Consider the following 56627-nt stretch of genomic DNA (forward strand, 5'->3'; position numbering starts at 1 on the left):
GTCAGGGCGTCCCCGTCGATATCTGAGAACGTGCCGGCCGGGATCGTGTAGCTCCAGCGCGTGTCCTCAGCCACAGACTGGTTCGTCAGCGCCTGAGCCACTACCGGCGCGTCGTTCACCGGCGTGACCGTCAGGGTGAAGCTGGAGGCGGCGCTGAGCGTCCCGTCGCTGGCGGTGACCCGCAGGGCCAGGCTGCCGTTGTAGTCCTGCGGTGGCGTGCCTGAGAACGTGCGCGTGGCTGCGTCGAAGTTCAGCCAGCTGGGAAGCAGGCTGCCGTTCTCCAGCGTTGCCGAGAGTGTCAGGGCGTCCCCGTCGATATCTGAGAACGTGCCGGCCGGGATCGTGTAGCTCCAGCGCGTGTCCTCGGCCACAGACTTGTTCGTCAGCGCCTGCGCTACTACCGGCGCGTCGTTGACAGCATTCACGTCTACGAAGAAAGATCCGGATGAAAATCCACTATCGTTGTCTGAAAGATAGTATGTTATCGTGTCTCGACCCGAATAGTTATGATTTGGAGTGTATATAATTTCTCCTTGTGCATATGTAATTGTGCCATTCAATGCGCTCGCGTAATAAAGACTGATCGCGTCCCCTTCTGCATCAGAGGCCAATGACGTGATGCTGTTAGTTGAAATAGATATAGATGAATTTTCCTTGAGACTGATCGACGCATAAGACCCCGGAACCGGAGCAGTATTTTTACGCATGTTGAAATAATCTAGAGCAGAATTTAACTGGCTATCATTTCCAAATTCATTTCTAATTCTTATTGATGATACATTAGAGAGCACAGACTTAATATCATCACTTGTGGCATTTATATTCTCTATGTCGTTGATTGTTGATGTCTGTTGCAATTTCCAAGCGCTTCTGACATCTAAATATATACTTTGATAGCTCCAGCCAGAATATTGATTAATATCAAAGACAATTGTCTTACCGTTAGCACCTGTTATGACAACATCGTCTGCCTGATCAGTGCCAGCCTCTGCCCATTGATGAAAGCTGATTTCTCCACCGTAGAATTGAGACTTGTTTCCGAGGTACGCAGAAGGCGCACTGAAATACTCGAATTGACCGTTTGAAGAAGGATAAGAAGATGCTGAGCTTTGGTAAATAGATCCGCTATATATGGGGTACGAGCTGTAATATGAGCCGTTCCAATAATAGTAATAGTCTACCTGAGCATTATACCAAGCAGTAGATCTAACTGATGTTGAATTACTATCATATATATACACAGACAGACCTGTCCATCCCTCGGTCGTGCTGTCGAAATTACTTGAAATATTGTATCCCATGGCGTCCTCCATAAGGCATAGCTTCACATGATGCAGGCCGTGTCTATTTTTTCTGATACGTATCTGCATCAATTACATAAGCAGCTATCCCTAGTGCAATCCGAGGTTAATGCGGCAACCATGACTGTATACGCTACTTTCAAGGGAGTCGAGCTCAATTTGACCAGCACAGAAGGCGGCGGAGTGGATGAGTGGCGTAATCAATACAGGGCGCCCAGACTGCCGGATACAGGCTCGCCTACTATCCGCCCGACCCCGGCCCCGGAAAGGATCCAGAGCCGGTGTCGGGTGAGTGCCCGGCGATCAGTGCCCACCAGGGCTGCTCGCAGTCTGCGGTATGGACCCCCGCGCGAGCCCACGTTCGCCCGCACGTCGCCCGAGGACGAAGCCGAGAGACCCGTGACCTGACCCGGGCCGTCGACCTTCACCGTGACCGACACCTCAGCCTTACCCTCGATCTGCGCCTTGACCTGGTCGGGCTTCACGTTCGCCTGGATCTGGTCAGGCTTCACCGTCGCCTCGATCGGGCCGGAGGCTGCGCCCGGCGCCCCGAAGCCCGAGCGCCCAGGCGGATCGCTCCACCCGGGACGCAAGCCGCAGAACTTTGTCGGCCGGCGAGGCGGCGCGACCGCCTCGACCATGGCGGGCTTGACCGGCGCCGGCAGGCGGTCGGCCGGGATCGCGGACGCAAGCGCGGCCCGCTCGCGGGTCAGGCGCTCGATCCGGGCGCGGGCATCGGCGATCGTCGCGGCGGACGGATGCGCCGGCGTGTCGGGCAGACCGCGCATGACGCTGTCAATCACCTGCTTCTCGCGGTCGATCCGTTCCTGAAGGGCGGCGCGGCGCCCTTCGGGGGTGAGCTGCTGCCGGCGGGCCTCCGCCAGCTCGCGGGCGACGCGGGCGGTGGGCGACTCCTTGCCGGCCAGCAGGTTCGGCACTTCGGGCTCATCTGGCCGAAGTTTGAGCCCCGCTTGCACTCTATGCCGCGCCTCACGCCTGGGCGGCTGCGGGCGCTCGCCCGGACGGCTGATGGACGGCCGGGCTTTAAGCCTAAGTCTCTGATCCGAAAGGGGTCCGGCGGCTATGGACGGCTGGACGGCTGTCTCCCCGGTTTTCTACCTCTGACTCTCTCTATCCCTACCCCTCTATATCTATGCCCAAACTGAACTAGCCGCCGGCGCATGGCTGGCGCATCCGCACCATCAGGACCACGAAGATTTCCACCATTCATCATTGGGGCCCCTGGAGGCCTGACATCGATCCCGCCGAGCTACGTGCCCGACTTCGATCCCTCAGAGGACTTGCACGGGTCCTACTCGGCAGCCGTGGCGAACAGCTCGCCGGCCACCTCCACCATGCCGAAACAGATCCATCGGCACTCGGTCCAGCCATGGTCGCGCTCGATCAGCTCGCACCGCTTGATCGACGGCGGTTGCTCGGCAGCTACGCCCCGCTGCTGGACTAACGAAAAGACTAGGGTTGAGACTCAATCAGCACCAGAACGCGATGACGGTGGCCAGTGCGAGAGCCGAGGCGAAGTTGCGAGCGAGCTTGTCGTAGCGGGTGGCGATGCGGCGGAAGTCCTTGAGGCGGCAGAACACCGCCTCGACCCGCCAGCGATCGCGATAGCGCCGCTTGTCGAGGCGGATCTTGCGCTTGCGGGCGCGAGTGCCGGGAATGATCACGCTGATGCCCTGCTCGCGCAGGTCCTGGCGCAGCCAGTCGGCATCGTAGCCCTTGTCGGCGATCAGCCGGCGCACCGGGCCGGGCGCCTTTTCCAGCACGGCGGGGGCGGTCTTGACGTCGCTGGCGTTGCCGGGGGTGAGGTGGATGACGCCTGGGCGGCCGATCACGTCGGTGAGGACGTGGATCTTGGTGGTCGGGCCCGCCCGCGAGGGGCCGATCGCCTGTTCGCGGGCCCCCCTTTCCGCCGTGGGCGGCGCGCTGGACTTTGACGTAGGTCGCGTCAAGGGCGGCGGCCTCGCCCGACCATCCGACCTTGGCCAGGGCTTCCAGCATGCCGGTCCAGAAGCGGCGGCGCGACCACCTGTTGAAGCGATTGTAGACGGTGGTGGGCGGACCGTACTCATTCGGACAGTCCTTCCAGCGGCAGCCGGATTTGATGACATGCAGGATGCCCGACAGGATGGTGCGGTCGTCCTTGCGATGAGCGCCGGGCTGATTGGTGGGCATGAACGGCGCGATCGCCTGCCATTGCTCGTCCGACAGCCAGAACAGCTCTGCCATAGGCCCCTCCATCAGGGAGACGCGTCGAATCACATTCCGCCCATCATTGCAATATCTTGAACAGGTTTAGACCCTAACCCTCGACAGGGATTGGACCTAACGAGTTTAGTCGATGCACAATGAGAGATATCGACCAATCCTAGTCGCTCTCTCAGATCAGTCAACCATAAACAGAAGCGAAAAGGGTGACGGGGGCGTTTTTTTATCAGAAGTCGGCCGGTGCTCGTCTACCAATGAATAATAGCTACCGAGCAAAAGCCGATTTCTACAGACTGCCCCCTCTGTTCTCACACGATCAAGGGCGATCCTTTCATATCGGCCCCGTTGGCAGACACCGACAAAAGCTAATTCGGCGAAGGTCCACACATACTTACCCAACGAGCTCCAGCAAGATCGCCGTTCGCACCGCCATGCGTTGCTGCTCCTGGGTGAAGCCGCGATCTGAGACGAAAACCCGAGCCCACGGGTTTGCATTCACGGCCGCAGCCACGTCGAGGCGCTTACCGCCGAATTCCAGCACGGCTAGCTTAGACGAATCGGCGAGGTAGGCTGATACCGCTCTGTCAATCCGCTCCCATGTGAGGAGCTTCGCCTTGTACGCCTCGCCGACGGTCATCGCTGGAATTCCCAAATCGGCACCATGCCCGGCATCTTCACCGGCTCGTGCCGGTAGGCCGTCCACTTCCCGAGCTTGATCCACTCGGCCGTGACCTCGTGCACGTCGACCGATAGCGGGATGAGGATCCCGCAGAAATCGCCGCGGATGGTGCCGGTCTTCGGCCCCACCCCGAACAGCCGCAGCGTGTCCCACCCCATCTCGTGAGCCTGGGCGCCCCAGCGGTCGACGAACGCGGTGCAGCGCTCAAGCGTCACGCGCCATTCCTCGGGGCGCAGGCCAGGACAGGGCGACACGCCGGGGGAGAGGCCGGCGAGGCCGCGGGACCAGGTGAGGACGGCGGGTGGGATGCTCATAGGGCGATCTATCCCGCTCCTGTGCGGCTGCCCAGCGCCTCCCCGGTACGGGATCCTATCTTGGTGCGGTCCGCAGCACGAGCCAGACCGCTGACCAGATCGTGCGCGTCGACCACTCTGACTGATACATTTTCAAACTTGCGCGTTCTAAGATCCCCACGCAATCAAGCTGGTAGCGCAGTGACGGACCCGTTCAAGCGTGACGTTCATTCGAGGTCAGTAATGCCTATCAGCCGACGAACAATTGTGTGCTCCGCATTCGGATGCTTGGCGGCGAAATCGACAGCTCTATCCCAGCAATCGAAGCTCTGGCGCATCGGGCACATCCTCCCCGGAAGCGGTGGCTCCCACCAGAAGCTCTCGGATGCAATGCGACAGTCACTCGACGAGATCGGCTTGCGGGAGCCCGATGTTTTTCTCATCACGCCCAACGTGGAACCGCGCCCGGACGCGATAGCAGATGCGATCAAACCCATGTTACCACAAATTGATCTTCTAATAACCTGGGGAACGGTCGCGACTGCAACGGCCAAGAAGGTTGCACCGCCATCTCTTCCAATCGTCTTCCTCTCGGTCGGAGATCCAGTGGTGATCGGACTGGCGGACAGCCTGTCTCGTCCCGGTGGGAACATGACAGGCGTCACGTTCGAAGCGGCCATGGAGACGTATGGGAAAAGACTGCAATTCCTGAAGGAGTTGAAGCCAGGCCTGTCACGCGTCGCCGTCCTCGGTGCCAGGAACGATCCCAACATCGTGCCGGCAATCTCCGCCTTGGATCGCTTGGCAAGCGAATACACGGTTACTTTGGACAAGTACCAGTTCGAGAAATCGGCCGATCTCCCCAATGCATTCGACCGGATGCGAGAGGCGAAAGACGACGCGCTCGTCGTCATATCCGGCTCTCTGACCTTCTCCCTCGGAAGGGAGATCGCTGAGTTCGCCAATCGTTATCGGTTTCCGTCGAGCGGCGGCTTCAAGGAGACCGTCGCGGCCGGAGGGTTGGTGAGCGTCGGGCCTGACCTGCCCGCCATGTCCCGGCAAGGCGCCGATTACGTCAGAAGGATCATGAGAGGCGCACTCCCCGGCGATCTCCCGATCCAGCAGCCGATCAAGTACGAGGTTGCCATCAATCTCAAGACGGCCGAGATGCTCGGAATGACTGTTCCGCCATCCATGCTCGTACGAGCCGACATTGTCATCGAGTAGGATCGTGCGCGGGCCCGAGTCGCTCTTTAGGTGTAGAATGATCCTGCGGCGGGCAGAGACTCGCTTGTCTTGGTGGGCCGTTCGGCCTTGATGCGTACGCGCAGCATCCCGGTCATTGCTTCCGCATAGCTCGCGTAGATCTCTCGCGGGACGAGCGGTAGACGGGTCGGGCTGGTGGCGGGAAGGCGAGCGGTAGAGCGCTGGTGCAGACTGGACATGCCCAGTCAACGAGCCACAGGAGCCATTTGTTGCAGCGCGATCGTCGCAGTGTGCGCTGCAACACAAGAGCCTAGCTGTTGAAGCCAGAAAGCCGGTTGGGAGCAGCCAGGGCGACGTTTACGCGCATCGCAGGCCAGCACCACTTGGAACCGTTCTAGCGCAGCCTCATTGGCCCGGCGTATCTTCCGTCTCATAACCACTTCAGCCCCGCCGGCAGCCGCCCAGCGGGGTTTTTCGTGTTCATTCATCACAGGTCATAGACGCTCTGACCTTGGCCGGGCTCCTATCTGCCCCGCGCCGTGGGGCGCACGCGGACCATCAATGACCTCCTTCAGCCCGCCCGGCACCTCCCCGCTGCGGCGGGCTTCTTCTTGCCCTCAGCGCCGGTCCGGCCACGGTATGTCCCGGCCGACGACACGGTAGCTCTCCGGCAGCGGCCCGGCCGACTGCATGCGCCATCCGAGCTAAGCGTTCAGGCGGGCGTAGTGCGCCTGGATGTCCATCATCACGGACACGTCGCGGGAGCCGCAGGCCGAGCAGCGCAGGCGCAGAGCCATGTCCGGGAACGGCAGCCAATCTGGGAAGCGATCGGTGCTGAAGACGACGTGGTGGTGGCAGCCGTGGCAGGTTGCGGCGGCCGTGGTCTCGCCCCGCGCGCGGCAGTCACCGACCGTAGGCGGCGCGATCTCTCGGCCCTTCTCGTCGTACGCCCGGCGCGGGTTGCGGCGTCTCATGCCCGGACAGCTAGGTCGGGGCAGTCGCACGGCGATTGCCGCTCTCGAGACTGAGCGCTGATTTCGAAAGCGAGCCGAGCCCGGGATCGGGGGATCGCGAGCCCGGCCCGCCGCCCGCCGGGGAGTGCGGGCCACCAGCAAGCGCACGCAGTCTAGCGCAGATCAGCCGAGCCGCCGCAAGGCCCTGGTAGAGGCCGATAGATTGCCCCTCGACTGCGACCATCGCCGAACCCCGCACGAGAACTTCCGAGGACTTCCGGGAGGGGCCAATTTCGGTTCCATAAACACGCTATGGCGACCTGTTCAGGGAAGCTCGTCAGCGGGACCTTCGCCGGCAGCCCGCTCGGAGTCGACGATCGCCTGAGCAATCCTGACCACAAGGTCTTGCTGGGCGTCATCACGCGCCCGATTGGAGGCGAGCCGGATCAGGCCGGCGTGCCAGGAGTCGGCCGGATTCAGGTCCTCCCACGCCGGGAAGCTCTCGACGCGACGGCGGGCGTGCTCGTGCAGTTCGCGGGCGACGAGGTCGAGGGGTTGGGGTCAGCGGGAGGGTGGGTCACCGACGCCTCCGATTATCGAGGCGCCGGGCTGCGCGCCACAACGCCACGATGGCTCCCACCGCGCATGCTAGCGCGAGCAATGCCGCCAGGAGGAGGAAGACCACCCGGCTCATCCGACCGGCGCCAGCAAGATCGCGGTCCGGACAGCCGCGTGTATGTCCGCTTCGGACGAGTGCTCCGCCGCCAAGATCCCCTGAGCGTGAGGGTCGGCTGCCATGATCGCGCAGACGTTGTTCGCGACGCCTTCCGCGAGCGGGCGAGGACTGGGCTTTGGATCGTTCAGGAAGTCCGTGACAGCTGCTTCGAGTTGCTCGTCGGTGATGCGCTTGAGGATGTAGAGGTCTTGGACGGTGTCGGTGTCGAGCATCATGTGTGTGATCAACAGGGGCTGGAAGGAACAGGCCAGACACCTACCGGCACGGTGGTGCGGATCTCGCGATCGACATGCTGGCGGGGGCTCCGGGACACCTGACGCACATCTCGATCACGCCGGGTAGTCGCGATGGCCGGGCTTGTGAACTTCTCAGGTCCGGCCGTGCACTATGGTGAGATCACTGCGCACCCGTAGCGCCCGACCCCATACCCATGATAGCCCCGATGATGCTTGAGAATGCAAGATTAGCAGCAAGCTTCTCGAACAGAGATTTGGCTTCTTGCTTCTCATCTGGTGAAGCTTGGCAGCTATCTATGGCTGTTATGACACGTCCAATCTCGATACTGCCAGTATTGTGCAGCGAATGACCACTTCCAATCTGGACTAAATTGGATCTGGATACTGAGATACGGCTGTCGTGTAGATTGATCGCAATCGGAGGCTGCGTATCACCTTCTACAACATCAACACCATATGCTGTAATCCTGCCACAACTATCGCCTGGAGTCATCATTGCGTGCCATTCAACCAAGCCTTTCTCGTTTAGTTGTCTGCCAATTCTTTCATGATCGTTTGCATTGAAGTCTGCGATATCGGATCAAGTCAGCCTATGGTATCCATCATCTCGACGCAGATCGTACAGCTTGCGGAGTATAACTCCCCGAAGTTCCGAATCTTTCATCATGTGGCATCCTACTACTCAGGACAGATTATAAATGGGCATGCATGTCCGTTCAATAACCGCGCCGACGTTTGTCGCAACGGGAATTGCTAGTTGCACCTGCTACCGGACAGACGGGTGCTCGGCCGGGTCTAGAAATTCAGAAAGGAGGGCGGGTTCAAACCGTCCCACCCTGCCGTCAACTAGGCGGCCCTACGGCGGCGCAAGGCCTCCTCGTAACTGCCAGGGTGAAGACGGCCGAACTTCACGTCTGCGATGCGGCCTTGGTTCACGTCGTAACTCGCCGCTATGCGTGAGTAGATTTCGCCATCAAGCAGGCGAGAGTGAACGTCCACTGCCTCTTCAAATGTGAGACGGTGCGAACGGTTACGCTTACACATACGCTACTCCATACACGTACGCCGATTCTGCAAGGCAGCATCGGTAAGCAGATGGTGTCTTTGGCATGTCTGATTGTAAAGTTGAGTCCCAAAATGAGACACGAATGGCTTGTGGATAAGCCGGTCAGAATCGCGTTTGCCGAGCCGCCTCAGGTGAAGCACCGTTCCTTGTGCCGGTGACAGTCAGATCGCTGGACGCCGTACCCACACTCATGCTCAAACTTGACCGTGCATGGGCCGGTTCAATGACACCAGACGCCTTCATATCAAAGTGGAAAGCCTCGACACTGAAGGAGCGCTCGGCGGCTCAGGAGCATTTCGTAGACCTTTGTCACCTTCTCGGCGAACCTACGCCAAGCAGCGATCCCACAGGCAGCACCTACTGTTTCGAGAGAGGCGCACTTAAGACGACAGGAGGCAAGGGATGGGCGGATGTCTGGAAACGCGGACACTTTGGCTGGGAGTACAAAGGGAAAGGTGCTGATCTTCAAGCTGCTTTTGCTCAGCTCCAAAAATACGTCATTGCCCTCGAGAATCCTCCGCTATTAGTGGTCTGCGACCTGGAGCGATTCCACATCCACACGAACTGGAACAACACGGTCAGCGAACGGCACGAAATGACGCTCGAGGACCTGCGAGATCCTGCTATCAGGCAGAAGCTCAAGGCCGTCCTGTCCGACCCGGAGAAGCTACGCCCGGGTCTCACCCGGCATGCGCTGACCGAGCATGCGGCCTCCGACTTCGCCCGGCTGGCGCAGCGTCTCCGCGATCGCGACCACACGCCGGAACAGGTCGCGCACTTCATCCAGCGGCTCGTCTTCTGCATGTTCGCTGAGGACGTAGACCTCCTGCCAGACCAGCTCTTCGCGCGCATGCTGATGCAGGCGAAGACCATGCCCGGCCAGTTCACCGCCATGGCATCGGAACTCTTCCGCGCGATGCGGTCGGGCGGAATGGCGGCTTGGCAGAGTGTCGACTGGTTCAACGGCGGCCTGTTCGACGATGATACAGTGTTGCCGCTCGACAGGGAGGACATCGAGCTTGTGGCGTCGGCCGCAGCGCTGGACTGGGCCGACATCGATCCAACGATCTTCGGTACACTTTTCGAGCGCGGCCTTGATCCAGGCAAGCGATCCCAGCTCGGTGCGCACTACACCGATCGAGCCAAGATCATGCTCATCATCGAGCCGGTCATCATCCGGCCCCTACTCGCCGAGTGGGAGGTCGTGAAGGCGAGCATCAGCGAGGCACTAGGCCGATCTAGGACAGCCAAGTCTGCCTCAGCTCGCACGAAGGCGCAGGATGCCGCAGTGGGCCGGTACAGGGTTTTCCTAACGCGCCTCAGGGGCTTCACCGTCTTAGATCCGGCCTGCGGGTCCGGCAACTTCCTCTACCTCGCCCTCCTGGCTCTGAAGGACCTTGAGCAGCAGGTGATGATCGAGGCCGAGACGCTCGATCCCGTCGTGCTGCCGCGAGAATTCCCGGCCATCGGCCCTGCGGCTGTGAAGGGAATCGAGATCAACGGTTTCGCCGCCGAGCTTGCTCGGATCACGGTTTGGATTGGCGAGATCCAATGGATGCGCCGGAACGGATGGGACGTCTCGCGCAACCCGATCCTCAAGCCCCTCGACACCATCGAGTGCCGGGATGCGCTCTTGAACACGGACGGGACTGAGGCGCAGTGGCCGAAGGCTGAAGTTATAGTCGGCAACCCGCCATTCCTCGGCGTGAAGAAGATGATCCGGGCGCTGGGGGAGGATTACACTGGCAAGATCCGGTCCGCGTATGCAGGTCGGGTGTCGCCCTCATCGGATCTGGTTTGCTGGTGGTTCGTGAAGGCCCGAGAAGCCATTCTCTCCGACCGTGCGCGGCGGGCCGGTCTCGTCGCCACCAACTCGGTACGGGGTGGTAAGAACCGCCTTGTGCTAGACGAGATCGTCCGTGATCTCGCCGTCCGAGATGCGTGGTCAGACGAAGAGTGGGTTAACGAGGGCGCTGCCGTAAGAGTGAGCCTCGTAAGCTTCGATCAAAAAGCTGCCGATGCCGGCGCCAGGCTCAACGGAACACCCGTCGAGCACATCAACGCTGATCTCACGTCCGCAGCGAGTGCGGTCGGGCTGGATTTGACCCGTGCAAAGCGCCTTAAGGAGAATGCCGGGGTCGGATTTGTCGGTATCCAGAAGACCGGCCCCTTCGACGTACCGGGAAGCCTCGCTCGGCAATGGCTGCTTGAGCCAGCGAACCCGAATGGGCGCAAGAACGCGGACCTACTTAAGCCATACCGGAACGGCCTCGACATCACCCGGCGCCCGCGTGACGTGTGGCTCTTGGACTTTGGCGTGGTAAGCGATGCAGATGCGCCGCTGTTCGAGAGTCCTTACGCCTACGCGGATCAGTTCATTCGTCCATTTCGACAGAGAAGCGCAATTTCCACCGCGCCATGGCTTCGCTTATGGCGTCCCCGACCCGAGATGCACGCCGCTGTCAAGGGACTTGTGCGGTTTATCGTGACCCCTGAGGTCTCCAAGTATCGGCTGTTTTCTTGGCTAGACGGCCGAATTGCTGCCGACAAGAACCTCACGGTGATCGCCAAAGACGACGATACGACATTCGGCATTTTGCATTCGCGCTTCCACGAAGCGTGGTCTCTTGGATTATGCACCTGGCTCGGAGCCGGCAACGATCCACGTTACACGCCCACTACGACGTTCGAGACCTTCCCGTTTCCACATGGCCTCACACCAGATCTTCCAGCCGCCACCTATGCGGTCGATCCTAGGGCGGTCCGTGTAGCTGCTGCTGCAAAACGACTCGACGAGCTCCGCCGCAACTGGCTCAACCCAGCGGACCTCGTGCGGGTCGAGCCGGAGGTCGTGCCGGGGTTTCCAGATCGGATCCTACCAGTGAATGCAGAGGCGGCAGCGGTCTTAAAGACCCGGACTCTGACGAACCTCTACAACTTGCGGCCGGAGTGGCTCGACAAGGCGCACCGGGAATTGAACACGGCCGTCGCGGCTGCCTACGACTGGCCGGAGGACATCACGACCGACGATGCGCTCGCGCGCCTCCTGGAGCTCAACCGCGAGCGCGCCGCGCAGCAGGGATCCGCTCCTGCGAGCGCCCCGGCAGACGATAAGGATCGCGACGTTGCCTGAGAGGCGAGCTCCCACATCGCGTAGGTTAGGGGTATTCATACGAACATCAGGATTGGAGCTGACGGGCAATGGCGGATATCACGAGACGGAGAACAGGTCAGTTCCTCCGCAGACTGTTCGAATTGCTCATGACCGACCCCGCCGGAATCAAAGCATCTGCCGTAATACCTGAGGTAGCAAAATCATTCGAACTCACCGAGTTTGAAAAGGGAAACTACGCGTCTGGTGCGCAACGCTTCGAAAAGATCTTGCGCTTCTCAACCATCGGGCCCGTAAAGGCTGGCTGGCTTCAGAAAGAGAAAGGCGTTTGGACCGTAACCGATTCGGGCCAGAAAGCTTATATTCAATTCGTAGACTCCGAAGCTTTCTACAAAGAAGCGTGTCGCCTATATGATCAATGGAAGCAGAGACGTGATGCCGTCTCTACAGATCAGGCAGAAAATCTTGACGGGGTTGTATCCGAGGACAGCGTTGACAGCTTAAGCGTCGTCCTTGAGGCAGCACAAGATCAAGCCTGGACTCAGATCGAGCAATTTCTTAAGGCAACAGACCCGTTCGAATTCCAAGATATCGTCGCTGACCTCCTGCGCGGAATGAAATATTTTGTTTCTTGGGTATCTCCCCCGGGAAGAGATGGTGGCGTAGACATCATCGCCTACACCGATCCACTCGGAGCGACAGGGCCACGCATCAAAGTACAAGTCAAACGATGGCAGAACAAAGTTGATGTCGACGGGGTAAGATCTTTCATTGCAACAATTAGTAACGGTGATATGGGAATCTTTGTCTGCTTGGCTGGGTTCACGAAAGATGCGTCAGACTACGCGCGCAATCAAGAGCGCTGCAGAATCACCCTACTTACTGCCGAGCAGCTGGTTGCGTTGTGGATAGAGAACTATGGCAACCTGAGTGATACAGCGCGCCAGAAACTTCCTCTTACCCCAGTTTACTTCCTTGCACCGAAGGCTTAACACGTAACAACATCGTGAATATTGAGAGATCGCCCCAATTCGGCCTCTGAATGGGCTGTCAGGTACGGTCTATGCTGACTTTCTAACCGCAGCTTTTGCGGCAAATCCAGAAATCTAAGCCTGCTCGACGCGCTCGGGCGACCAGCGCGTCCGGTGGGATTTGCCCCGACCTGGGGCAAATTCGAAATTCGCTGCAATTCCAATGCGTTACGCTCGATGGTCACGCGGATGCTGTCAGGTCGCGCATCGCCTCAGCGTTGGGGTACGAGAGAACATCGCGATTCGGAGCGCCTGCTCCTCGTTGAGCCAGTACTCCTCGGCCGGATGCCCGCCGGAGGACTTTACCCCAACCTGGGGTAAAGTCGAAATCGGCTGCAAAGTCAATAGGTTACGCTGGATGAGCCTGAGCGGGGCGCCCGACCTGCCCATTATTATACTCGATCCGCGGCAGAGGCGAAATTCTCTGCAATTCCAACTCGTTGAGGTGAGCGTTTACGCTGTCGCTCCCGTGGGCGGGTCTAGGCTGGCTATTGGGATCGCCCTGACTTGGGGCATATCGGAAATCGGCTGGAACTCCAACCGGTTGTCCTGCTCTAAGTCCGCATTCGCATCACACCTACGAAGGTGGCCGGAGTTTGCCTCGATCCTGGGCAAAGTCAAAATACCCAGCAATTTCGGTATCTTGCCTCCGGTGGCATGCGTGATGCGCCAGTGTTGGATTCGCTCATTGCGCGGCGAGGGAGACGGTCGGGATAGGTTCAGATCCCTCCCATCCACAATCGCCCGTACGACGCCCGCCAGCGCCCTATTTGCATGATGGATAAGGGGGAACCCTACCAGCATTGTGAATCGCGGCGGGCGGGCTTGTGAGCGGCTTATAGGCCCCTACCAACCTCGCAGCTGGCTCGCCCACCAGCTGCGATCAAGTTCTACCTGCTTTTCTATCGTTGCTCGGGAACAGGGATTTTCGCGATTGCTTCCGCAAGGGTTTTGACTCCGATGTGGCGATACACCGATGCCGCCTTTCCGTCTTTATGCCCCTGTAGAGCATCTGCGACCGAATCAGCGATACCAACTCTGGAGGCCACAGATTTGAACCAATGCCGTGTCGCATGTGAGGGAGATTTGCGCGGATCCGTGAAGCCGTTGCTACGAATCCAGCTTCCAAGCCGCCCGTATATGTGGGTTGATTTATGTCGTCTATTATCTCCGCCTCGCGAAGGCCTATCGTAGAACAGAGGTTTATTCCCCCTCCCCTTTGCAAAATCCAGAAAGCCGGCTTCAATCAGAGCTGGATGAATTGGCACAATGCGCTCAGCCGAGGGCTTGAGAGTTCCACCATCTTCGGTCTCTTCGATAGATATTACATTTATGCCGTCAATTGTTCGGATATGCGACCCCCACAACTGGCAAATCTCTCCCACTCGAGCGCCGGTTAGAACGATCAGCCAGGGGACCCACCTTCGATATGAGACTGACTCTCGCATTGCGAGATCCAACAGCTTAGCAATTTCCGCATCTTCATACGGCAACTTGCTGTCACCGGCGCGGCTGCTTCCGCTGATTTTGACTCCTTTTGCTGGATTTTCGGTGTGGAGTGAGTTCGCGACTGCGAAATTGTACAGAGTTTTGACACATGAAAGGTAGGAAGCACTTATCGTCTTTGACTTCAGGCCGCGGGCTACCAGCCAATCTTTCCAAGCTATGATGTCTTTCTTCGTTACGCGAGCGATGTTGTCATGCTCAAGAAATTCAATTAGGCGGTCGATATTACCCCGCCATGTTGCCCGAGTTGATGGCCGAGGATCAGTTTCTCTAACCCAACGATCGAATAATTCATTAAAGGATACGCTCGTCGGTGCGGTTGTAGGCCTTTTCTTAGTATCACCGGGGTCAATTTTAGGGAACCGGGCTTCAGCCGGATCTTCAGACCAGTCAAATTGAGATGCACGTTTCATCCGCCACGATGCGTTGAGGATCGCAACTCCGACACGACTCAAGAGCGCAGCACGGGAATCTTGATCGATCTCTAAACCTTTTAATCCAAGCACCCAATCAACATAAGCACCGAATCTTTGATCGAGAGCCGAAGTGTGAACGCCAGCGGGCAGTGCATCGATTGCTTCGGTCATTGTTCCGCCGAACAGCTCACGCGCGATTTCCACCTCGTCGACGGGATCAAAGTCGCGCGCCAACCTCGGCGCTGTTGCGACGCGGCCTTCGACGGCTGCGCGGGTGTAGGCTTTGACCGCGGCCCACCCATCGGGCGTTCCGGGATTCTCGAGGAATCGACGCTTGATGTCATCGTAGACAAGGCCAGCCAGGTACTCGATTCGCATCGGCGTCAACGAGGCAGGACCACTGCGGGCCGCTGCGTACGTCTGATCAAGGTGCGCTTGGATGGTTGCGCAACGGGCGTGGCTCAGTGCCGGATCGCGCGTGTGGACTGACACTCTGGCGAGGGTACCCAGTCGGAAATGGACAAGCTTGGGATCGCCACCGGCGGGCGCCGGCAGCTCGATCCAAACTTCTCGCCCCTTCAGCTTCTCGACAACGTCGGTAGGGACCCGCTTCTCGTAACGGTGCGGCGATTCGCCGCGGATGACGGGTTTTGCCATGTATCTCGCCATGCACCGTGTCTCATGGTTTTGTATCACAGTTTCGGCCGATTTGATCAACAATCTCAACGACTCAGGCACTTAGCCGGGATTTCCGTCCAGCACCTCGAAGGCGAGTTCCGGCCCGGCGAACAGGGCGGCGACGCCCCAGTCGCGGACCCATTGCCACCCGGCCACCGCCCCCGCCTGCACGGTGTGACGCTGGGTCCGGGGCGGGCGCAGGCCGGCCTGGCCGCGCGGATCCCCCCACCAGTCCCGCTCCGGCCGCAGGCCGTAGCCCAGCGTGCCGAGGGTCACGAAACCGTCCCGGTCGGTGCCCCCGGGCGCGACCTTGGCGCCGGCGCTGACGAAGGACGAGCGTCCGGCATCGAGGCTGCCGAACAGCACGGCCCGGACCTCCCGGCGCGCCTCCTCCCGCTCGTCGGCGAGAGACGCGTTCGGGCAGGCGAGGCTGGCCGCCGCGCAGAGCAGGGCCGGGCGGACCGGAGCGAAGGGCACGGCAGCATGGCTATCTTTGCGTCAACGAAAATATCTTTTTCAAAATCTCCTACGTCAAGATATCGAGAAAATCTCGCCACAAGCGATCCGCCGCGTGCGGATATGGGTCGGATCACGGTTTCCGTGCAGCGCGCGCCCACGCGAAAGCATTCGCCGCGCCTGCACGCCGAGCCGCCATCGTCATGGCAAGACGGCGGGACGCATGATCCTTGTCAGCACTCGCGTCAGGAGGCTGCTATTGCCTGAAAAATCAACGCCGTAGCTGCGATTTGCGCTTGAGCTTCACGATTGGTTAACCCCATCATCGGACGCTTGGCCGGCAAAGCGCTACGCACCCGAGAAGGATCATCCAGACCGCGAGGAGGTTCCATGGTCTCGAAGGAGTTCATGCGTCAGATCGAGGGATACGGCCTGACGACGGCCCACATCCTCTACCGCATCCCCGACCATCCCGGCGTGCTGCAGACCTATGTCTGGCAGGATTACGACCTCGCCCCCCGCTTCCCCGTGCTCACCGGCTTCCTGGATTTCTGGAAGCGCGAGCTCGAAGGACCGTTGCACTCCGTGCGGGTCGCCCATTCGCAGTTGATCAAGCCGGCGGAGTTCCGCGCCGTGAACGGGGTGCTGACGCTGCATTGAGATCGCGGCCGCGGCGTTTTTCCGTCGCACTCTGCCCTACGATTGCCCGCTTGACCGTGTGAGACGCCCGCACGGCCGCGCTCCGCGCGCGGCGCTCACCTCGGTGAACCATGCACAGGCGCTTCCTCTCCGCGGCCGGGCCGCTTCGACAGCGGCTCGGACCCCTCCTGGCGGCCGGCCCGGTTCGCCCGGACCGCGGGCCGACCGCACATGCCCGCGGGTTGGCCCGGGCGGCGGAGTGGGCTAGAGGGGCCCGGGCGACCCCGGCGCGGGGCGCCGCGACCCCGCACGGGAGTGCCGTCCCCCCGCCCGGGGGTGCCGGGACTTCGCCCGGGGGCGCCTCCCCGGCACCGGACGGCCAGAGCCCCGTGACTCATTTCGCCCGAACCTCCGAGGTCCTGACCGTCCTCGCCGCCCAGGAGAGCGAGAGGCTGACCGTCGGCGACATCGTGTCGGTGCTGCGCGACCGAGCCTTCGCGCTCCTCGTCGTGCTGCTCGGCCTGCCCAACTGCCTGCCGATGCCGCCGCCGATCCCGCTGATCTGCGGCCTGCTCCTCGCCCTGGTGGCGGCCCAGATCGCCTTCGGCATGTCGGCGCCCTGGCTGCCCCGGGCGCTGCTCGGCCGCTCGATCGCCCGCGCCGACCTGCAGCGGGCGGTCACCCGCGCGGTGCCGCTGCTGCGCCGGCTCGAGCGCTGGTCGCGGCCGCGGCTGCGGGTGTTCGAGAACGACATCGGCATGCGCGCCATGGGTGTCCTGATTCTCGCGCTCTCCCTGGTGCTGATCGTCGCCGCGCCCCTCGTCGGCCAGATTCCCCTCGGTCTCGCGGTGACGCTGGTCGGTCTCGGCCTCGTCGAGCGCGACGGCATCGTGGTGGCGGTCGGCCTCGGCGTCGGCGCGCTGGGCGTGCTGCTCAACCTCGGCTTCGTCTACGCGGTGTTCACCGCCGTGATGGGGCTTCTCAATCTCGGGGCCGCCGCCGCCGGGGCGTGAGCGGTCTTCCGCAGCGGAGCGGCGCGATGAGCCTCTCGATCGATCTCCCGCTGATCCTCTCGGCGGCCTTCGTCGCGAGCGCCAGCCCGGGTCCGGCGACGCTGGCGATCGCCGATGCCGCGATGCAGGCCGGGCGCCGGACCGGCCTGGCGCTCGCCCTCGGCGTCGTGACCGGATCGCTGACCTGGTCGATCGCTGCGGCGCTCGGGCTCGCGGCCATCATGGCCGCGAGCGCCTGGACCCTGGAGGTGCTGCGCTACCTCGGCGGCGCCTACCTTTTGTGGCTGGCCTGCCGGTCGGCGCGCAGCGCGATGCGGGGGCCGGCGGCCGTGGCACGCACCGCCGCCGAGCGCTCGGCCTTTCGGGCCTACGCCAAGGGGCTCGCCCTGCACCTGACCAACCCGAAGGCGATCCTGTTCTTCGGCTCGCTCTACAGCTTGGGCCTCTCGTCGCGGGCCGCGCCGGCGGAGATCGCGCTGGTGATCGCCGCCATCGGGCTCCAGAGCACCCTGATCTTCACCGGCTACGCGCTGCTGTTCTCGAACGGCCGGCTGGCGCGCGGCTATGTGCGCCTGCGCCGCTGGTTCGAAGGCGCCTTCGCGCTGCTCTTCGCTGGGGCGGGCCTGAGGGTCCTCACCGCGCGGCTGCCGACCTGAGCGGCCCTACGACAGGCCCGCCAGCGCCGCCGGCGTATCGACGTCGATCAGCACACCCGCCTCATCGACAGGCAGCTCCAGCACGTCGTCGCGCCGCGCCAGCAGCGGGCCGGCGCCGCGGTCGCCGGCGAGCGTCGCGAGGCCTTCGGCAAGAAGACGGCGGTTGAGCAGCACCGGGTTGCCGCGCTGCCCGTCCCGCACCGGCACCACCGCGGACGGGGCGACGGCCGCCGACCGGAAGGCGTCGGCGAGGTGCACCAGCAGGCCGGGACCGACCCGCGGCATGTCGCCGAGGAGCACCAGGGCCGCCGCGACGTCGTCCGGCAGGGCCGCGAGCCCGCTGCGGAGCGAGGTCGACAGCCCCTCGGCGTAATCGGGATTCTCGACGAGCGTCAGGGGCAGGCCGAAGAGCGCCGCGCGCACCTCCGCACCGGCATGGCCCAGCACCACGACGACCGGCCCGAGACCGGCCGCCACAGCGGACTCGGCGGCGTGGCGCACGAGCGGCTTGCCGTCGAGGCGACTCAGGAGCTTCGGGCTCGCGCCGAAGCGGGTGCCGCGGCCGGCGGCGAGCAGCACCGTGCCGACCGGCTCAGGCATCGTCGGCGCTCTCGCCGCCGTCCCGCGGCTGGGGCCGCGACACGATCTCCATCAGGAGCCCGCCGACCCCGAAGCCGACGATGTCGTCGCGGCCGACCGTCAGGCCGGCCAGGAGCCGCTGCAGCACCCAGTCGAATCCGTTCTCCTTCGGCGAGCGGGCGCAGCCTGGGGCACCGATCACCGGCGCCTCGCCCAACCGGCCCAGCAGCAGCAGGTTGCCGGGATCGACCGGCATGCCGAGATGGTCGACGATGCCGCCGGCGGCCTCGATCCCGGCCGGGATCACGTCGCGCCGGTCGGCGATGGCCGAGGCGCCGAACACCACCGCGAGTTCCGCGCGATCACGCGCGACCGCGTCGCGCAACGCGCCCGCCACCGCCCCGGCCTCGTGCGGCACCCGGGCCTCGGCGACGATCCGCGCGCCGGCAGGCGCCAGCCGGGTTTCGAGCGTCCGAAGGGTCTTGTCGACCACGCTCGCCTTCAAGCCCGGCAGGAGGGTCGAGATCGCCGCGACGCGCGTCAGCCGGTAAGGCGCGACCCGGATCGCCGGCGCGGCCGCCGCGAGGGCCCGGTCGAGCACGGCGCCCGGCACGGCGTAGGGAATGATCTTGACGGTTCCCACCATCTCGCCGGGCACCACCGGCTTGAACGGGACCAGGGTCGCGAGCGTCACCGCCTCGTCGATGCGGTTGACGGCAGCAATCGCGGCCTCGTCGAGGACGAGGAGTCCGCCTTGCGCCGCGTGCAGGTTGGACCGGCCGGTGAAGGGCGGCTCGACGGTCACGCCCTGCCCCGCCACCGCGGCGGCGAGCCTTTCCGCCGCCTCGTCCTCGCCGACGTCGCCCGGTTCGAGGGCGACCGCCACCACCTCGGCGATGCCGGCGGCGTCGAGGCGCGCGGCATCCTCGGCGCCGATCACCCGGCCCTTCTTCACCACCGCCTCGCCGGCGCGCACCGAGTGGGCGGCGATCAGCCCGACGGACTCCGAAACGGGGACCGGCCCGAACCTCATGCGGGCGCCCGGCGCCGGTCCTGGCGCAACGCGGCGATCACCTGCGCCAGCACCGAGACGGCGATCTCGGCCGGGCTGACGGCGCCGATGTCGAGGCCGATCGGCGCGGCGATGCGCCCGATCTGCTGCTCGCTCAGGCCCGCCGCGGTCAGGCGCTCGACGCGCCGGCCGTGGGTCTTTCGCGATCCGAGCGCCCCGACATAGAAGCACTCGGCCTTGAGCGCCGCGACGAGGGCGGGGTCGTCGATCTTCGGGTCGTGGGTCAGGGCCGCGACAGCGGTGTAGCGGTCGAGGGGCGGCAGCTGCGCCAGGGCGTCCTCGGGCCAGAGCGGCAGCAGGGCCACAGCGGGGAAGCGCTCCGGCGTCGCGAAGGCGGTGCGCGGATCGATGATGGTGACGTCGAGGTCGGTCGCCTGCGCCATCGGCGCGAGGGCCTGGCTGATATGGACGGCGCCGATCACCACGAGGCGCGGCGGCGGCACCTGCACGGTGAGGAACAGCGACTGCCCCTCCACCTCGACGACCCCGCTCTTGCCGGAGCGGAACCGCGCCGACAGCTCGGACGCCAGCGGATCGGTGTCAGCCTCGGCCTCGCGCACCAGGCGCTGGCTGCCGTCGGCCGTGTCGGTGACCAGGATGACGGCGCGGCGGGCGGCGCGCTCCCGGTTCATCTCCCGCAGGATGTCGAGCTTCACGCGACCGGCTCGACCAGCACGCGGATGCGCCCGCCGCAGGACAGGCCGACCCGCCAGGCGGTCTCGTCGGCGACGCCGAATTCGAGCACCCGGGGTTGGCCGTCCTCGATCACGTCGGCGGCCTCGGCGATGACCGCGCCCTCGACGCAGCCGCCCGAGACCGAGCCGAGGAAGTTCCCCTCCTCGTCGATGATGAGGTGGCTGCCGACCGGGCGCGGGGCCGAGCCCCAGGTCTCGATCACGGTGGCGAGCGCCACGCCGCGGCCCGCTTCGCGCCAGGCCTCGGCGGTGGCGAGGATGTCGGTGTCTGTCGACAGCATGGGACGGGATCTCCGGGGCGTTCACCCCCGCCTTGAGATGTTAGGGTTCAGCCGGCCGCGCGCAACCACGCCTTCGGCTCGCGCCCGCGCGGCTGGTGTGCGCCGAGCGCGCGGCACAGGTCGGCCATCGCCGACAGGCTGTGGATCGGCCGGAAATCGTCGACATGGGGCAGCATCGCCCGGATGCCGCTCGCCCGGGCCGAGAAGCCCTCGAAGCGCAGCAAGGGGTTGAGCCAGACGAGGCGCCGGCAGGAGCGGCGCAGGCGGTCCATCTCGTGGGTCAGGTCCTGCGTCACCTCGCGCTCGAGCCCGTCGGTGAAGAGCAGCACCACCGCGCCGCCCCCGAGCACCCGGCGCGACCAGTTCCGGTTGAACAGGTGCAGGGCCTCGGCGATGCGGGTGCCCCCCTCCCAGTCCTGCGCCCGGGCGCTGGCGCGGGCCAGGGCCTCGTCGGGGTCGCGGCGGGTCAGCTCGCGGGTGATGTTGGTGAGCCGGGTCGCGAAGACGAAGCTGTGGACCCGGCGCTGCTCGGAGAGCCCGTGCAGGAAGTGCAGGAAGAGACGGGAATACTCCGCCATCGAGCCGGAGATGTCGCACAAAGCCACGATCGGCGGCGGCCGCTCCCGCGGCGCCCGGAAGGCGAGGTCGATGGCGCCGCCCGCCCGCACCGTGCGCTGGAAGCTGCGGCGCGGGTCGATGCGCCCGCGCGGCCGCGCTTCGAACCGCCGGGTGCGGGTCGCGTCGTCGGGCAGCCGCAAGGACGCGATGAGGCGACGGGCCTGGGCCACCTCCTCGGCGCTCATCTGGGCGAAGTCCTTGGCCTTCAGCACCTCGGCCTGCGACACCGACAGGGTGACGGTGGTCAGGTCCTCCTCGGTGATCTTCGGCTTGGGCCGTTCGCTCTTCGGCGACAGGGCCTCCTGCACCCGCAGCGCCCCGGCATTCGGGGGCTTGGGCGGCGCCTTGTCGGGGGCGACCGGCGACATCTGGGCGATCATCTTCTCGATGAGGTCGCGCCGGCGCCAGAACAGCCGGAAGGCTTCGGCGAACAGGGCCGAGTGCTCGTGCCGGCGGACCAGCACGGCGTGGAGCGTCCAATAAAAATCCTCGCGGCTGCCGATGGCCGCGGCCTCCACCGCCTCGACGGCGTCGATCACGTCGCCGGGCCCGACCGGCACGCCGGCGGCGCGCAGGGCCCGGGCGAAGTAGGCGATGTTGTCGGGAAGCCGGCCAGTACCCTCGCTCATCCGGCGGACGATCTCACCTCGTCGAGAAGCGCCTTGGCGCGCCCGCCCTGCATCGCCTGGATGTCGTCCTGGTACTTCAGCAGCACGCCGAGCGTGTCGATGACGAGCGTGGGATCGAGCGCGATGGCGTCGAGCTCGACGAGGGCGGTGGCCCAGTCCAGCGTTTCGGCGACCCCCGGCGCCTTGAACAGGTCCTCCTTGCGGATCGCCTGCACGAAGCCGACCACCTGCCGCGACAGGGCCTCGGGGGCCTCCGGCAGGCGGGTGCGCAGGATCTGCAGCTCGCGCGCCGCGTCCGGGTAATCGACCCAGTGATAGAGGCAGCGGCGCTTGAGGGCGTCGTGGATCTCGCGGGTGCGGTTCGAGGTCAGGATCACCAGCGGCGGCTCGGGCGCGCGCACGGTGCCGAGTTCGGGAATCGTCACCTGGAAGTCGGACAGGACCTCGAGCAGGAAGGCCTCGAAGGCCTCGTCGGTGCGGTCGAGCTCGTCGATCAGCAGCACCGGCGCCCCGCCCTCCCCCGGCTCCAGCGCCTGGAGCAGCGGCCGGCGGATCAGGTAGCGCTCGGAGAAGAGTTCGGATTCGAGCCGCGCGCGGTCGACGGCGCCGCCGGCCTCGGCGAGGCGGATCGCCATCATCTGGCCGGCATAGTTCCACTCGTAGACCGCCGCCGCGACGTCGAGCCCCTCGTAGCATTGCAGCCGGATCAGCGGCCGTCCGAGGGATTTCGCCAGCACCTTGGCGATCTCGGTCTTGCCGACGCCGGCCTCGCCTTCGAGGAAGAGCGGCCGCTTCAGCTTGAGCGACAGGAACACGACGGTGGAGAGGGCACGGTCGGCGACGTAGCCGGCCGAGGCGAGCAGTGCCTGGGTGGCGTCGATGGAGGTGGGGAGGGTCATTCGGCGGAAGAGGCTTCTCGCGGGGGCGGTGGGCTTTCCACCAGGGGTCTTTGCGCTGATGATGGATATTGGAGCGGAACCGCGCCAATCCAGTCCCTCCCCCCTCTGCGGGGAAAGGTGTCCTGCGACGCAGGACGGGAGAGGGGAACCGGCTTCCGGAGAGGGGTCGCGACCACCATGACGTGCGCCCGCTGGATCAGCGTCGCGCTGCCCCTCTCCCGCCCGGCTCACGAGTGCTTCGCACTCGTGAGCCGGGCGCCCTCCCTCGCGGAGGGGGGAGGGTTGAGCACGTCGCGCCCTATCGATCCGCCGCCTTCTGCACCGCGCGGCGGGCCATCACGCCGATGAGGTGCGCCCGGTACGCCGCATCCGCGTGGATGTCGCTGTTGAGGCCATCGGCCGACGGCGACATGCCCTCCAGCGACTTCGCGGCGAAGCGCTTGCCCAGAGCCTCCTCGGCCTCGGTCCAGCGGAAGACGCCGTTCGAGCCCGCGCCCGTCACCGTGACGCGGATGTCGCTCGGGCGCTTGGCCACGAACACGCCGACGAGGGCGTAGCGCGAGGCCGGGTTGCGGAATTTCTCGTAGGCCGCCTTGTGGGGGATCGGGAACGAGACGCCGGTGACGATCTCGCCTTCTTCCAGCGCCGTCTCGAACAGGCCGGTGAAGAACTCCTCCGCGGCGAGCTTGCGCTTGTTGGTGCTGATCGTGGCGCCGAGCGCCAGGCATGCCGCCGGATAGTCCGCCGCCGGGTCGTTGTTGGCGACCGAGCCGCCGATCGTGCCGCGGTGGCGCACCGCCGGGTCGCCGATGAGCGCCGCGAGCTCGGCGAGCGCGGGGATCGCCTCCTTGACGTCGGCCGACTCGGCCACCGCGCCGTGGGTGGTCATCGCGCCGATCGTGACCGAGCGCGGGCTGCGCTCGATCCCGACGAGGTCCGGCACCTTGCCGAGGTCGATCAGCGTGCCGGGGGCGGCGAGGCGCTGCTTCATCGTCGGGATCAGGGTGTGGCCGCCGGCGACGAGCTTGGCGTCCTCGCCGGCGAGCAGGCTCACGGCCTCCTTGAGGCTGGTCGGCTGGTGATAGGCGAAAGCGTACATGATGCTCTCCAGACTTTGTCTTATACCGGCGCGCCTTGCCATCGACACGTCGATGGCAAGGCGTTCGGCGCATCAGCGCCGGCGTCCATTCGGGCTTGCCCAGCGCCTTCGAACGGGTGCGGTCGAAGGCGCTGGGATATTATTCCGCGGCTTCCGGGCGCAGGTGGGGGCTCGCCTGCGCGGCCCGCCACACCGCGAGCGGCGTCGCCGGCATCACGATGTTCTCGTGGCCGAGCGCGTCGGTGAGCGCGTTCATCACCGCCGCCGGGGCCGCGATGGCGCCGGCCTCGCCGCAGCCCTTGATGCCGAGCGGGTTCGACGGGCACGGCGTCACCGTCATGCCGACCTCGAACGAGGGCAGGTCCGCCGCCCGCGGCATGCGGTAATCCATGAAGCTCGCGGTGACGAGCTGCCCGTCCGAGTCGTACAGTGCGCCCTCGAACAGGGCCTGGCCGACGCCCTGCGCGATGCCGCCATGGACCTGGCCCTCGACGATCATCGGATTGATGACGTTGCCGAAGTCGTCCACCGCCGTGAACTTCTCGATGGTGACGACGCCGGTATCGGGATCGACCTCGAGCTCGCAGATGTGCATGCCGGCCGGGAAGGTGAAGTTGGTGGGGTCGTAGAACGCCCCCTCCTTCAGCCCGGGCTCGAGCTGCGCGCCGCTGAACTTGTGGGCGACGTAGGCCTGCAACGCCACCTCGCCGAAGGCCAGCGACTTGTCGGTGCCGGCGACCGAGAAGCGGCCGTCCTTGAACTCGATGTCGTCCTCGCCGGCCTCGAGCGCGTAGGCCGCGACCTTGCGGCCCTTGGCCACCACCTTGTCGATTGCCTTGGCGATGGCCGACATGCCGACCGCGCCGGAGCGCGAGCCGTAGGTGCCCATGCCGAACTGCACCTTGTCGGTGTCGCCATGCACGATGGTGACGCTCTCGATCGGCACGCCGAGCCGGTCGGAGACGAGCTGCGCGAAGGTGGTCTCGTGGCCCTGGCCGTGGCTGTGCGAGCCGGTCAGCACCTCGATCGAGCCGGTCGGGTTCACCCGCACCTCGGCCGATTCCCACAGGCCCACGCCGGCGCCGAGCGAGCCCACCGCCTGAGACGGGGCGATGCCGCAGGCCTCGATGTAGGACGAGAAGCCGATGCCGCGCAGCTTGCCGTTGCGGGCGCTCTCGCGCCGGCGCCGGGGAAAGCCCTTGTGGTCGGCGATCTCGAGCGCCTTGTCGAGCGAGGCCGAGTAGTCGCCGCCGTCATACATCATGATGACGGGCGTCTGGTGCGGGAAGCTCTTGACGTAGTTCCTGCGCCGGAACTTCGCCGGGTCCTGGTTCAGCTCGCGCGCCGCGACCTCGACCAGCCGCTCGATGACGAAGGTCGCCTCGGGCCGCCCGGCGCCGCGATAGGCATCGACCGGCGCGGTGTTGGTGTAGACCCCGTCCACCTCGCAGTAGATCGCCGGGATGTTGTACTGGCCCGACAGGAGCGGCGCGTAGAGGTAGGTCGGCACCGACGAGGCGAAGGTCGACAGGTAGGCGCCGAGATTGGCGATGGTATGGACCTTGAGGGCCAGGATCTTGCCGCTCTCGTCGGTCGCGAGTTCCGCATGGGTGACGTGATCGCGCCCGTGGGCGTCGCACAGGAAGGCCTCGGTGCGGTCGCTCGTCCACTTCACCGGCCGGCCGACCTTCTTGGCCGCCCAGACGCAGACCGTCTCCTCGGCATAGATGAAGATCTTCGAGCCGAAGCCGCCCCCGACGTCGGGCGCCACCACCCGCAGCTTGTTCTCCGGCGCGATGCCGATGAAGGCCGAGAGCACGAGGCGCGCCACGTGCGGGTTCTGGCTCGTGGTGTAGAGGGTGAAGGCCTCCTCCGCCTCGTCGTACTCGCCCACCGCCGCGCGGGGCTCGATCGGGTTCGGCACCAGCCGGTTGTTGACGATGTCGAGCTTGGTGACGTGCGCCGCGCGGGCGAAGGCCGCCTCGACGTCGGCCTGGTTGCCGAGGTGCCAGTTGAACACCGTGTTGTCGGGGGCGACGTCGTGGACCACGGTGCCGGCGCCTGCGGCCTTGGCGGTCTCGACCACCGCCGGGAGCAGGTTGTAGTCGACGCTGATCGCCTCGGCGGCGTCCTTGGCCTGGGCCAGGGTCTCGGCGATGACCACCGCGACGTGGTCGCCGACGTAGCGCACCTTGCCCTGGGCGAGCGCCGGGTGCGCCCCGGCCTTCATCGGCGTGCCGTCCTTGGAGTGGATCATCCAGCCGCAGATCAGGCCGCCGACCTTGTCGGCCGCCAGATCCTCGCCGGTCAGGATCCCGACCACCCCCGGCATTGACGCTGCGGCCGAGGTGTCGATGCCGCGGATCTCGGCGTGAGCGTGCGGCGAGCGCAGGAAATAGGCATAGGCCTGGCCCGGACGGTTGTAGTCGTCGACGTAGCGGCCCTTGCCGGTGATGAAGCGCTGGTCTTCCTTGCGGCGCACCGAGGCGCCGATGCCGGTGGCGGTCATGCGTGTCTCTCCCGGATCTTGCCTGATGGGCCGGCGCTGACGCGGTGAGGCCGGCCTCGTTCTGTCGTGGCGTGTCGTTATGGTTGGTCCGGATGGCGCGGACGATTTTTTGATGGGGCGCAGGTTTCTAACCCTCCCCCCCTCTGCGGGGGAGGGTGGCGAACGCAGTGAGCGCAGCGGGACGCAGTCCCGCCGAGAGGGGCAGCGCGACGCCATGGAATGTGGCGTCCTTCATGGCGCGCGCGACCTCTCCGGAAGCGGCCTCCCCCCTCCCGCCCCGCGCACGAGTGCTTCGCACTCGCAGCGGGGCACCCTCCCCCGCAGAGGGGGGAGGGTTCGGGGTGGTGCTATTCCGCCGCGACCTTCTGCGGCTCAGATGTCATCGCCTCGGCGCCGGCCGCGATGGCCTTCACGATGTTGTGGTAGCCGGTGCACCGGCAGATGTTCCCTTCCAGCTCGTGCCGGATGGTGTGCTCGTCGAGGGCGTTGCCCTTGCGGCGCACGAGGTCCACGGCCGTCATGATCATGCCGGGGGTGCAGTAGCCGCATTGCAGGCCGTGATGCTCGCGGAACGCCGCCTGCATCGGATGCAGGTCGCCGCCGGCGGCCAGGCCCTCGATGGTCGTGACCGAGCGGCCGTTGCACTGCACCGCCAGCACGGTGCAGGCCTTGATCGCCTCGCCGTCGAGGTGGACCACGCAGGCGCCGCACTGGCTGGTGTCGCAGCCGACATGGGTGCCGGTGAGACGAAGGGTGTCGCGCAGGTACTGCACCAGCAGCGTGCGCGGGTCGATGTCGGCGGTCACGGCCTTGCCGTTCACCGTCAGGCTGACAGCGCTCATGGGGTGACGTCCTCCTCCTGGACCAGGACACCTTGGCCGAAGACCCGCGGATCCTGTCTGTCGGACCCTGTTGCTCGTGGTGGCCGGGCCGGCCGTGCCTCTCTGGAATCGCTCGAATTCGAGTGTCAACCGGGCGGAAGCGCCGGTCAAGGCGCTCCGCCTCGGCCTTTTGGCGCGAGAACCGGCCGATTCCGGCCGATTTTCGCTGTTCAACCCGATTGCCTCGCAACAAGTTGATCGCCCGCGATCGAACCTGTCGCGACGATCGGGCGCGGCTCAGGCGGCCGAGTTCGCGCCCTGAACCTCCTTGGCGAACGTGTCGAAGAAGGTGTCGGCATATTTCTTTGCGACGCCGTTGATCAGGCGCCCGCCGAGCTGGGCGAGCTTGCCGCCGACGCTGGCCTCGACGTCGTAGGTCATCTTGGTCTGGCCGTCCTCGGCCGGCGCGAGGCGCACCACGGCCCCGCCCTTCGCGAAGCCCGCGACGCCACCCTGGCCCTCGCCGGTGATGCGGTAGCCGTTCGGCGCGTCGATGTCGGTCAGCGTCACCTTGCCCTTGAAGGTCGCCTTCACGGGGCCGACCGCGATCTTGGCGGCGGCCTGCAGCTCGTTGTCGCCGACCTTCTCAAGGGACTCGCAGCCCGGGATGCAGCGCTTGAGCACCTCCGGGTCGTTGAGCTTCTCCCACACCGTCTGCTGGTCGGCCGGCAGCACGACCTCGCCGGTCATCGTCATCGCCATGGCGGCGCTCCCCCATCGTTCACTTCGGCTTCGCCGTCGACGGTAGCGGAGCGGTTGCCGCGGGGCCAGTCGACCTTTCGCACACCCGCCCGGCGGCACCCGATTGTGGAGTGGTGCGGTGCTTGCTAAGCCTCACGCCAGGGAACGGCCGTGACACCCGTATGAGCGGGGCGCGGCCAGGGAGGTCCGGGCGCAAAGCCCGCGAACGGAGAACGTGACCGCATGGAGGTCTTCGCGCAGCAGCTCATCAACGGGCTGACGCTTGGGTCGATCTACGGCCTCATCGCCATCGGCTACACGATGGTGTTCGGCATCATCGGCATGATCAACTTCGCCCATGGCGACGTGTTCATGCTCTCGGCCTTCATCGCGCTGATCACCTTCCTGATCGTCACGACCTGGCTCGGCATCTCGTCGATCGCGCTGGCGCTGCTCATCGTGCTGATCGTCGCGATGCTGCTGACCGCCCTGTGGGGCTGGTCGATCGAGCGCATCGCCTACCGGCCCCTGCGCGGGTCGTTCCGGCTGGCGCCGCTGATCTCGGCGATCGGCGTCTCGATCTTCCTGTCGAACTTCGTCCAGGTGGTGCAGGGCGCCCGCAACAAGCCGACGCCGCCGATGATGCGCGACGTGATCACCCTGTGGACCGGCGATAACGGTTACGCGGTGGCGCTGTCGTACAAGCAGATCATCATCATGCTGACCACCGTGGTGCTGCTGGCCGGGTTCTGGTACCTGGTGCAGAAGACGCCGCTCGGCCGCGCCCAGCGCGCCTGCGAGCAGGACCGCAAGATGGCCGCGCTGCTCGGCATCGACGTCGACCGCACGATCTCCCTGACCTTCGTGCTGGGTGCCGCCCTGGCGGCGGTCGCCGGCACGATGTACCTGCTCTATTACGGGGTCGTGTCCTTCGCGGACGGCTTCACGCCCGGCGTCAAGGCCTTCACGGCGGCGGTGCTCGGCGGCATCGGCAGCCTGCCCGGCGCGGTGCTCGGCGGTCTCCTCATCGGCCTCGTCGAGACCTTCTGGTCGGCGTATTTCTCCATCGAGTACAAGGACGTGGCGGCTTTCTCGATCCTCGCGATCGTGCTCATCTTCATGCCGTCCGGCATCCTCGGCCGGCCCGAGGTCGAGAAGGTCTGATGGCGAATCCGGCCCATACCCTGGCGGCCAGCACCGCCGCCGACCGCGCCGCCCCCGACGTGGCGGGCATCGTCAAGGACGCGGCGCTGTTCGCGCTCGTCACCTTCGGCCTCTGCGTGCCGATCGTCGCCTTCCGCACCGACCTGAGCCAGACCTCGGCCCTCGACCTCGTGCCGCGCTGGGGCCTCGTCGCGATCCTGTGCGGCATCGTCTTCATCGTGCGGCTGGCCCAGCGCCTGATCCTCGCCGGCCGCGACGCGCGCCGGGCGCTCACGCCCGCGCCGGACCAGGCGACCGAGGCGGTCGGCGCGACGCCGAACGCCGCGCAGAAGGTCTCGGCGTACGCCCTGCCGGCCTTCCTCGGGGTGACGCTGACCTTCCCGCTGCTCGTCGTGCTCGGCACCGGGGGCCTCGGCGAATCGCGCTACTGGATCGACCTCGGCATCCTGATCCTCACCTACGTGATGCTGGGCTGGGGCCTCAACATCGTGGTCGGCCTCGCGGGCCTCCTCGATCTCGGCTACGTCGCGTTCTACGCCGTCGGCGCCTATTCCTACGCCCTCCTCTCGACGGTGTTCGGCCTGTCGTTCTGGATCTGCCTGCCCCTCGCCGGGCTGTTCGCGGGCCTCTGGGGCATGGTGCTGGGCTTCCCCGTGCTGCGCCTGCGCGGCGACTACCTCGCCATCGTGACGCTGGCCTTCGGCGAGATCATCCGCCTCGTCCTCATCAACTGGACCGACTTCTCGGGCGGCGCCGCCGGCCTCTCGTCGATCCCGCGCGCCACCTTCTTCGGGATCCCGTTCACGGCGGACGAGGACGGGTTCGCGGCGAAGTTCGGGCTCGACTTCAGCCCGATGCACCGGGTGATCTTCCTCTACTACCTGATCCTGGCACTCGCCTTGATCACCAACGGCGTGACGCTTCGCCTGCGCCGCCTGCCGATCGGCCGGGCCTGGGAGGCCCTGCGCGAGGACGAGATCGCCTGCCGCTCGCTCGGCATCAACACCACCAACACCAAGCTCACCGCCTTCGCGCTCGGCGCGATGTTCGGGGGCTTCGCCGGCTCGTTCTTCGCGGTGCGCCAGGGCTTCGTCAGCCCGGAGAGCTTCAACTTCCTCGAGAGCGCGATCATCCTGGCGATCGTGGTGCTCGGCGGCATGGGCTCGCAGATCGGCGTCGCGGTCGCGGCCGTGGCGATGGTCGGCGGGCCGGAGCTCCTGCGCAACCTCGGCTTCCTCAAGGCGGTGTTCGGCGACCACTTCGATCCGAGCGAGTACCGCCTGCTCTTGTTCGGCCTTGCCATGGTGATCATGATGATCTGGCGCCCCCGCGGCCTGATCTCGGAGCGTTCGCCCTCGATCGTGCTGAAGGAGCGCAAGCGCATCTCGGGCTCGCTCGTGAAGGAGGGCCACGGCTGATGGCCGACACCTTCGCTTCCCCCCGCATGGCCGACCCTGTCCTCACGGTCGACCACGTCACCATGCGCTTCGGCGGCCTCGTCGCGGTCAACGACCTGTCGTTCCGGGTCGGCCGCGGCGACATCACGGCGCTGATCGGCCCGAACGGCGCCGGCAAGACCACGGTCTTCAACTGCATCACCGGCTTCTACAAGCCGACCGAAGGCATGATGACCCTGCGCCACCGCGACGGCACGGAGTTCCTGCTCGAGCAGCTGCCCGGCTACGCGGTGAACCGGCGCGCCCACGTCGCCCGCACCTTCCAGAACATCCGCCTGTTCACCGGCATGACCGTGCTGGAGAACCTTCTGGTGGCCCAGCACAACCCCCTGATGCTGGCCTCCGGCTACACGATCGCGGGGCTCCTCGGCCTGCCCACCTACCGGAAGGCAGAGAAGGCGGCGGTCGAGAAGGCGACGGCCTGGCTCGAGCGGATCCACCTGATGCACCGCGCCGACGACCCGGCGGGCGACCTGCCCTACGGCGACCAGCGCCGGCTCGAGATCGCCCGGGCGATGTGCACCGATCCGGTCCTGCTCTGCCTCGACGAGCCGGCGGCCGGCCTCAACCCGCGCGAATCGCTGCTCCTCAACGACCTGCTGCGGGCGATCCGCGACGATTACGACACCTCGGTGCTGCTGATCGAGCACGACATGTCGGTGGTGATGGAGATCTCCGACCACGTCGTGGTGCTCGATTACGGCACCAAGATCGCCGACGGGACGCCGGCGGAGATCCAGAGCGACCAGAGCGTCATCGCCGCCTATCTCGGCGTCGAGGACGAGGAGGTGGAGAAGGTCGAGGCGGAGGTGGGGGTATGACCGTCGCGACGTGGCTCGCCTTCGCGGCCTCGTCCGCGATCCTGCTGGTGATCCCGGGCCCGACGATCCTGCTCGTCGTGTCCTACGCCATCGGCAGCGGCCTGCGGGCCGCCCTGCCGGCGGCGATCGGCGTCGCGCTCGGCGACCTCACCGCCATGACCCTGTCGCTCCTCGGCCTCGGCGCTCTGCTCGCGGCCTCCGCCACCCTGTTCACGGTGCTCAAGTGGTGCGGCGCCGCCTACCTGGTCTGGCTCGGCATCAAGCTGTGGCGGGCGGGCGCGCAGATCCAGGCGGCGCCGCGCTCCGGCGCGCCGGCCCTCAGGATGGCCGCCCATGCCTGGCTCGTCACCACCCTCAACCCGAAGAGCCTGACCTTCTTCGTGGCCTTCCTGCCCCAGTTCCTCGATCCGCGAGGGGATCTCTTGACCCAGATGGTGGTGTTCGAGGCGACCTTCGTCGCCCTCGCCTTCCTCAACGCCTTCGCCTACGCCGTGGTCGCCTCGCGGGCCCGCGGGCTTGCCGCCAGCCCGGCCCGGGTGCGGCTGATGAACCGCCTCGGCGGCAGCCTGCTGATCGGCGCCGGCTTCGCCGCCGCCCGGAGCACGCCGTGAGCGTCGCCGGCATCAACGTCCTGGTGGACGAGACCCGCGCCCGGGCCGCCGGCACCCGGGCCCCGCTCCTCACGGTGCGCGGGGTGAAGACCTATTACGGGAACATCATCGCGCTCAAAGGGGTCGATCTCGACGTCAACGAGGGCGAGATCGTCACCCTGATCGGCGCCAACGGGGCCGGCAAGTCGACCCTGATGATGACGATCTTCGGCAGCCCCCGGGCGCGGGAGGGCACGATCACCTATGCGGGCCGGGACATCACGAAGATGCCGACCCACGAGATCGCCCGCCTCAACCTGGCGCAGTCGCCGGAGGGGCGGCGGATCTTCCCGCGCATGACCGTCTACGAGAACCTGCAGATGGGGGCGGCGGTCAATGGCGGCGCCCATTTCGAGCAGGACCTGGAGCGGGTCTGCGCGATGTTCCCGCGCCTCAAGGAGCGGCTCTACCAGCGCGGCGGCACGATGTCGGGCGGCGAGCAGCAGATGCTGGCGATCGCCCGCGCCCTGATGAGCCGGCCGCGCCTGCTGCTCCTCGACGAGCCGTCGCTGGGCCTCGCGCCGCTCATCGTCAAGCAGATCTTCTCCGCCATCAAGGAGCTCAACGAGCGCGACGGCATGACGGTGTTCCTCGTCGAGCAGAACGCCTACCACGCCCTGAAGCTGGCGCACCGCGGCTACGTCATGGTGACCGGCACCATCACCATGTCGGGCACCGGCAAGCAGCTCCTCGACGACCCGTCGGTGAAGGCCGCCTATCTCGAGGGGGGACGGCACTGATGCAGGGGATCCTCTACGAGGAGAGCACGGTCTGGCTCTTCCTCCTCGTCACCGTGGTGATGGGCGGCTGGATGGCCTGGATGATCGGGCGCGGCATCGCGCTCGGCTGGCGGCCGTACTGGCAGGCGGTGCTGTCGCTGCTGCTCCTCGGCATCGCCGTGCGCTTCATCCACCACGCCCTGTTCGAGGGCAGCTTCCTGTCGCCGCACTACTACGTGGTCGACACGATCGTGCTGCTCGTCATCGGCTCGGCCGGCTACCGCGCCACCCGCGCGCGGCAGATGACGACGCAGTACCGCTGGCTCTACGAGCGCAGCGGACCGCTGAGCTGGCGCGCGAAGGCGGCAGGCTGAGCGCCCGGCCCCGCGCCTCAGCGGGCGCGGGACTTCACGCATGCCGGGGCCGAGGGCTCCGGCGCACCCGATCCGGGGCCTCCCAAGGGTCCCGGTCTCCCGGCCGAAAGGGCCCGCGAGCCCGACATCCACGTCGATCCAGAGGAGTACAGAGATGAAGCGCACGCTACTGGCCGGCTTCGCCCTCGCGGCCGGCCTCGCCTGGGCCGGATCGGCGCAGGCCCAGATCAAGATCGGCGTCGCCGGCCCGATCACCGGCCCGAACGCCGCCTTCGGCGCGCAGCTCAAGAACGGCGCCGAGCAGGCCGTCGCCGACATCAACAAGGCCGGCGGCATCAACGGCCAGAAGATCGTCCTGTCCATCGGCGACGACGCCTCCGACCCGAAGCAGGGCGTCTCGGTCGCCAACAAGTTCGCCGCCGAGGGCGTGAAGGCCGTGGTCGGCCACTTCAACTCCGGCGTCTCGATCCCGGCCTCGGAGGTCTACGCCGAGTCCGGCATCGTCGAGATCACCCCGGCCTCGACCAACCCGAAATACACCGAGCGCAAGCTGTGGAACACGTTCCGCACCTGCGGCCGCGACGACCAGCAGGGCGCGGTCGCCGGCGCCTACCTGGCCGACAAGTTCAAGGGCAAGAACGTCGCCTTCGTGCACGACAAGACCCCCTACGGCCGCGGCCTCGCCGACGAGACCCTGAAGGCCCTCAAGGCCAAGGGCGGCAAGGACGTGGTGTTCGAGGGCATCAACCCGGGCGAGAAGGACTACTCGGCGCTCGTCTCGAAGCTGAAGCAGGCCAAGGCCGACGTGGTCTATTACGGCGGCCTGCACACCGAGGCCGGCCTGATCGTGCGCCAAATGCGCGACCAGGGCCTCAACGCCCCGCTGATGAGCGGCGACGGCATCACCGACAAGGAGTTCGCCCAGATCGCCGGCCCGGGCGCCGACGGCACGCTGATGACCTTCGCGCCGGACGCCCGCAAGAACCCCAACGCCAAGGACGTCGTGGCGGCCTTCAAGGCCAAGAACATCGACCCCGAGGCCTACACCCTCTACTCCTACGCCGCCGTCCAGATCCTGAAGGCCGCCATGGAGGCCACCAAGTCCACCGACGGCAAGAAGGTCGCGGCCTACATGGCCGAGGGCAAGCCGTTCAAGACGGCGATCGGCGACATCTCGTACGACAAGAAGGGTGACATCACCCGTCCCGACTACGTGATGTACATGTGGAAGAAGGGCGGCGACGGCCGGATCGACTACACCGGCAACGAGCTGACCCAGTAAAGCCTGCAAGACCCTCGGGTCGGCCCGGCGCCCTGCGCGCCGGGCGCTTTGCCGTTGACGAAGCCGTGTGTTCGTCACACCCACGGCTTGCGCGTCCCATCGCCTCACCTTACATGCTCAGCAAGCGTTAGAAGGCCATCAGCGCGCCCGGCACCTCGGCCGAGCACCCGTACGGCCGGGCGCGTCGCGACCCGATTTTCGAAGATGTGCTCCCGGTGGCGCCGACCGCGACGGCGACCCGGGCGGAGAGTGTGAATGGCGAAAGAAGAGTTGATGCAGTTCGACGGTCTCGTGCTCGAGATCCTGCCGGACGCGCGTTACCGCGTGCAGCTCGACCAGGGCCACGAGATCGTGGCCTACACGGCCGGCAAGATGAAGAAGAACCGCATCAAGACTCTGGCCGGCGACCGGGTCACCGTCGAGATGTCGCCCTACGACCTCGAGAAGGGCCGTCTGGTGTTCCGTCACAAGGACGAGCGCAGTGCCGGCCCGCGCCCGCCGTTCCGCGGCGGCAGCCAGTTCCGCCGGCGCTGACCTTCGTCACAAGACCTGTCTCTGCGCGGGGCTGGGGTTAAGAACCCTGGCCTTTTGCGCATCTGAAGAGACCTGCCACAGAGACTTGCCATGACCCGCCCCCTGGTGATCGCCCCCTCGATCCTGTCGGCCGACTTCGCCCGGCTCGGCGAGGAGGTCCGCGACGTCGTCGCGGCCGGGGCCGACTGGGTCCATATCGACGTGATGGACGGCCATTTCGTGCCGAACCTCACCTTCGGGCCGGTGGTGGTGAAGGCGCTGCGGCCGCACACGAAAGCCGTGTTCGACGTCCACCTGATGATCGCCCCGGCCGACCCCTACCTCGCGGCCTTCGCGGAGGCGGGAGCCGACATCATCACGGTCCATGCCGAGGCGGGTCCTCACCTGCACCGCTCGCTCCAGACCATCCGGGCGCTCGGCAAGAAGGCGGGCGTCGCGATCAACCCGGGCTCGCCCGCGAGCCTGGTCGAGCCGGTGCTCGACATGGTCGACCTCGTGCTCTGCATGACCGTCAACCCGGGCTTCGGCGGCCAGAGCTTCATCGGCTCGGTCTGCGAGACCGTCTCGCGCATGCGCGCGATGGTGGGCGGCCGCGACATCGACATCGAGGTCGACGGCGGGGTGACGCCGGAGACGGCGCCGGCGGTGGTGAAGGCGGGCGCGAACGCGCTGGTCGCGGGCTCGGCCACCTTCAAGGGCGGGCGCGAGGCCTACGGCGCCAACATCGCGGCGATCCGCCGGGCGGCGGAGGGTGCGGCGGGGCAGTGGGTGTAGGTCGGGACCGGGCCGGTAGCGCGATGCTCCGTTATGCCGCGCACACCCTCCGATGGACTGACCGCGAAGGAGGGCTCCAGACGGCTCGGCGATCCCTGGAGCCCTCCTTCGAGGCCTCCGCTGCGCTCCGGCGCCTCAGGATGTGGTGGAGGGTAGGATGGACCGCGGTCGACCATCGCCGGACCCGGCAAGCATCCTCGACGCTGATCAGCGCCCGGCGACCCGTCGGATCGTCCCTGAAAACGCCCGGGCCTGGCGCGGCGGCGGGGTGTCCGCCACGATCCGCGCCGCCCGCCGGTCGAGGCGGGCGGCCGAGCGGCGGAGCGTGACGACGCCGAGCGCCGCGGCGCCCCCCACGAGGCAGGGCACCAGCACCAGGGCATAGGTCGTCAGGCTCATCATCGCAGGGTCGTCAACGTCAGCCTCGCACCGAAGTGTAGACCAACGCCGAGCACGAACCAAACGACCATCAGCGCGAGGGCGGGCGCAGTGACGCGGCCCGTCGTCGCCATGGCGGCGGTCAGCGGTGCGACGATGCCCGTGATGGCGAAGCCGGCCGCGCCGATATTCATCAGGTTGGCGGTGAGCTTCACCTGCTCGTTGTGGACGAGGATGTCGCGGGCGAGCTGGGCCCGCTCCCGCTCCGCCGCCTCGTCGCCGTCCTGCTCATCCTCTCCTTCGGGTTGCAGCCCGCTCGCCATGCGCGATCCGGGCCCCGGTCAGGCACGGCCGGATTTGGGATAGCCCCGCGGCGCCATGGTGCCGGCGGTGCCGCGGTGGCCGACCCACTTCGCCAGTTCCTCCCCCGCCACGGTGCGGGTGCGCCCGGCGCTGTCGGGCCAGGTCAGGCCGTCGGCGAGACGGAAGATCACGACCGAGTCGAGGGCGCCGTCGCGGTACTTCTGCAGCCGGACGCCCTTGCCGCGGACCATCTCGGGGATCTCGGCGAGCGGGAAGACGGTCAGCATCCGGTTGGTGCCGCAGGCGGCGACGTGGTCGCCCTCCCCCACCTCGACGACGAGGCTCGCCGTCGCCGGATCGTCGAGGCCGATCACCTGCTTGCCCTTGCGGGTGTTGGCGACGAGCCCGTCGGCCGGGGTGACGAAGCCGCGGCCGTCCGTGGTGGTGAGCAGGAGCTTCACGCCGGGCTTGTGCGCCCAGACGGTGACGATCTCCGATCCCTCGTCCATGTCGACCATCAGGCGGATCGGATCGCCGAAGCCGCGCCCGCCCGGGAGCTTGGCGGCTTCGAGGGTGAAGACCTTGCCGTTCGAGGCGAGCACCAGGATCTTGGCGGTGGTCTCGGTCGGGAAGCTCACCTTGAGCGTGTCGTCGCCCTTGAACTGCACGGCCGAGAGGTCGGCGACGTGGCCCTTGAGCGCCCGGATCCAGCCCTTCTGCGACACGATCACGGTGATCGGCTCGCGCTCGACCATCGCCTCGGAAAAGTCGATGCCGGAGGTGTCGGGCGGGTTCTCGAGGGTGGTGCGGCGGCGCCCGATCGCGGTCTCGGGGCCGTAGGTCTTGCGCACCGCCCGGATCTGGGTGGCGATCGCCTTCCACTGCTTCTCGTCGGAGCCGAGCAGGCCGTCGAGTTCGGCCTTCTCCGTGGTGAGCGTGTCGAGCTCGCGCTTCAGCTCCATCTCCTCAAGCTTGCGCAGGGAGCGGAGGCGCGTGTCGAGGATGGCGTTGGCCTGCAATTCGGTCAGTTCGAAGACCCGCATCAGCTCGGCCTTCGGCTCGTCCTCCTCGCGGATGATCTGGATCACCCGGTCGAGGTCGAGATAGACGATGAGCAGGCCGCCCAGGATCTCGAGCCGCCGCTCGATCTGCGCGAGGCGGTGGCGCGAGCGGCGCTGCAGCACGACACGGCGGTGGTCGAGCCACTCGCGCAGGGCCTCCGCCAGGCCGATCACCCGCGGCACCGTCCCGCCGACCAGCACGTTCATGTTGAGCGAGATGCGGCTCTCCAGCTCGGTGAGCCGGAAGAGCGATTCCATCAGCACGACGGGATCGACGGTCCGCGAGCGCGGCTCGAGCACCACCCGCACGTCCTCGGCCGATTCGTCGCGCACGTCGGCCAGGAGCGGCAGCTTCTTCTCCTGGAGAAGCTCGGCCATCTTCTCGATCAGCCGCGCCTTCGGCACGCCGTACGGGATCTCGGTGACGACCACCGCCCAGGTGCCGCGGCCGAGATCCTCCTTCTGCCAGCGCGCCCGGACCCGGAAACCACCGCGCCCGGTGCGGTAGGCCTCGGCGATCGAGGCCGCGGAATCGATGACGATGCCGCCGGTCGGGAAGTCCGGGCCCTTGACGAAGGTGGTCAGCTGCTCGGACGTCGCGGCCGGGTGGGTGATGAGGTAGAGCGCCGCCTCGCACAGCTCCGCCGCGTTGTGCGGCGGGATCGAGGTCGCCATGCCGACCGCGATGCCCTGCGAGCCGTTGGCGAGAAGGTTCGGGAAGGCCGCCGGGAGGACGACGGGTTCCTCTTCCTGCCCGTCGTAGTTCGGGCGGAAGTCGACCGCGTCCTCGTCCATCCCCTCGAGGAGGAGGCGGGCGACTTCGGTCATCCGGCACTCGGTGTAGCGCTGGGCCGCCGGGTTGTCGCCGTCGATGTTGCCGAAATTGCCCTGGCCGTCGACGAGCGGGTAGCGCTGGGCGAAGTCCTGGGCGAGGCGCACGAGCGCGTCGTAGACCGCGACGTCGCCGTGCGGATGGTACTTGCCGATCACGTCGCCGACGACGCGGGCGCATTTCTTGTACGCGCTGCCGGGATCGAGGCGCAAAAGCCGCATCGCGTGCAGGATGCGCCGGTGGACGGGCTTCAGGCCGTCGCGGGCATCGGGCAGCGCCCGGTGCATGATGGTCGAGAGCGCGTAGGCGAGGTAGCGCTCCTCCAGCGCCGCCTTCAGGTCGACGTTCTCGATCCCGTCGCGGTCGGAGGGTGGCTCGAAGGGCTTTCCCATGGGCGGACGTCAACTCACGATTTCGGCGGTCTCAAGACCAGAACATAACACGAACATTCACCGATTGCCAGGAACGAGAGGACAACCCGTCCGTGCAGTCGGGCGGCGATCACCCGGCCCCGGCGGTGCCGAGGGCGACGAAGCGGAGCCGCTCCTCCGGCTCGGCGACGTCGCGCGGGGCCCAGATGTGCTGGTCGAGGAAATAACCCGTTAAGGTAAAGCCTTGCTTGACCTCCCGGGCCGTCGGCACGTTGAGGCCGCGGCGGTCGGGCCGGTCGACCAGGAAGTCGGGGAGCGCCAGCAGCCGGTCGCGCCAGGGCTCGCCGGCGGCGGCGCTGACCGCCCGTCCGCTCTTCGGCGAGACGTAGGCCAGGTACTCGTTGGTGCCGGTGGCGGCGCAGGCCGAGAGGTCGAGGCCGAAGCCGAGCTCGGCCAGCACCGCGAGCTCGAAGCGCACCATCAGGGCGGGCGCCACCTCCGGCTCGTGCAGGTGCTCGATCAGCACGCGCGCCGCGGCGAACAGGGCCGGGTGGGGATCGCGCTCGGGCAGGAGCCGCATCAGCCCGGCGGCGTAGCCGATGCCGTAGAGGGCGAGGCGCGAGCCGATCAGCCGGGCGCTGGCGCTCTCGAGCGGCTCGACCGCGTAGGCGCCGAGGCTGTCGTCGAGGCGCGCCCGCCACACCGCCCGCACCAGGTTGCCGGGTTGCAGCACCGGCTGCATCCGGCGCGAGCGCCCACCATGGACGAGGCCGAGATGCCGGCCATGCGCCGCCGTCATCAGCTCGAGGACGACGCCGGTCTCGCCGTGCCGCCGCGCCCCGAGAACCAGCCCGTCATCCGTCCACTGCATGGGGTGATAGATAACGTCTCGCGCACCGGAACTGAACCGGCGCGCGCAAGACCGGCCCCGTCCGTCAGGCCGGCGGCAGCAGCACCGCGAACGAGATGCGCGTGCCCCGTCCGGGCTCGCTCGCGACGCCGATCTGCCCGCCCATCAGCTCGACGAGGTGGCGGCAGATCACCAGGCCGAGGCCGCTGCCGCCGAAGCGGCGGCGGATCGATTCGTCGCCCTGGCCGAACGGCACGAACAGCCGCTCCTGCTGCGCCGCCGACATGCCGATGCCGGTGTCGCTCACCGTGAACAGCAGGCGGCCGGCGCCGGTCCGGTTGGTGTCCGGTGCGACCGCCAGCACGATCCGGCCCGCCGGCGTGAACTTCACCGCGTTGGTGAGAAGGTTGAGGAGCACCTGGCGCAGGCGCCCGATATCGCCCAGCACCCAGGTCGGGACGGCGGGATCGCGCACCACCTCCACGGTCACGCTCTTGCCGGAGACGGACCCGCGCGCGAGGGCGGCGGTCCCGTCCAGGAGCTCGGTCATCAGGAAGGGCTCCGGGTCGAGGGCGACCTGGCCGGCCTCGATCTGGGCCACGTCGAGCACGTCGTCGACCACCCGCAGCAGGATCTCGCCGGCCTCCTGGACGGCGGCGAGGTGGCGCAGGGTCTCGGGCTCGCGGGAGCGGGTGAGCATGTGCTCGGTGTAGCCGAGCACGGCGTTGAGGGGGTTGCGGATCTCGTGGCTCATCATCGCCAGGAAATCCGACTTCGCGCGGTTGGCCTGCTCGGCCCCCTCCTTGGCGGTGGAGAGCGCGTGCTCGGCCCGCTTGCGGGCGGTGATGTCGAGGGTCAGGCCGACGATGCGCCCGCTCAGGCCGTGGGCGTCGTCGAGGACGCGCCCGAGGCTCTGGATCCAGCGCGTGCCGCCGTGCTCCGTCGTCACCCGCACGTCGACCGAGAACGGGGTGCGGGTAGTGACGGCCTTCGTCACAGCGTCCCACAGCACCGACCGGTCGTCGGCATGGACCAGCCCGGTCCAGGCCGAGGAGGTGATGACGCTGGCCTGCGCCGGGAGGCCGTGCAGGCGCGCGCCCTCCGCCGAGAGGGAGAGGGCGCCGGTGCGCATGTTCCAGTCCCACAGGCCGACGCCGGCGGCCTTGTGGGTCAGGAGCAGCAGGTTGGTGGTGGCCTCGAGCGCCTGGTTGTCGGCCACGACCTCGTCGACGTCGGCCGCGCTCACCATCCAGGCGACGATCGCGCCGCCCTCGCGGACCGGGACGAGGTCGGTCTGGTGCCAGTGCCAGCGCCCGCTGGCGTCGCGCAGGCGGATCGTGAGGTCGTAGGGCTGGCCGGATCCGATCGCCGCGGTGCGGGCCGCCGCCGCCCGGACGCGGTCCTTGGGATGGATCGCGCCGTCCAAGCCGTCGGGCCCGCCGAGCGGGGTGCCGATCTCGCGCGCGGACCGGTTGGCGAAGCGCACGGCGCCCTCGCGGTCGAGCATCCAGATCTTCTGCGGCAACGCATCGAGGAGCAGGTGCGAGGGAAGCCCGCCCGGCCCCGGCCCGCCGCTCGGCAGCGCATGCCCGAGGGCGTCGTCCGGTCCATCGACCGGAACGCCCTCGACCGGATGCGCGGTCCGCGCCGTCATCAGCATTCGACCTCGATCATGCCGGGCACCGGGAGACCGGGTACCCGCGCGACGCCCGCGCGCGGATCCCGCCACGCCGTCAGCCGCCGATCGCGCCCAGCCGAATCGGGCAAATCCCGACACAGGCATGTGCTAACCTAAGGGCGCAGTTTGTCCAAGAGCCGATGAGGTAATCTGCAAGCTTTCCCCTGAGATATCGTCCGAGACATGAACCCGGACACCGCCGCTGAACCATGATCTGCCGCCTGAGCGACGACAACATCGAATCACGTGGCATCCGAATGCATCGATCGATCGGCCGCCAGGATCCGTCAGCGGCGCGACAGTCGTAAGTGGTATTCTGGCCCCGGGCAACATCCGTAAATCACATCGATTGCGCGCGTTATCACGCGGCAGGCGGGCTCCACATCATCGCGCCCAGTCCGGGCAGGCCGCGGCTTCGAGGCGGGCGGCGATCCGGTCCCGCGCGGCGGCATCGAGGCCGAGATGGACGCCGTCCGGCGACCGGGCCGTGGCCGCCGGGTCGCGCAGATCCGCGTAGGCGTCGACGAAGACGCAGCCGGCCCGCGCGCATTCCTCCGACAGGATCGCCGAGTAGGCAGCGGCGGCGTCGACGTCGTAGAATTCCGTCACCCGGGGACGACCGGGATCGAAGGGCGGGATCGCCGTCGCGATCACGCGCCGGGCGCGGGGCGCGAGGTCGGTGAAGAGCGCGCGGGCCTCGGCCCGGAACTGCTCGGCCGCGTCGGGACGGCCGGCGCGCTGGCGCCGGGTGAGGTCGTTGGTGCCGATGGTCACCACGACCGCCTCCGGGGGCCGCGGCAGCGTGAGCCAGCCGACCAGCGCCCGCAATCCGGCGACCCGCGTGCCCGCGATGGCGGCGTTGATCGCCGGGTGACCGCACAGGGTCGGGAGAAGCAGCCGCTCGCTCTGCGAGTCACCGAGGAGCAGGCTGTAGGGCCCTTCGACCTGCGCGAGCTGGCTGGAGACCGCGAAGGCCCGGGCCTCCCGGAAGGCCGCGTTCTGTCCCTGGCCGCCGCGAGGCCGGCTTACCAGGAATGCGGCGATGCCGGCCGCCAGGACGGCCACGGCCAGGCCGGCCCAGATCGTTGCTCGCTTGCGCACGCGCCCTCGCGTCCCATGCCGCCCCCCGCGGCCCGCATGAGCGCCGCCAACGTGCGCCTGTCAACCGCGACGGTCGTCCGGTATCCAGGAGTCATCCGCGCGTTATCCACAGGCTGCCGGACATGTCCGACATCTTCACGCCTGATTCGGCGGTTCTCCTCATGGTTGAGGGCAGGTCATCGGAGAGCCCGCACCATGATGCCAGTGGAGATCGACCCGTCGGAGGTGCGCCGGCCGCGCAAGGAGGCGCGCGATGCATCGCGGTCGCGCCTCCGCCAGCCGGCCGTGCTGGCGGCCCTTGCCGTCGTCGGCGTCGGGGGCTGCGCCGGCCTCGCCGTGGCAGCCTATCCGGCGGTCAGCGGCCTGCTGCGGCCACGGCCGGCGGAGGTGCATTTCGGCCGCGTCGCCGACATGCCGGAGATCAAGGACGGGGTCCCGGCCCTCAGGACGACGCCGGCTGCCCCCGTCCGCGTCGTGGCGATCCCGCCCGCGACACCGCCGGGGACACCCGCCCCTCTCCTCGATCCCAGCCCGGCCGCGACGCCGAAGGCGCCGACGTCTACACCCGACGTGTCGGCGACCGGCACCGCCGGCCCCGTGCCGGCCGGGACAGCCGCCTTCGCGCCCGCCATGCCTGCCAGCCTCCTGCAGGCCGGTCCGTCCCCGGCCCTGCCCGGCACCGGCTTCACGAAGGCTCCCGAATCTCCGCGTCCGGCCAGCCCGGCGCCCCGCGAGGCCGTAGCGACCCGGGAGGCCGCGGCGACCCGCGAGGTCGCGGCGACCCGCGAGGTCGCGACGCCTCGTGACGCCGTCCCCCGTCGCGAGGCCATGACGCCCCGCGAGACCGCGCCGCGGCCGCCGGCCCGGGCGGTCGACGCCAAGCCCGCCCCGGCGCGCGAGCCGGTGGCCGAGAAGGCGGCGCCGAAACCCGCACCGGTCCGGGAGGCCGCGAGGGCGGAGCCGGTCAAGCAGGCGGCGCCGAAGCAAGTGGCCGAGAAGGCCGCGCCCGAGAAGCGTCCGGCGGAGAAGCCGGTGGCCCGGCGCGAGAAGCCCGACGCGCACCAGAAGACGGCCGCGGCCCAGGCGGCGGCTCCAGCCGCGCCGCAGGCCGAGGAGCCGACCCGCTTCCTCGGCGTACCCCTGCCCGACCTCGCCCCGGCCGGGCGGGCGATCAAGGACACGGTCGACGCCGTGATCTCGTTCCCGAGCCGGCTGTAAGGCCCGGCGGGCGCGTCAGCCGGCGCGGGCCGCTCCGTCGAGCACCTCGAGCACCAGCCCGTCGCGATGCGGGCGTCCATACTCGTCGGTGGCCTCGACGGTGAGGCGATGGGTACCGGCGCGCAGGTCCCGCGGCAGGCGCGCGGCCCAGAGATGCGTGCAGGGCTCGGCCTTCACCCAGGATTTCTTGGTCGCGGCGTTGCGGGCGTAGAGCGCGGCGACGAACGGGTCGGGCCGGCGCACACGGACCATCGGCACCAGCGGACCGTCGCCGATCCGGAAGGCGACGCGGCTGCGCGGTCCGCCATCGAACAGATTCACCACCACGTTCGCCCCGCCGACGCTCTCCGCCGGTACGGTGGTGCCGAGGAGCTCGTAGAGCCGCGTGTCGGGCAGCCGGGCGAGGTCGTCGGCGTGGAACTGGCTCTCGAGCACGATCCGCATCTGGCGCCCTGCATCGTCGCTCGCCGGGACGTAGCGGGTGGTGTAGCGCCGCCCGCCGCTGATGCTGAGCACGTGGAACCCGTGGGGCGTGCCGTCGCGGCTGTCGGCGGTGGCAATGCCGCGCCGGTCCGGCGGGCCGCTCCACCACGAGCCCGAGACTGCCGTCAGCACGTGGTGATGGTGGGCGTCGTCCCCCGTCGCGCCCGGCCGGCCGTCGGGTCCGAGATAGTGGTGCTCGGTGGTGTGGGTGTGGCCGGCGACGCTGAAGGCCGGCCGTCCGGCGAGCAGCCGCAGCAGCTGCGCCCGGTCGACGGTGCTGATGGCGGGATCGTCGGGCCCGAGATCGGTGGCGAGCGGGATGTGCATCGCCACCACCACCAGGCGGTCGGCGGGGGTCTGCTTCAGCAGGTTCTCCACGAAGGCGAGCTGGCGCTCGCCGAACCGGCCCTCGTAGCGCCCGCCGCGCCCGGAGGTCGCGGTGGCGGCACCGAGATAGTGGACGTTGTCGAGCATCACGAACAGCACGCCGCCATGCTCGAGGGCGTAGTACGGTGCCCCGAAGGTGCGCTTGAAGGTCTCGCGGGCGTGCCGGGCGTCCGGCGCCTCGAAGTTGAGGTCGTGGTTGCCGCCGATGTGGAACCATGGCACCCCGACCTGGGCGATGATCCGGTTCTGGCGCGGATAGAGCGAGAGGTCGTCGAACAGCACGTCGCCGGTGGTCATCCCGAAGGCCGCCCCCGTGCCGAGCACCCGGGCGACGGCGGTGTCGCGCACGAAGGTCAGCTCGGCGTGGCTCTCGGGCTGGGGGTCGGTGAACAGCACGACGTCGAAGTCGCCGCTCTCCGGGCTGCGCACCAGGCCGAAATCGACGGAATCCGGCAGCGGTCCGGTCGGGTCGATGCCGGGATAGCGGAGCGCGAGGTCGGGCGGCGTGCCGGCGGGCTGATGCAGGTAGGAGAAGCGCGGCAGGCCGTCGGCCCCCCGCGGCAGGGCGAAACCGGTCGGCTTGACGACGAAGACCGCCGTCCCGTCCTCGACCGGCAGGGCGTATCGCCCCTGCGCGTCGGTGCGCACGACCTCGCGGCCGTTCGAGACCAGCACGTCGGGCAGTCCCGGATCGTCGGCGGCCCGCCGGCCCTTGCTGCCGCGATCCTCGTAGACAATGCCGGTGACTTGCCCGGTGACCTGTCCCGCACCCGGCCCGCCTTGCGCCCGCGCCGCCAGGGGCGCCAGGGCCAGCGCCGCCGCGCCTGCCACCGTGTCGCGCCGCGTCAGGGTCGTCCGCTCGGTCATCGGCTCGTCTCCGTCGAAGTCTTCAGCAGGGAACCACGGTCGCGCGACCGTTCGGTGACGTCGCGCAGGGTCAGGACTCGCTCAAGTCAGCGACAGACATCATACCCGTCATCGTCGTCCCGCGGCACGCCGCAGGCGAGAAACCGGGATCCAGAACGGCTGACGATCCAGGACGACGTGGTGGGCGTTCCGCCTGGTCTTGCAGCGTCAGCGGTTATGGATCCCGGATTCCGCTGCGGGGCCCCCGGACGTCGCGGAGGGTTGCGGCTCCGCCGCGGAACACAGGGCGACGTCCTAATCCATGCCCGGCTTGCCGCCCCGCAGCCGCTTCACGTCACCCCGCCGGCCCTTCTCCTCCAGCCGCCGCTTCTTCGAGGCCAGCGTCGGGCGGGTCGGGCGGCGCGGGGTCGGGGGCACGGCGGCCTCGCGGACGAGGTCGGCCAGGCGGTCGCGGGCCTCGGCGCGGTTGCGCTCCTGGGTGCGGTGATTCTGGGCGGTGATGACGAGCACGCCGTCGGCGGTGAGCCGGCGCCCGGCGAGCTTCATCAGCCGGATCGCCACGGCGTTCGGCAGCGAGGGCGAGCGGCGCACGTCGAAGCGCAGCTGCACCGCCGTCGCCACCTTGTTGACGTTCTGGCCGCCGGGGCCCGAGGCGCGCACGAAGCTCTCCTCGAGCTCGGATTCGTCGAGGGTGATCCAGGGCGTGCATTCGAGACCCACGGCCGCGCTCCCGAGAACCGGTGACGGGACGCCATCCCACGAAACGGTCGCGCGCGCTACATCGGGTGCGTGCCAGACGCTTCCGCCTCCCCCACCCTCCCCGCCGCCTTCGCCGCCTGGTTCGCCGCCCGCGGCTGGGCGCCGCGGCCGCACCAGCTCGCCCTGCTGGCGGCGGCGCGAGACGGGCGCTCGGCCCTGCTGGTGGCGCCGACCGGGGCCGGCAAGACCCTCGCGGGCTTCCTCCCCACTCTGGTCGAGCTGGCGGAGGGGAGCGGGAGCGGCAAGGGGGGCTTGCACACCCTCTACATCTCGCCGCTCAAGGCCCTCGCGGTCGACATCGCCCGCAACCTCGAGGCGCCGGTCGCCGGGATCGGGCTCGATCAAACGATCCGGATCGAGACCCGCACCGGCGACACGCCCTCGCACAAGCGCAGCCGCCAGGTCGCCCGCCCGCCCCACATCCTGCTGACCACGCCCGAGCAGCTGGCGCTGCTGATCGCCCATCGCGAGGCGGCGGAGCTGTTTCGCGGCCTGAAGCGCGTGGTGCTCGACGAACTGCACGCCCTGGTCACCTCGAAGCGCGGCGACCTCCTGAGCCTCGCCCTCGCCCGGCTGCACCGGCTGGCGCCCGGGCTCGCCATGACTGGCCTGTCGGCGACGGTGCGCGAGCCCGATGCCTTGCGCCGCTACCTGGTGCCGCAACACCCAAAACCGGCCATGGCCGACCTCATCACCGTCCAGGGCGGCGCCCGGGCCGACCTGCACATGCTGGAAACCGGCCGCACCCTGCCGCTCGCCGGGCACACGGCGTGGCAGTCGATGCCGGCGGTCTACGAGCTGATCCGGACGCATAAGCTGGTTCTGGTCTTCGTCAACACGCGGCTCCAGGCCGAGTATACCTTCCAGGAGCTGTGGAACCTCAACGACGACGGGCTGCCGATCGCGCTCCATCACGGCTCGCTCGACGCCACCCAGCGCCGGAAGGTCGAGGCCGCGATGGCGGCGGGCGTGCTCCGGGCCGTGGTCTGCACCGCCACCCTCGACCTCGGCATCGACTGGGGCGACGTCGACCTCGTCATCAACATCGGCGCGCCGAAGGGCGCGAGCCGCATCATGCAGCGGATCGGCCGGGCCAATCACCGCATGGACGAGCCGTCGAAGGCCTATCTGGTGCCGGCCAACCGCTTCGAGATGCTGGAATGCCGCGCCGCCCTGGACGCCGTCGAGGAGGCGGCGCAGGACACGCCCGATCCCCGCACCGGCGCCCTCGACGTGCTGGCCCAGCACGTGCTCGGCATGGCCTGCGCCGGGCCGTTCTCCGAGGACGAACTCTACGACGAGGTCCGGGCCGCATCCCCCTACGCCGACCTCTCCCGCGACGATTTTTTGCTCGTGCTCGACTACGTCGCCACCGGCGGCTACGCGCTTCGCGCCTACGAGCGCTTCGCCAAGATCCTGCGCGGGCCGGACGGGCTGTGGCGGGTGCGCGACGCGCGGACCGCGCAACAGTACCGGATGAATGTCGGCACCATCATCGAAGCGAGCAAGGTCAAGGTGCGGCTGGCCCGGCGCAACCGGACCAAGCCCGGCAGCGTGCTGCCGGCGGGCGGCCGCGTGCTCGGCGAGATCGAGGAGGATTTCGCCGAGACCCTGACGGTCGGCGACACCTTCCTGTTCGCCGGCGAGATCCTGCGCTTCGAGGGCCTGCACGAGGACGAGGCCCTGGTCACCCGCGGCCCCCCCGGCACCGACCCGGCGATCCCGAGCTATGCCGGCTCCAAGTTCCCGCTCTCGACCTTCCTGGCCGCCCGGGTGCGGGCGCTGATCGCCGATCCGTTCGAATGGGACCGGCTGCCGGCGCAGGTGGCCGACTACCTGGTGCAGCAGCGCCGCCGCTCGGTCCTGCCGGGCCCCCGCGACCTCCTGGTCGAGACGTTTCCGCGCGCCAACCGCCACTACCTCGCCTGCTTCCCGTTCGAGGGGCGCCTCGCCCACCAGACCCTCGGCATGCTGCTGACCCGGCGCCTGGAGCGGGCCGGGATGCGGCCCTTGGGCTTTGCCGCCAACGATTACGGCCTCGCGGTCTTCGGCACCCGCGACCTGTCGGAGCGCATCGGCCGCGAGCCCGGTTTCCTCGACGGGCTGTTTGCCCAGGACATGCTCGGCGACGACCTGGAGGAGTGGCTCGACGAATCGGCGATGATGAAGCGCACCTTCCGGCAATGCGCGGTGATCGCCGGGCTGATCGAGCGGCGCCACCCGGGCCAGCGCAAGACCGGGCGCCAGGTCACGATCTCGACCGACCTGATCTACGACGTGCTGCGCAAGCACCAGCCCGGCCACCTCCTGCTGCGGGCCGCGCGGCAGGATGCGGCAACCGGACTCCTCGACGTGGCCCGCCTCGGCGTGATGCTTGCCCGCATCCAGGGGCGAATCATCCACAAGGCTCTCGACCGGGTGTCGCCGCTCGCCGTGAACGTGATGCTCGAGATCGGGCGCGAGCGCGTCTACGGCGAAGGCGCCGACGAGATCCTGGCCGAGGCCGAGGCGGCTCTGCTCGACGAGGCGCTGGCGTGAGGATTTTTTCAGATCGGAGGGCGCCCCGCTCCGCGAAGGAAGACGACGACCGTGGCGCTGCCGCTGAAGCTCGAGAAGACCCACAAGACCCCCGGCGCGACGCTCGTCGGCGAGACCCTCGTCCTCGATCTCAGCGGGGGCTTATGGCTGCCGGAGCATCGCACCCTGGTGGTCTCCGACCTGCACCTCGAGAAGGGCTCGGCCTTCGCCGCCCGCTCGGGCCAGTTCCTGCCGCCCTACGACACCCGCGAGACCCTGGCCTGCCTGCATGAGGCGGTGGCGCGGCTCGACCCGGCCCGGGTTGTCTGCCTGGGGGATTCCTTCCACGACGCGCAGGGGCCCTCCCGCCTCGATGTCGCCGACCGAGCCTTGATCGCCGCCCTGCAGGAGGGCCGCGACTGGGTCTGGATCTCCGGCAATCACGACCGGGCGGTACAGGACGGCATCGGCGGCCGCTTCGCCGACACCCTGGCCCTCGGCGCCCTGATCCTCCGGCACGAGCCTGCCTCGCGCCCCGAGCCCGGCGAGGTCGCCGGCCACTTCCACCCGGTCGGCAAGGTAGCGATGCGCGGCCGCGCCGTGCGCCGGCGCTGCTTCGTCCTCGACGCGACGCGCCTGGTGATGCCGGCCTTCGGGTCGCTGACCGGGGGGCTCAACGTGCGGGACAAGACCTTCGACGACCTCTTCCCGGGCGGCTTCACCGCGCACCTCATCGGCGACGGACGGGTCTTCGCCATCGCCAGGACGATGCTGACGCGGGATTGAGGGCGGCCCCGCAAATTCCGCATCATATCCAAGTAAAGCGCGTCCCCCTCTCCCGTGTGGGAGAGGGGTTAGGGGTGAGGGTGGCGCGGTCCTGAGTCAAACTCCAAGCGCAGTGCTGGCAGCGTGTCGGCCAGTGCTTTATCTGGAAGCGTGTCACCCTCACGCGGGCCGCAAACCCGTGCGGGATCTTCGATCCCCTACCCCTCTCGCACAGCGTGGAGCGATACCGGGCAAGCCCGGCATCGCCCGGAGAGGGGATCCCGCGATTCAACTTGAGCGCGGGTTGTCGGAGAACCACTAGGTAGATCCCCAAACCCCCGCCGCCAGCAGCGCCAGCCCGGCCACCCCCGACAAAGCCAGCCGCAGGCGCCCGAGCCAGGCCGGCACCAGCCCGCGCCGGGGCAGGTCCTGGTCGACGAGGCCCCAGGCCAGCACCAGGGCGCCGAGCGCCCGCAGGTCCCACGGGGCCGGGGCGAAGAGGGCCGCCCAGGCCAGCAGAGAGGGAGCGACCGAGACGGCGTAGTCGACGCCGCGCCCCTCCGGCGAGGCCGCGGCCGCCCCCCAGCGCAGGCCGCCGAGGAACGACGCGATGACGGCGCCGTAGGCCGCGAGCATCGGGCGCGGCGCGAGGCCGAGGAGCGGTTGGCCCAGGATCACCAGGGCGCTCAGGCCCAGGAAGGGAATCAGGCCCGCGGCCCCGAGGATCAGGGCGGCGGGGGGCGCGGCGCGGTGCATTCAGTCTCTCCGGAAGATCACGCTGGCGAGCCAGCCGGAGATGAGCGCGAGCGCGCCGGCGGCAAGCCCGTAAGCGAGCGACCAGTCGCGGGCGAAGGTCGCGATCCCCTGCTCGACGCCCGACTTGACGAGGTCGAAGCGCGCCTCCTGGCGCGCCAGCGGCACGCCGCCGGCGAGCAGCACCACCTCGACGTCGTAGGCGCCGACCGGGGCCGTGGCGGGGATCGGGGTGGCGCCGCGGAAGACCGACGATGACAGGAACCGCACGCCCGCCTCGCTCTCGGTGAACAGGCGCGCGCCCCGGCGCAGGCGCAGCAGCGCCTCGCGGAACGGATCGTCCGGGGTCGGCGCCGCCAGGGTGAGGTCGGGCGCGGCGACGATCGCCGGGAGGCCGAGGCGCAGGCGCCGGCGCGTCCCCTCGTCCGCCACCTCGGCCAGGGGACGGGAGGAGAGGACCGCCAGGAAGCTCGGCACCTCGGCGAATTTCTGCTGGCCGCGATTGACCCAGACCGGCCCCAGGGCCTCCTTCTCGCGCACCGTCAGCGACTGGCGCGGGCCCCGGATCGTCACCACGACGTCGTAGCCGCCGGAGCGCGCCGCCGCCTGGCCGTCGCGCTCGATGGCGCCGAACACCGCGACCGAGGTGCCCGTATAGGTCGAGGTGACGGCGAGCCGGCTGAACGACAGGCTCACCACGAGCGCCTCCGGCCGCGCCGGCGCCGCGAGGCAGATCAGCACGGGAGCGGCGAAGGCGCGCATCAGCGTGGCCAGCCAGGCAAGGGGATGGCGGGGGCGCATCAGCGCGCCTCCTGGACCACGATCGAGAACGGCTCCTCGGGGCGCAGGACCAGCTCGACCGCGAAGCGCAGGCCCACCGCCAGGACCAGGACGGCGAGCAGGAACCGGAAGTACTCCGAGCGCAGGTTGCGCCCGGCCCGCGCCCCGAACTGCGCCCCGAACACCCCGCCGGCGATCAGGATCACCGCCAGCACGATGTCGACCGCCTGGTTCTGCACCGCGTGCAGCACGAGCGCCACGAAGCTGGTGCAGACGATCTGGAACTGCGAGGTCCCCACCACCACGCCGGTCGGCACCCGCATCAGGTAGAGGAGCGCCGGGACCAGGATGAAGCCGCCGCCGATGCCGAGCACCGCGCCGGCAAAGCCCACGAACAGGGCGAGGCCGAGGATCGGGATCACGCTGGCATAGAGGCGCGAGCGGGGAAACCGCATCCGGAGCGGCCAGGCCAGATAGGCGGCGTGGTCGCCGCCGAGCCGCGCGGGCCGCGCCTTGCCCCGGTGCCGCGCCCAGAAGCCGCGCAGGCTCTCCGCCAGCATCAGCCCGCCCACCACCGTGAACAGCGTCACGTACGCGACCGTGATGACGAGATCGAGCTGGCCGGCCCGCCGCATGGCGGCGAAGAACCAGACGCCGAGGCTGGTGCCGACGAAGCCGCCGAGGACAAGGACGAGGCCGAGCCGCAGGTCGAGGGCGTTGCGGCGCAACGCCGCCAGCACGCTGGTGGCCGAGGAGGCGACGATCGGGGCGGTCTGGGTCGCGACCGCCACGGCCGGCGGGATCCCCATCACGATCAGGATCGGCGTCATCAGGAAGCCGCCGCCGATGCCGAACAGGCCGGACACGAAGCCGACCGCCGCGCCGAGCCCGATGAGGACCAGGACGCTCACGGGCATCTCGGCGACGGGGAGGTAGATCTGCAACGAAGGAGCGGTCCGGTGCGGCGCGGCTGTCTCTAGACCATGTTTTCGCCCCTGGGGAAACCGCCGCGCGACGAACGCGAAAGGGCACGGACCGTCCCCGGTCCGCGCTCCGTCGCCTTGCCGTGCCGTGCCGGCCGCGACCTACACCTTCCCGGTGCCGCGGCCGGCGCTGAGGGGCGGCGGGGCGCCGATCAGCGTCATGGGACCGGGTGTGGCCGCGGTCTCGACCCGGGCGGCGGGGGGATCGTTGACCGCCGGGTCGGGCGTCTTCGGCTTCCAGGCCTCGGCCGCGGCCCGGGCCGCCGCCAGGTCCTTCGGGGCCAGCTTGCCCGCCACCTCGTCGCGCTTGCGGCCGGCATCCTCGTCGCCCTGCGCCGCCGCGGCGGCGAACCAGCCATAGGCCTGGTTCAGGTCCTGGGTGACGCCGAGCCCGCGGGCGAGCAGCACCGCGAGGTTGTACTGGCTGTCGCGAACGCCGTACTCGGCGGCCTTGCGGAACCAGTTCGCCGCGGAGGCGTAGTCGGGCTTGCCGCCGACCGCGCCGGACTCGGCCAGCATCACCGCGAGGTTGTGCATCGCCCGGACATGGCCCTGCATCGCGGCGCGGCCGTACCAGAGCCGGGCCTTGTCCTGATCGCGCACCAGGCCGAGGCCCTTCTCGTACTGGCTGCCGAGGCGGTACTGCGCCGGGGCGTAGCCGGCGCCGGCCAGGCGGTCGAACAGCTTGGCGGCAAGGGCCGCGTCCCGCGGCAGGCCCCGCCCGTCGACGGTGCGGCTCGCGAGTTCGTAGACCGCGGCGCCGTCGCCCTCGAGGGCCGCCTGGCGCAGGGACCCGGCGCCCGACGGGATGCCGGAGAGCTCGTTGCTCAGCGACGCCATGTCGGTCACGCGCGGCGGCGCCGGGCGGGACGCGACGACGGGCTTTCCCGCGTCGAGCGACCGCTCGCCGGTCTCCGCGCCTTTCGGCGTACCGGGCTCGAAACCTTTCTGGATGCCGGCCTCGGTCCCCTTCGGTATGCCCGGTTCGAAGCCCTTCTGGGCGGCGGGGTCCGGCTTCGCTGCGGCCGCCTTGACGTCGGGCGTCGCCGGAGCGGGCGCACCCGCCGGGGGCAGCGCTCGCGGGGCGGGAAGCGCCGCGACAGCCTGGGTGGTGACCGGCTCGACCGGCGCCGTCGCCTCCTGCGAGATCACCGGGACGCCGGTCCGCGGGCCCGAGCCGTGCAAAGCCTGCAGCGTTCCCAGGGCCAGGACGATCGCCGCGAGGCCGAGGAGCAGCGGCCGGCGCCGGCGCTCGATCCCGGCGCGCAGGCGCTCAACCAGGCTGCCGCGGGCGTCGCCGCGCGGGTCCGCCGCGGGCGTGGCCTGGCCGGCGCCGGCCGCCTCGGCCGCCGCTGCCTGGGCGGCGCGGCGGGCCGCCGCGATGAAGCTCGCCTTGATGTCGCCGGCCGGCACCTCCGGGGCCGGGGCGGCCTCGGCCTGGATCCCGCGCGGGCGGACCGCGCCGGGCTCGATCATCTCGTCGGCCGGGCTCGGCGGGGCGGCGCGCGGCGCCTCGGGCCGGCGGGTCGGGCGCTCGGGCGGCGTGGTGCTCTCGCGGAGGGTCTCGCGCAGGCTCCGGGCCGCGCGGCGCGGCGCCGCGAGCGCCGGCGGCACGTCCTCGCTCGGCCGCGCCTCGTCCAGGCGGCCCAGGCGGGCGACCAGCTGCTCGAGGGCGGAGTGCACGCCCTCCATCGTCGCCTGCAGGCGCTTGTCCGCGGCGGCCTGATGCGCCCGCATGTCGGCCAGCACCGCCTGCAGCCCGCCCAGCCCCTCCGTCGAGGCCGCGCTGCGCCGCTCGGCGCCGAACGAATCGGCGACGCTGCGGGCGGCGCGCTCGGCCGCGGCCTGGATCGGCGCCTCGTCGCGCAGGAGCGCGACCTGGGCCAGGAGGTCGCCCATGGTGCGCTCGAGCCCGGCCAGCGCCGGGTCGCTGCCGCGGGTGTCGATGCGGCTCGCCAGCGCCAGGACCTGCCGCTCGAGACCGTCGAGGGCCTCGCCGTTCGCCCCCTGCCCGACCCGGTCGAGCTTGTCGGCGAGGTTGCGCAGCATGCCGTGGATCGACGCGAGGTCGGCGCCCGGGAGGGCGGGCTGGCGCAGGGCCTCGCCGATCTGCTCCAGCCGCTCCATCACGTCGCCGACGGTGCTCACCGCGGCGACCTGATCGACCTTGGCGGAGAGCGCGTCGATGCGGCCCAGGATGGCGCCCGACGCATCCGGCCGCTCGCGCCGCTCGGCCCGCAGGTCGTCGAGCTTGCGGTCGAGGTCGGCGATGCCCTGCACCAGGGCCGGCGCCTCGGCGGACGGGGCCCGGACGCCCTGGCGGATCTCCTCGAGCAGCGGACGCAGCTCGTCCATGACGGCCGGGCTGTTGTCGTACATGCCGGCGCCGAGCCGGGTCACGGTCTCGGTGAGCGCGTCGACCGAGCGCGCGAGGTTCTGCACCCGGGCCGGCTCCGCCAGCGCCGCGATCTGGCCGCGGATCTCGTCGAGCTCCCTGAAGAGCTTCGTCACCGCATCGCGGTCGGCGAGCCCGGCCCGGTCGGTGCCGAGGGCGCCGTCGACCTGGCGGGCCAGGCGCTCGACGTCCTGGGCCACCCGGGCGTGCACGTTGGTGGCCACGTCCTCGGCCAGACGCCCGACCTGGACCCGCATCAGGTCGATCGGGCCGGCGACGGCGACGAGGTCGGCCGGGTCGCGCGCCCGCTGCACCTCGTCGGCCAGCGTGCGGACCGCCTGCTCGAGGGTCACGAGGTCGCCGCTGGTGGCGAGACTGCCGATAGACTCGCGCAGGCGGATGGTTTCGGCCTGGAGCCCGGCGATGGCCGGCGAGAGCGCGTCGACGGCCGCCTCGGGCCCCTCCATCACCCGGGCGAGCTCGCGCCGCAGGCCGTCGACGAGGGCATCCTGCTCCCTGTCCTCGCCGTCCTCGAGCTGCTGCTGGCGCTGACGGATCTCCGCCACCGCGGCCGCCAGGCTGCTGCCGGCGTGGCGGGCGCGACGGCCCGTCGGCCGCGGGGAGGTCTCGGCCGGGCGGCTTGCGGCCAGACGGGTCTCGATACCCTGGATCGCCCTGGCGACGACCTCTTCCGACGCGTCGCGGGTCTCGCTGATCCGCTGGTCGATCGCGTCGAGCCGCCGGCCGATCGCCGCCACGGCCTCGATCAGCCGAGCGTCGCCCGCGGGGTCCACACGCGCCGGCGCAGGCTCGGCGCGCGTCGGCGCGGGCTCGGGGGCGTCCGGCCGGCCCTGGCGGGCCCGCGGAGCCCTGGGGGCGTCGTGCTGCCAGCCACGGTCGGCCCGGCGTCCGTCCGCGGCATCGGGGGCAGGAAAGCCTTCGTGACGCCCGCGGCGCGAGAGTGCGGCGGCGCGGCGGGATTGCTGGCGGACCCCAGCGCGCGCGGATCCCTCGCTGATCGCCTCGGCGAGCCATTCATCCACCGAGAGGCCGGCACGACGCGCCGCCTCCCGGGCGGCGTCGCGCAGCTCCGGATCGAAGGCTTCGAGTGAGGGAGCGGTCCGTCTCATAGCGGGCTCTGCGCAAGGGGCCGAAGGATCTCTCGGACAGGCGCCGGTCGACTGAACGGTGGAAACCCCGCGCCCTGCTCGATCCTGAAGATTCGGTCAGCGGCCGCCGCCTGGAAGGTTCCTGGCGGCACTTTCGATTGGCACAGTAAACAAGTGGTTAAGTCGTCTCGGTGCGCCGTCCGCCCGGGCCGATTGGCTCGCGATCGTTGCGCGGGCAACTTGATAATGGACAATTTATGCTCACAACCTAAGAGTGAGCGAACGCACGCCGAGCGGGCGTTTCGCGCCCTCTTTCGCGGCGATACACGGCGTAACGGTAATGAGATTTTCATCGCAACCGATTGACACAATGACGCTTTTACCGTAAGTAACACACGCTGGAGTTGACGTTACCTTTCCCTTAGGTAGGTCGTTTGACCTTCTTTGTGTCACACGGCGTCCGGCGGGCGTTGCTGGATCGAGCAGTGGTGCGTGGTTCAACGGGGGAAACGGCATGGCTTATGATCGGCAGACCGACAGCAGCAGGGGGGCGTCAGGCCGCACCGGCGGCTCCGCTTCGCGCACTGGCCGCCCCGCCGGCCGCTCGACCGCACCCGCGACGCTGACCATCGGCGATCTGGCCGAAGAGTTCGGGGTGACGCTGAGGGCCCTGCGGTTCTACGAGGCGAAGGGGCTCCTGCATCCCCAGCGCCGCGGCACGACCCGCCTCTATACCGAGGAGGACCGCTCGCGTCTCGCCACCATCCTGCGCGGGAAGGAACTCGGGTTCACCCTGCGGGAGATCGCCGCGATGGTCGACGGCGACGAACTCGCCGAAGCCGGCACCGGCGCGACCCTCGCCCTGTCCCCGGCCCAGGTCGCCGAGCAGATCACCCATCTGGAGAACCAGAAGGCGGAGATCGAGCGGGCGCTCGAGGCCCTGCGGGGTTACGGCAAGGCCGTGGCGAGCGCCTGAGGCGCCAAGCTTTCCGAACGGCGCCCTGCGGGGGCGGGCGCCGTTCGGACCATCCTCCACCGCCACATCACCCGTGAGGTCCGGCGTCGCATCGGCACCCTCTTGCCGCCCTGCACCCAGATAGTTTACATATGAACTAT

52 protein-coding genes are annotated in these 56627 nt (G+C 68.3%); 19 read left to right on the top strand and 33 right to left on the bottom strand.

Annotated features, from left to right (window positions below):
• The 5 genes from EU555_RS04740 to EU555_RS04760 form a co-directional block, all read right to left on the bottom strand.
• A partial coding sequence (locus EU555_RS04740) for a tandem-95 repeat protein (protein WP_167858437.1) occupies positions 1 to 1313 on the bottom strand: 1313 nt, incomplete at its 3' end.
• Positions 1314 to 1501: 188 nt separating this feature from the next.
• Positions 1502 to 2239, bottom strand: a complete 738-nt coding sequence (locus EU555_RS04745) for a hypothetical protein (RefSeq protein ID WP_135413513.1) — start codon at positions 2237 to 2239, stop codon at positions 1502 to 1504.
• Between the two features lie 552 nt (positions 2240 to 2791).
• Positions 2792 to 3548 (bottom strand): IS5 family transposase gene (locus tag EU555_RS04750; protein WP_135413515.1). Its coding sequence is split into 2 segments (ribosomal slippage): positions 2792 to 3218 and positions 3217 to 3548, totalling 759 coding nucleotides; the frame shifts between segments, so codons are not numbered across the junction.
• 370 nt (positions 3549 to 3918) lie between these two features.
• Complete coding sequence (locus EU555_RS04755; protein WP_135413517.1) at positions 3919 to 4164, bottom strand: hypothetical protein; 246 nt, start codon at positions 4162 to 4164, stop codon at positions 3919 to 3921.
• Positions 4161 to 4520: a hypothetical protein gene (locus tag EU555_RS04760; RefSeq protein WP_135413519.1), complete on the bottom strand. Its 360-nt coding sequence runs from the start codon at positions 4518 to 4520 to the stop codon at positions 4161 to 4163. The genes EU555_RS04755 and EU555_RS04760 overlap by 4 nt, the downstream gene beginning before the upstream one ends.
• Positions 4521 to 4787: 267 nt before the next feature.
• Between EU555_RS04760 and EU555_RS04765 the strand changes: the two genes are divergently transcribed.
• The gene (locus EU555_RS04765; protein WP_281041270.1) at positions 4788 to 5726 is read left to right on the top strand and encodes an ABC transporter substrate-binding protein; all 939 of its coding nucleotides are present in this window, start codon (positions 4788 to 4790) and stop codon (positions 5724 to 5726) included.
• A 683-nt stretch (positions 5727 to 6409) separates the two neighbouring features.
• Here EU555_RS04765 and EU555_RS04775 read toward each other — a convergent pair.
• The 3 genes from EU555_RS04775 to EU555_RS04785 all read right to left on the bottom strand — a co-directional run bounded on the left by EU555_RS04775 (position 6410) and on the right by EU555_RS04785 (position 8144).
• The gene (locus EU555_RS04775; RefSeq protein ID WP_245524145.1) at positions 6410 to 6679 is read right to left on the bottom strand and encodes a hypothetical protein; all 270 of its coding nucleotides are present in this window, start codon (positions 6677 to 6679) and stop codon (positions 6410 to 6412) included.
• Between the two features lie 669 nt (positions 6680 to 7348).
• Positions 7349 to 7609, bottom strand: coding sequence for a hypothetical protein (locus tag EU555_RS04780; RefSeq protein WP_342636463.1), 261 nt, complete (start codon positions 7607 to 7609; stop codon positions 7349 to 7351).
• A 181-nt stretch (positions 7610 to 7790) separates the two neighbouring features.
• Positions 7791 to 8144, bottom strand: a complete 354-nt coding sequence (locus tag EU555_RS04785) for a hypothetical protein (RefSeq protein WP_135413525.1) — start codon at positions 8142 to 8144, stop codon at positions 7791 to 7793.
• A 742-nt stretch (positions 8145 to 8886) separates the two neighbouring features.
• On the opposite strand from EU555_RS04785, the gene EU555_RS04795 reads away from it, so the two are divergent.
• Both EU555_RS04795 and EU555_RS04800 read left to right on the top strand, forming a co-directional pair.
• Positions 8887 to 11829, top strand: coding sequence for a class I SAM-dependent DNA methyltransferase (locus EU555_RS04795; RefSeq protein WP_205820775.1), 2943 nt, complete (start codon positions 8887 to 8889; stop codon positions 11827 to 11829).
• A 128-nt stretch (positions 11830 to 11957) separates the two neighbouring features.
• Complete coding sequence (locus EU555_RS04800) at positions 11958 to 12800, top strand: restriction endonuclease (protein ID WP_245524146.1); 843 nt, start codon at positions 11958 to 11960, stop codon at positions 12798 to 12800.
• Between the two features lie 941 nt (positions 12801 to 13741).
• On the opposite strand, the gene EU555_RS04805 is transcribed toward EU555_RS04800, so the two are convergent.
• The 3 genes from EU555_RS04805 to EU555_RS36025 form a co-directional block, all read right to left on the bottom strand.
• Positions 13742 to 15430 (bottom strand): tyrosine-type recombinase/integrase, encoded by a 1689-nt coding sequence (locus tag EU555_RS04805; RefSeq protein ID WP_135413531.1) that lies wholly within the window; start codon positions 15428 to 15430, stop codon positions 13742 to 13744.
• 69 nt (positions 15431 to 15499) lie between these two features.
• Positions 15500 to 15916, bottom strand: coding sequence for a cellulose biosynthesis protein BcsS (gene bcsS / locus EU555_RS04810; protein WP_135413533.1), 417 nt, complete (start codon positions 15914 to 15916; stop codon positions 15500 to 15502).
• A 224-nt stretch (positions 15917 to 16140) separates the two neighbouring features.
• Positions 16141 to 16305 (bottom strand): hypothetical protein, encoded by a 165-nt coding sequence (locus EU555_RS36025; RefSeq protein WP_167858436.1) that lies wholly within the window; start codon positions 16303 to 16305, stop codon positions 16141 to 16143.
• On the opposite strand from EU555_RS36025, the gene EU555_RS04815 reads away from it, so the two are divergent.
• From EU555_RS04815 to EU555_RS04825, 3 genes are all read left to right on the top strand, one after another.
• Positions 16286 to 16555 (top strand): usg protein, encoded by a 270-nt coding sequence (locus EU555_RS04815; protein ID WP_135413535.1) that lies wholly within the window; start codon positions 16286 to 16288, stop codon positions 16553 to 16555. The genes EU555_RS36025 and EU555_RS04815 overlap by 20 nt on opposite strands.
• A gap of 368 nt (positions 16556 to 16923) precedes the next feature.
• On the top strand, positions 16924 to 17547 hold the full coding sequence (locus EU555_RS04820; RefSeq protein ID WP_135413537.1) for an exopolysaccharide biosynthesis protein: 624 nt from the start codon (positions 16924 to 16926) through the stop codon (positions 17545 to 17547).
• A gap of 26 nt (positions 17548 to 17573) precedes the next feature.
• Entirely contained in the window at positions 17574 to 18203 is a 630-nt protein-coding gene (locus EU555_RS04825; protein ID WP_135413539.1) for a LysE family translocator, read from the top strand.
• A gap of 6 nt (positions 18204 to 18209) precedes the next feature.
• Here EU555_RS04825 and EU555_RS04830 read toward each other — a convergent pair whose 3' ends face one another.
• The 10 genes from EU555_RS04830 to EU555_RS04875 all read right to left on the bottom strand — a co-directional run bounded on the left by EU555_RS04830 (position 18210) and on the right by EU555_RS04875 (position 28167).
• Positions 18210 to 18803, bottom strand: a complete 594-nt coding sequence (locus tag EU555_RS04830; RefSeq protein WP_135413541.1) for a nucleotidyltransferase family protein — start codon at positions 18801 to 18803, stop codon at positions 18210 to 18212.
• Positions 18796 to 19815, bottom strand: a complete 1020-nt coding sequence (locus EU555_RS04835) for a molybdopterin-binding protein (RefSeq protein WP_135413543.1) — start codon at positions 19813 to 19815, stop codon at positions 18796 to 18798. The genes EU555_RS04830 and EU555_RS04835 overlap by 8 nt, the downstream gene beginning before the upstream one ends.
• Positions 19812 to 20510 carry an XdhC family protein gene (locus EU555_RS04840; RefSeq protein WP_135413544.1) on the bottom strand — a complete coding sequence of 233 codons (699 nt, stop codon included), beginning with the start codon at positions 20508 to 20510 and terminating at the stop codon, positions 19812 to 19814. Before EU555_RS04840 ends, EU555_RS04835 begins: the two co-directional genes overlap by 4 nt.
• Positions 20507 to 20830, bottom strand: coding sequence for an XdhC family protein (locus tag EU555_RS04845; protein ID WP_099900934.1), 324 nt, complete (start codon positions 20828 to 20830; stop codon positions 20507 to 20509). The genes EU555_RS04840 and EU555_RS04845 overlap by 4 nt, the downstream gene beginning before the upstream one ends.
• Positions 20831 to 20877: 47 nt before the next feature.
• Positions 20878 to 22077: a vWA domain-containing protein gene (locus EU555_RS04850; RefSeq protein ID WP_135413545.1), complete on the bottom strand. Its 1200-nt coding sequence runs from the start codon at positions 22075 to 22077 to the stop codon at positions 20878 to 20880.
• Positions 22074 to 22976, bottom strand: coding sequence for an AAA family ATPase (locus EU555_RS04855; RefSeq protein ID WP_135413546.1), 903 nt, complete (start codon positions 22974 to 22976; stop codon positions 22074 to 22076). The genes EU555_RS04850 and EU555_RS04855 overlap by 4 nt, the downstream gene beginning before the upstream one ends.
• A 298-nt stretch (positions 22977 to 23274) precedes the next feature.
• Positions 23275 to 24075, bottom strand: coding sequence for an FAD binding domain-containing protein (locus EU555_RS04860; RefSeq protein ID WP_135413547.1), 801 nt, complete (start codon positions 24073 to 24075; stop codon positions 23275 to 23277).
• 139 nt (positions 24076 to 24214) lie between these two features.
• Positions 24215 to 26584, bottom strand: a complete 2370-nt coding sequence (locus EU555_RS04865) for a xanthine dehydrogenase family protein molybdopterin-binding subunit (RefSeq protein WP_135413548.1) — start codon at positions 26582 to 26584, stop codon at positions 24215 to 24217.
• Positions 26585 to 26931: 347 nt separating this feature from the next.
• Positions 26932 to 27426, bottom strand: a complete 495-nt coding sequence (locus EU555_RS04870) for a (2Fe-2S)-binding protein (protein WP_135413549.1) — start codon at positions 27424 to 27426, stop codon at positions 26932 to 26934.
• Between the two features lie 276 nt (positions 27427 to 27702).
• The gene (locus EU555_RS04875) at positions 27703 to 28167 is read right to left on the bottom strand and encodes an SRPBCC family protein (protein WP_135413550.1); all 465 of its coding nucleotides are present in this window, start codon (positions 28165 to 28167) and stop codon (positions 27703 to 27705) included.
• Positions 28168 to 28389: 222 nt separating this feature from the next.
• Between EU555_RS04875 and EU555_RS04880 the strand changes: the two genes are divergently transcribed.
• From EU555_RS04880 to rpe, 9 genes are all read left to right on the top strand, one after another.
• The gene (locus tag EU555_RS04880; RefSeq protein WP_135413551.1) at positions 28390 to 29310 is read left to right on the top strand and encodes a branched-chain amino acid ABC transporter permease; all 921 of its coding nucleotides are present in this window, start codon (positions 28390 to 28392) and stop codon (positions 29308 to 29310) included.
• Positions 29310 to 30728 carry a high-affinity branched-chain amino acid ABC transporter permease LivM gene (gene livM, locus EU555_RS04885; RefSeq protein ID WP_135413552.1) on the top strand — a complete coding sequence of 473 codons (1419 nt, stop codon included), beginning with the start codon at positions 29310 to 29312 and terminating at the stop codon, positions 30726 to 30728. The genes EU555_RS04880 and livM overlap by 1 nt, the downstream gene beginning before the upstream one ends.
• Positions 30728 to 31588, top strand: coding sequence for an ABC transporter ATP-binding protein (locus EU555_RS04890; RefSeq protein WP_135413553.1), 861 nt, complete (start codon positions 30728 to 30730; stop codon positions 31586 to 31588). The genes livM and EU555_RS04890 overlap by 1 nt, the downstream gene beginning before the upstream one ends.
• On the top strand, positions 31585 to 32199 hold the full coding sequence (locus EU555_RS04895; RefSeq protein ID WP_135413554.1) for a LysE family translocator: 615 nt from the start codon (positions 31585 to 31587) through the stop codon (positions 32197 to 32199). Before EU555_RS04890 ends, EU555_RS04895 begins: the two co-directional genes overlap by 4 nt.
• Positions 32196 to 32978 carry an ABC transporter ATP-binding protein gene (locus EU555_RS04900; protein WP_205820777.1) on the top strand — a complete coding sequence of 261 codons (783 nt, stop codon included), beginning with the start codon at positions 32196 to 32198 and terminating at the stop codon, positions 32976 to 32978. Before EU555_RS04895 ends, EU555_RS04900 begins: the two co-directional genes overlap by 4 nt.
• Positions 32978 to 33331 carry a DUF6867 family protein gene (locus EU555_RS04905; RefSeq protein ID WP_135413555.1) on the top strand — a complete coding sequence of 118 codons (354 nt, stop codon included), beginning with the start codon at positions 32978 to 32980 and terminating at the stop codon, positions 33329 to 33331. Before EU555_RS04900 ends, EU555_RS04905 begins: the two co-directional genes overlap by 1 nt.
• 154 nt (positions 33332 to 33485) lie before the next feature.
• The gene (locus tag EU555_RS04910) at positions 33486 to 34613 is read left to right on the top strand and encodes a branched-chain amino acid ABC transporter substrate-binding protein (RefSeq protein ID WP_135413556.1); all 1128 of its coding nucleotides are present in this window, start codon (positions 33486 to 33488) and stop codon (positions 34611 to 34613) included.
• A gap of 255 nt (positions 34614 to 34868) precedes the next feature.
• Positions 34869 to 35147: a translation initiation factor IF-1 gene (infA, locus tag EU555_RS04915; RefSeq protein ID WP_135413557.1), complete on the top strand. Its 279-nt coding sequence runs from the start codon at positions 34869 to 34871 to the stop codon at positions 35145 to 35147.
• Positions 35148 to 35237: 90 nt separating this feature from the next.
• Positions 35238 to 35921, top strand: coding sequence for a ribulose-phosphate 3-epimerase (gene rpe / locus EU555_RS04920; protein ID WP_135413558.1), 684 nt, complete (start codon positions 35238 to 35240; stop codon positions 35919 to 35921).
• Between the two features lie 207 nt (positions 35922 to 36128).
• Here rpe and EU555_RS04930 read toward each other — a convergent pair whose 3' ends face one another.
• The 6 genes from EU555_RS04930 to EU555_RS04955 all read right to left on the bottom strand — a co-directional run bounded on the left by EU555_RS04930 (position 36129) and on the right by EU555_RS04955 (position 42495).
• Positions 36129 to 36323 carry a hypothetical protein gene (locus tag EU555_RS04930; RefSeq protein ID WP_135413559.1) on the bottom strand — a complete coding sequence of 65 codons (195 nt, stop codon included), beginning with the start codon at positions 36321 to 36323 and terminating at the stop codon, positions 36129 to 36131.
• On the bottom strand, positions 36320 to 36622 hold the full coding sequence (locus EU555_RS04935; RefSeq protein WP_135413560.1) for a hypothetical protein: 303 nt from the start codon (positions 36620 to 36622) through the stop codon (positions 36320 to 36322). Before EU555_RS04935 ends, EU555_RS04930 begins: the two co-directional genes overlap by 4 nt.
• A gap of 18 nt (positions 36623 to 36640) precedes the next feature.
• Complete coding sequence (parC, locus tag EU555_RS04940; protein ID WP_135413561.1) at positions 36641 to 38887, bottom strand: DNA topoisomerase IV subunit A; 2247 nt, start codon at positions 38885 to 38887, stop codon at positions 36641 to 36643.
• Between the two features lie 109 nt (positions 38888 to 38996).
• Positions 38997 to 39737 carry a DNA repair protein RecO gene (gene recO, locus EU555_RS04945; protein ID WP_135413562.1) on the bottom strand — a complete coding sequence of 247 codons (741 nt, stop codon included), beginning with the start codon at positions 39735 to 39737 and terminating at the stop codon, positions 38997 to 38999.
• Positions 39738 to 39801: 64 nt separating this feature from the next.
• Complete coding sequence (locus tag EU555_RS04950) at positions 39802 to 41370, bottom strand: PAS domain-containing sensor histidine kinase (RefSeq protein WP_167858439.1); 1569 nt, start codon at positions 41368 to 41370, stop codon at positions 39802 to 39804.
• Positions 41371 to 41778: 408 nt separating this feature from the next.
• Positions 41779 to 42495 (bottom strand): SGNH/GDSL hydrolase family protein, encoded by a 717-nt coding sequence (locus EU555_RS04955; protein ID WP_135413564.1) that lies wholly within the window; start codon positions 42493 to 42495, stop codon positions 41779 to 41781.
• 195 nt (positions 42496 to 42690) lie between these two features.
• Here EU555_RS04955 and EU555_RS04960 point away from each other — a divergent pair, with 195 nt between their 5' ends.
• Positions 42691 to 43713, top strand: a complete 1023-nt coding sequence (locus EU555_RS04960; RefSeq protein ID WP_135413565.1) for a chemotaxis protein CheA — start codon at positions 42691 to 42693, stop codon at positions 43711 to 43713.
• Positions 43714 to 43728: 15 nt separating this feature from the next.
• Here EU555_RS04960 and EU555_RS04965 read toward each other — a convergent pair whose 3' ends face one another.
• Together EU555_RS04965 and arfB are read right to left on the bottom strand one after the other, a co-directional pair.
• Entirely contained in the window at positions 43729 to 45450 is a 1722-nt protein-coding gene (locus EU555_RS04965; RefSeq protein ID WP_135413566.1) for a calcineurin-like phosphoesterase C-terminal domain-containing protein, read from the bottom strand.
• Positions 45451 to 45744: 294 nt separating this feature from the next.
• Positions 45745 to 46170, bottom strand: coding sequence for an alternative ribosome rescue aminoacyl-tRNA hydrolase ArfB (gene arfB, locus EU555_RS04970; protein WP_135413567.1), 426 nt, complete (start codon positions 46168 to 46170; stop codon positions 45745 to 45747).
• 69 nt (positions 46171 to 46239) lie between these two features.
• Between arfB and EU555_RS04975 the strand changes: the two genes are divergently transcribed.
• Together EU555_RS04975 and pdeM are read left to right on the top strand one after the other, a co-directional pair.
• Positions 46240 to 48747, top strand: a complete 2508-nt coding sequence (locus EU555_RS04975) for a ligase-associated DNA damage response DEXH box helicase (RefSeq protein ID WP_205820780.1) — start codon at positions 46240 to 46242, stop codon at positions 48745 to 48747.
• A 51-nt stretch (positions 48748 to 48798) separates the two neighbouring features.
• The gene (gene pdeM, locus EU555_RS04980; RefSeq protein ID WP_135413569.1) at positions 48799 to 49512 is read left to right on the top strand and encodes a ligase-associated DNA damage response endonuclease PdeM; all 714 of its coding nucleotides are present in this window, start codon (positions 48799 to 48801) and stop codon (positions 49510 to 49512) included.
• Between the two features lie 297 nt (positions 49513 to 49809).
• On the opposite strand, the gene EU555_RS04985 is transcribed toward pdeM, so the two are convergent.
• The 4 genes from EU555_RS04985 to EU555_RS37450 all read right to left on the bottom strand — a co-directional run bounded on the left by EU555_RS04985 (position 49810) and on the right by EU555_RS37450 (position 55532).
• Positions 49810 to 50247 (bottom strand): DUF3429 domain-containing protein, encoded by a 438-nt coding sequence (locus tag EU555_RS04985; RefSeq protein WP_135413570.1) that lies wholly within the window; start codon positions 50245 to 50247, stop codon positions 49810 to 49812.
• Positions 50248 to 51045: a TIGR02186 family protein gene (locus EU555_RS04990; protein ID WP_245524147.1), complete on the bottom strand. Its 798-nt coding sequence runs from the start codon at positions 51043 to 51045 to the stop codon at positions 50248 to 50250.
• On the bottom strand, positions 51045 to 51968 hold the full coding sequence (locus tag EU555_RS04995) for a sulfite exporter TauE/SafE family protein (RefSeq protein WP_135413571.1): 924 nt from the start codon (positions 51966 to 51968) through the stop codon (positions 51045 to 51047). The genes EU555_RS04990 and EU555_RS04995 overlap by 1 nt, the downstream gene beginning before the upstream one ends.
• A 141-nt stretch (positions 51969 to 52109) precedes the next feature.
• Positions 52110 to 55532, bottom strand: coding sequence for an SEL1-like repeat protein (locus tag EU555_RS37450; RefSeq protein ID WP_135413572.1), 3423 nt, complete (start codon positions 55530 to 55532; stop codon positions 52110 to 52112).
• Positions 55533 to 56025: 493 nt separating this feature from the next.
• Here EU555_RS37450 and EU555_RS05005 point away from each other — a divergent pair, with 493 nt between their 5' ends.
• Positions 56026 to 56487, top strand: a complete 462-nt coding sequence (locus EU555_RS05005; RefSeq protein WP_135413573.1) for a MerR family transcriptional regulator — start codon at positions 56026 to 56028, stop codon at positions 56485 to 56487.
• The last annotated feature ends 140 nt before the right edge of the window (positions 56488 to 56627 follow it).

The sequence above is a fragment of the Methylobacterium nonmethylotrophicum genome, from assembly GCF_004745635.1.
Taxonomy (GTDB): Bacteria; Pseudomonadota; Alphaproteobacteria; order Rhizobiales; family Beijerinckiaceae; genus Methylobacterium; species Methylobacterium nonmethylotrophicum.

What these genes read in the sequence shown, in the direction of transcription:
- EU555_RS04795 (WP_205820775.1), top strand. Translation starts at nt 8,887, where the DNA reads ATGCTCAAACTTGACCGTGCATGGGCCGGTTCAATGACACCAGACGCC.
- EU555_RS04875 (WP_135413550.1), bottom strand. Translation starts at nt 28,167, where the DNA reads ATGGCGATGACGATGACCGGCGAGGTCGTGCTGCCGGCCGACCAGCAG.
- rpe (WP_135413558.1), top strand. Translation starts at nt 35,238, where the DNA reads ATGACCCGCCCCCTGGTGATCGCCCCCTCGATCCTGTCGGCCGACTTC.
- EU555_RS04930 (WP_135413559.1), bottom strand. Translation starts at nt 36,323, where the DNA reads ATGATGAGCCTGACGACCTATGCCCTGGTGCTGGTGCCCTGCCTCGTG.
- EU555_RS04800 (WP_245524146.1), top strand. Translation starts at nt 11,958, where the DNA reads ATGACCGACCCCGCCGGAATCAAAGCATCTGCCGTAATACCTGAGGTA.
- EU555_RS04910 (WP_135413556.1), top strand. Translation starts at nt 33,486, where the DNA reads ATGAAGCGCACGCTACTGGCCGGCTTCGCCCTCGCGGCCGGCCTCGCC.
- EU555_RS37450 (WP_135413572.1), bottom strand. Translation starts at nt 55,532, where the DNA reads ATGAGACGGACCGCTCCCTCACTCGAAGCCTTCGATCCGGAGCTGCGC.
- livM (WP_135413552.1), top strand. Translation starts at nt 29,310, where the DNA reads ATGGCGAATCCGGCCCATACCCTGGCGGCCAGCACCGCCGCCGACCGC.
- infA (WP_135413557.1), top strand. Translation starts at nt 34,869, where the DNA reads ATGGCGAAAGAAGAGTTGATGCAGTTCGACGGTCTCGTGCTCGAGATC.
- EU555_RS04890 (WP_135413553.1), top strand. Translation starts at nt 30,728, where the DNA reads ATGGCCGACACCTTCGCTTCCCCCCGCATGGCCGACCCTGTCCTCACG.
- EU555_RS04780 (WP_342636463.1), bottom strand. Translation starts at nt 7,609, where the DNA reads ATGATGCTCGACACCGACACCGTCCAAGACCTCTACATCCTCAAGCGC.
- EU555_RS04905 (WP_135413555.1), top strand. Translation starts at nt 32,978, where the DNA reads ATGCAGGGGATCCTCTACGAGGAGAGCACGGTCTGGCTCTTCCTCCTC.
- EU555_RS04895 (WP_135413554.1), top strand. Translation starts at nt 31,585, where the DNA reads ATGACCGTCGCGACGTGGCTCGCCTTCGCGGCCTCGTCCGCGATCCTG.
- EU555_RS04825 (WP_135413539.1), top strand. Translation starts at nt 17,574, where the DNA reads ATGAGCCTCTCGATCGATCTCCCGCTGATCCTCTCGGCGGCCTTCGTC.
- EU555_RS04865 (WP_135413548.1), bottom strand. Translation starts at nt 26,584, where the DNA reads ATGACCGCCACCGGCATCGGCGCCTCGGTGCGCCGCAAGGAAGACCAG.
- EU555_RS04965 (WP_135413566.1), bottom strand. Translation starts at nt 45,450, where the DNA reads ATGACCGAGCGGACGACCCTGACGCGGCGCGACACGGTGGCAGGCGCG.
- EU555_RS04815 (WP_135413535.1), top strand. Translation starts at nt 16,286, where the DNA reads ATGGTCTCGAAGGAGTTCATGCGTCAGATCGAGGGATACGGCCTGACG.
- EU555_RS04775 (WP_245524145.1), bottom strand. Translation starts at nt 6,679, where the DNA reads ATGAGACGCCGCAACCCGCGCCGGGCGTACGACGAGAAGGGCCGAGAG.
- EU555_RS04860 (WP_135413547.1), bottom strand. Translation starts at nt 24,075, where the DNA reads ATGTACGCTTTCGCCTATCACCAGCCGACCAGCCTCAAGGAGGCCGTG.
- recO (WP_135413562.1), bottom strand. Translation starts at nt 39,737, where the DNA reads ATGCAGTGGACGGATGACGGGCTGGTTCTCGGGGCGCGGCGGCACGGC.
- EU555_RS04990 (WP_245524147.1), bottom strand. Translation starts at nt 51,045, where the DNA reads ATGCGCCCCCGCCATCCCCTTGCCTGGCTGGCCACGCTGATGCGCGCC.
- EU555_RS04950 (WP_167858439.1), bottom strand. Translation starts at nt 41,370, where the DNA reads ATGACGGCGCGGACCGCGCATCCGGTCGAGGGCGTTCCGGTCGATGGA.
- EU555_RS04960 (WP_135413565.1), top strand. Translation starts at nt 42,691, where the DNA reads ATGATGCCAGTGGAGATCGACCCGTCGGAGGTGCGCCGGCCGCGCAAG.
- EU555_RS05005 (WP_135413573.1), top strand. Translation starts at nt 56,026, where the DNA reads ATGGCTTATGATCGGCAGACCGACAGCAGCAGGGGGGCGTCAGGCCGC.
- EU555_RS04870 (WP_135413549.1), bottom strand. Translation starts at nt 27,426, where the DNA reads ATGAGCGCTGTCAGCCTGACGGTGAACGGCAAGGCCGTGACCGCCGAC.
- EU555_RS04845 (WP_099900934.1), bottom strand. Translation starts at nt 20,830, where the DNA reads ATGCTGTCGACAGACACCGACATCCTCGCCACCGCCGAGGCCTGGCGC.
- EU555_RS04755 (WP_135413517.1), bottom strand. Translation starts at nt 4,164, where the DNA reads ATGACCGTCGGCGAGGCGTACAAGGCGAAGCTCCTCACATGGGAGCGG.
- EU555_RS36025 (WP_167858436.1), bottom strand. Translation starts at nt 16,305, where the DNA reads ATGAACTCCTTCGAGACCATGGAACCTCCTCGCGGTCTGGATGATCCT.
- EU555_RS04935 (WP_135413560.1), bottom strand. Translation starts at nt 36,622, where the DNA reads ATGGCGAGCGGGCTGCAACCCGAAGGAGAGGATGAGCAGGACGGCGAC.
- parC (WP_135413561.1), bottom strand. Translation starts at nt 38,887, where the DNA reads ATGGGAAAGCCCTTCGAGCCACCCTCCGACCGCGACGGGATCGAGAAC.
- EU555_RS04760 (WP_135413519.1), bottom strand. Translation starts at nt 4,520, where the DNA reads ATGAGCATCCCACCCGCCGTCCTCACCTGGTCCCGCGGCCTCGCCGGC.
- EU555_RS04805 (WP_135413531.1), bottom strand. Translation starts at nt 15,430, where the DNA reads ATGGCGAGATACATGGCAAAACCCGTCATCCGCGGCGAATCGCCGCAC.
- EU555_RS04880 (WP_135413551.1), top strand. Translation starts at nt 28,390, where the DNA reads ATGGAGGTCTTCGCGCAGCAGCTCATCAACGGGCTGACGCTTGGGTCG.
- EU555_RS04855 (WP_135413546.1), bottom strand. Translation starts at nt 22,976, where the DNA reads ATGACCCTCCCCACCTCCATCGACGCCACCCAGGCACTGCTCGCCTCG.
- EU555_RS04985 (WP_135413570.1), bottom strand. Translation starts at nt 50,247, where the DNA reads ATGCACCGCGCCGCGCCCCCCGCCGCCCTGATCCTCGGGGCCGCGGGC.
- EU555_RS04850 (WP_135413545.1), bottom strand. Translation starts at nt 22,077, where the DNA reads ATGAGCGAGGGTACTGGCCGGCTTCCCGACAACATCGCCTACTTCGCC.
- EU555_RS04835 (WP_135413543.1), bottom strand. Translation starts at nt 19,815, where the DNA reads ATGAGGTTCGGGCCGGTCCCCGTTTCGGAGTCCGTCGGGCTGATCGCC.
- EU555_RS04830 (WP_135413541.1), bottom strand. Translation starts at nt 18,803, where the DNA reads ATGCCTGAGCCGGTCGGCACGGTGCTGCTCGCCGCCGGCCGCGGCACC.